The following is a 46824-nucleotide window of genomic DNA, read 5'->3' as shown; positions in this document are numbered from 1 at the left end:
CTTCTCTGGCATCGAAAGCGGCATCCTCGTGGCCCTTCGCCGGTCGATCCGGCGTGGGCCGGTTCGAGTACCTTTTCTTCTGAGGCATCGAATCGGTTTCGAGTACATTCTTTCTGAGGCAACGCGCAGCCTTGCGACACCCCACGTCGTTCCGTATAATCAGCCGACGTGTCGCCCCCCGTTCGGGCGGTGCGCGATACTCCTCGGTAGCTCAATCGGTAGAGCATCCGGCTGTTAACCGGAGGGTTGTAGGTTCGAGTCCTACCCGAGGAGCCATAAGACCACTCCGGATCGCCTCCCTCGGGAGGCGATCCGCGTTTCGTACCATGCGATGCTGGGTATCCCTGGTAATGTGGGCTCCACGCCTCTCTGCCGGAAAGGGGAACCCCGTGCGAGTGCTCGTCGCCGATGATGACGAAGCGGGCCTCTACTTCGTCGTGTCTGTCCTCGAGTCGCAGGGCCATACCGTCGTGTCCGCTTCCGACGGAGTGACCGCGCTCGAGCACGCCCGCGCCGATCCCCCCGACCTCCTCATCACCGACATCCTCATGCCCCGCATGGACGGCTATCAGCTCTGCCGCGAATGGAAGTCCGACCCCGTCCTCCGGAACATACCGGTCGTCTTCTACACCGCCACGTACACCGAACCCGCGGACGAGAGGTTCGCAGGCAGCATCGGAGCCGACCTCTTCCTACGGAAGCCCCAGGAGCCACAGGCGCTGCTCGACCAGATCTCCCGGCTGATGGAGCTCCACATCGCCGGTGAGGCCGAGACCCGCCGGCCCGAGACCCGACGCGAGGACGAGGTTCTCAAGGAATACAGCCAGCGGCTCGTGGCGAAGCTGGAGACGAAGGTCCTCGACCTCAAGAGAAGCAACCGCGACCTCAGGCGCGCCATGGAGGTCCTCAGCGACGAGATCGAAGTGAAGAACACGCTGATCGACCAGCTCAACGCGTCGGTTGCTGTGAGGGCCGACCTGCTCACCAACCTAGATGCGGTCGTACTCGCCGCACCTGTCGCCGTCGTCGTCCTCGACGACGGCGGCAACGTCACCTTCTGGAACCCCGCTGCGGAGAGGGTGTTGGGTTTCGCGGGAGACGTCGCCGTCGGCGGACCCGATCCCTCGGTTCCCTCGGAGGGCGAGAACGACCGCGCCGCCCTCTTGGAAAGGCTGCGCTCCGGTGAGAGGGTCGCCGCCGCGGACGTGGTACTCGAACGCGGTGACGGCTCCACCGGTCGTTTCTGTCTCTCCGGAGCCCGTTTCGCCGGCGCCACCGGCGGAACGGGCGGCTTCGTGCTCTTCCTTCAAGACCGCGAGGACCCGGCATCGGCCTGCGCGGACCGCTGAACTGCGAATGGGGGACGGATGCCGCTAGTGCTGCTCGTCGACGACGACCTGGGGATACTCGACGTCTACCAGCTCTACCTGGAATCCAACGGATACGAGGTCGTCTGCGCGACCGACGGGGTGTCCGCCCTCGAGGTCATCGGCCGACAACTTCCCGACGTCATGCTCGCCGACGTGCGCATGCCCCTGATGGACGGATTCACGCTCGTCGACGAGATCCGCAAACGCGGTCACGATATCCCCGTCGTCCTGCATACCGCGTTCGACACCCCGGAAGCCCGTGCGCAGGCACGAGCCTTGCGCGTCGACGACATCGTCTTCAAGCCGTCGCCGCCCGGGGTCGTCATGACCAAGCTGCAGATGGCACTCGACGATCACAAAGGGCCGATGCACTCGTCGTGACCGGGGTCTACTCCAGGTAGTCCTTCAGGCGGCCCGATCGCGATGGGTGGCGCAGCTTGCACAGCGTCTTCGACTCGATCTGCCTGATGCGTTCCCGGGTCACCCCGAACTCGCGGCCGACCTCTTCGAGCGTCCGAGGATGGCCGTCGATCAGCCCGAACCTCAGCTCGATGACCTTGCGCTCGCGATCCGAGAGGCTGTCGAGGACCTTCGAGAGCTGCTCCTGCAGCATGGAGAAGGATGCCGCGTCGGGCGGGACGATCGCGTCGCCGTCCTCGATGAAGTCGCCGAGCTGGCTGTCCTCCTCCTCGCCGATCGGCGTCTCCAGCGAGACGGGCTCCTGCGAGATCTTGAGGATCTCGCGCACGCGCTCGGCGGTCATCTCCATCTTCTCGCCGATCTCGTCCGGGGTCGGCTCCCGACCGAGCTCCTGCAGGAGCTGGCGCTGCACGCGGATCAACTTGTTGATGGTCTCGACCATGTGCACGGGGATGCGGATCGTGCGCGCCTGGTCCGCGATCGCGCGGGTGATGGCCTGACGGATCCACCAGGTGGCGTAGGTGGAGAACTTGAAGCCCTTCGCGTAGTCGAACTTCTCGACCGCGCGGATGAGGCCGAGATTGCCTTCTTGGATGAGATCGAGGAAGAGCATCCCGCGACCGACGTAGCGCTTGGCGATCGAGACGACGAGCCTCAGGTTCGCCTCGACCAGGAGCTTCTTCGCGTGCAAGCCCGTGTTCTCGATCCTGGTGAGCCGGCGCTCCTCGGCGCGCTCGATCTTCCCGCTCTTGGCGCGAAGCTCGTCGAGTTTCGCCGCGGCCTCGAGCCCCGCCTCGATCTTCATCGCGAGGTCGACCTCTTGGCGCGCGGTGAGCAGCGGCACCTTGCCGATCTCCTTCAGGTACATGCGGACCGGATCGCCCGTCAGAGGCGCCAGGGTGTGAGCATCCGCACGCTTCTTCTTCGCCTTCTTCGCCTTCGCGGTCGGCTTCGGGATCACCAGCGCGAGGTCGGGAACCTCTTCTTCGACCGCTTCGAGGACGGGCTCGACGTCGGGCAGCAGGAGTTCGGGATCGTCCGTGCCCACGGTGGCGTCCGGTGTCTCGACCACGCCGATGCCGGTCCGCTCGAACAGCGCATAGACGTTCTCGACCTGCTCGGTGGAGAGGTCCATGTCGCCGAGCGCGCCCTGGATCTCGTCTTCCGTGAGAGTGCCGCTCTTCTTCCCGATCTTCAGGAGTGTCTTGACCTCAGCCAGCTCGAGTTCGGGTGCTGACTTCTCGGCCGAGGCCTTCGCGCGCTTGGGGGACTGTGGACTCACGTGTAGGTCACGCCTCTCCGTCGGTTCCGGTGCCCGTATCGCGACGTCGCGTCTTCGCTTCCCGCGTCAACGCCGCCACCTGCCTGAACGTGTCGTCTATCTCCTTCGCATCCTTCGCGGGGTCGAGAGATCGGATGCGGCCCTTCAGAACGGATATGCGCCGCTCGAGGTCGAATCCCTTTATTCGGTCCGCCACGTCGCGGAAAGCGGATTCTATCGCCTCGTCCTCACGCTCGTCCACCAACCATGCGCTGAGGATGCCCGCAGCCTCCGGAACGCTCCGGCAGACGGCATCCGCGAAAGGAGCCCCCACGGCCGTGCCCGCGCCGAGAACGGCCTCGAACAAGCGCGCATGCAGCGGATCGATGAACAGCGCCACCGATAGCGAATCTCGTGCCTGAGCGCGCAACGACTGATGCACGGCCAGCAGGCGCAGGACCTCGCGCTCGGCACGGCCCTCGGGACCCGAGGGCGGGATGATGACGGGTCCCGACGACTCGTCCGCCGCCGAGTGCGCGACCGCCGCGCGTGGCGACCGCACGCCGTGAAGCGCACGCTGTACCGTCGCATAGTCGACCAGCAGCCGACCCGCGATGTAGTTCACGTAGTCGTGCGCGAGGACGGAGTCGCCGAGAGGGACGAGCGCGGCGACTGCGTCCGCCAGCGCGCGCGAGCGCCCCTCGGGCGACGACAGATCGTGCGCATCGAGGCGCCGGTCGAGGACGAACCGCACGAGTGGCAGCGCGTCCGTGACGACCCGCTCCACCCCCTCCACGCCCTCCGCGGCGACGAGGTCGGCGGGATCGCGGCCTTCCGGGATCACCGCGACGAGCAGGTCCACCCGCGCGGCGCCCGCCTCGGGAGTCGCCTGCCAGTCGAGGAACTCGGATGCGCGGTCCGCGGCGCGCAATCCCGCCTCGTCCCCGTCGAACAGGTAGACCACACGCTTCGCGAAACGGGAGAGGAGGCGGACGTGACGCTCCCCGAGCGCCGTCCCCAGTGTCGCCACGGCGTTGCATACCCCCGCCTCGTGCAGGGCGATCACGTCCGTGTACCCCTCGACCACGATGGCCGTGCCCGTGCGTACGATGTGGTTCTTGGCCTCGTGGATGCCGTAGAGGTTCGCCGCCTTGTGGAACACCGGCGTGTCCGCGCTGTTCAGATACTTCGGCACCCCGTCGCCCAGCACGCGTCCGCCGAAACCGACGACGCGGCCGGAGAGATCGACGATCGGGAACATGATCCTGTCGAAGAACCGGTCCTTGAGCCGCCCGCCCTCGTCGGCGAGGGCGAGGTTCGCCTCCACGAGTTCCTCGCGCGTGAATCCCTTCGCGAGCAGAGCATCGGCCAGCGAGTCGCGTCCGCGCGGAGCGAAGCCGAGACGGTGCCCTTTGGCGACATCGAGACCGAAACCGCGGCCCTTCAGGTAGGCGCGGGCCGACGTGGCGGCCGCGTCCTTCGAAGAGACCAGAAGCCGGTGGTAGTGGTCCGCGGCCGCGTCGAGCGCGGCCAGCAGCCGCTCCTTGTGCCCGGCGGGAAGCCCGCCGCCGCCTTCCTCGCGTATCTCGATGCGGGCGCGATCGGCCAGACGCCGCACGGCGTCGGGGAAGTCGAGACCCTCCCCCTCCATGACGAACCCGATGGCGTCCCCGCCGCGGCCGCACCCGAAGCAGTGCCACAACTGCGTGGCGGGGTCGACCTTGAACGACGGCGTCTTCTCCTGGTGGAAGGGGCAGTTGCCCCAGAGCAGGCGTCCGCGCTTCTTCAGGACCACGGACTCCGCGATCAGTGCCGGAAGGTCGGTCGCGTCGCGCACCTTGACGACATCGTCGTCCGGGATCCGCCCCACTCGACCTCCCCTCGTGCATGCCAGACGGACGCTCCCGGACGCCGCTTATGATCGCGGCGCCCGGGAGCATGTTACCCGTTCGGACCGACACCCTGACGGGTACCGGCTCAGGAATGTGCGACTCTACATCCGGGTGAACAGCGGAGCGAACACCACGGCGATGACCGACATGACCTTGATGAGGATGTTCATCGACGGGCCCGCGGTGTCCTTGAAGGGATCGCCCACGGTATCGCCCACGACGGCCGCCTTGTGCGCCTCGGAGCCCTTTCCTCCGTGCGCGCCACCCTCGATGTACTTCTTGGCGTTGTCCCACGCGCCGCCGGAGTTCGCCATGAAGATGGCGAGCAGGAATCCGACGACGAGCGAGCCGGCGAGGAAGCCGCCGAGCGCGCTCTTGCTCCATAGGCCGATCAGGATCGGGAGCGCTACCGACAGGGACGCCGGCAGGATCATCTCTCGCAGGGCGGCACTGGTGGCGATGTCGACGCACTTGCCGTACTCGCCTTCGACGCCCTCGGCGCCCTCGCGCAGCCCTGTGATCTCACGGAACTGGCGACGGACCTCCTCGATCATTGCCTGAGCGGCGCGGCCGACGGCGTTGATCGCCAGCGACGAGAACAGGAACGGGAACATGCCGCCGACGAACAGGCCGATGATGACTTTGCTCTGCAGGATGTCGATATCCGCGAGACCGACCTTCGTGGCGTAGAGCTGGAAGTACGCGAGTGCGGTGACCGCGGCCGAGGCGATGGCGAAGCCCTTCGCGATGGCGGCGGTGGTGTTGCCGACCGAGTCGAGCGAGTCCGTGATGGCGCGGACCTCGGGGCCCTGGTGGCTCATCTCGGAGATGCCGCCGGCGTTGTCGGCGATGGGCCCGTACGCGTCCACGGCGACGACGATGCCGGTGGTGGCCAGCATGCCGATGGCGGAGAGGCCGACGGCGAAGATGCCGCCGCCGGCGGGCATGGCCCACTCGCCGGCCCAGTAGCTCACACCCATGGCGATGACGAGGAAGACGATCGACACCGCGGTCGACTGCATGCCCGTCGCGATCCCGGCCAGGATCGTCGTGGCCGGGCCGGTGTTGGCGGCATCGGCGATCTTCTTGACCGCCCCATAGGCGTCGGAGGTGTAGATCTCGGACGCCTGGCCGATGGCCATGCCGGCGGCGAGGCCGACGAAGATGGCCACGAAGAAGCCGAGCGGAGCCACGACGGCCTTGTCTGCGAACGTGGTGCCGGCCGGGACGAGCCACATCACTAGGAAGTAGCACGCGATGAGTGTGAGGATCGCGGCGGCGTACGTACCCACGGACAGCGAGCGGCCGGGGTGTCCGCCCTCCTTGCCGCGGACGAACGCGGTGGCCACGGCGGAGCAGATCATGCCGACGGCGGCGATGAGCACCGGCAGCAGCGCTCCGCGGAAGCCGAGCAGCAAGGAACCGAGCGCGAGCGGCGCGACGATGGCGCCGACGTAGGACTCGTAGAGGTCCGCGCCCATGCCGGCGACGTCACCGACGTTGTCACCGACGTTGTCCGCGATGACGGCCGGGTTGCGGGGATCGTCCTCGGGGATACCCGCCTCGACCTTGCCGACCAGATCGGCGCCCACGTCGGCGGCCTTCGTATAGATGCCGCCGCCGACACGCGCGAACAGCGCGATGGTGGAGGCGCCCAGGCCGAAGCCCGGGATGATGTCCGAGAAGACGATCTCGGCCGGGATGGAGAGACCGAATATGCTCCACGCCGCACCCTTGACGATCTCGAGGTCCTTGACCAGGCCCGTCGCGAACAGGAGCACGAGGAAGCACAGCGACACGCCGAGCAGTCCGAGGCCGGCCACGGTCAGGCCCATGACGGCGCCCCCGCGGAACGCGACCTCGAGCGCCTTGGGCATGCTCTTGGTGGCTGCATGGGTGGTGCGGGAGTTCGCCCGCGTCGCGATGGTCAGACCGATGAAGCCCGCGGTACCGGAGAAGATCGCACCGACCAGGTACGCGATCGACATGACGATGCCGCCGCTCGCGCGCAGGAAGACGGCCATCGCGACAGCGACCACAACAAGCACGATGGCTATCGCACGGTACTCACGGGTGAGGAATGCGATCGCGCCCTCCTGGATGTGCTTCGAGATCTTCTGCATGAGCGCCGACCCCGGATCCTGCTTGAGGACCCAGAACGCGTAGTAGGCCGCGGTCCCCAAGCCTGCCAGCGCGCACAACATGGCGATCCAGACGTAGATCAACTGACCCCTCCTTCTTCCCGAAGCCCCCGTCAGGCCGGCTTCCGGCTCGGACGAACGTGCAAGCGCGCCGTCGGGCACGCACATCTTGGCAAAAGATAGCGGAACGGCCAACGCACGGCAATCGAGACCGGGCCGGCTAGACCATCCAGCTCTTCGGCAGGAAGAACCGCTCGTGGCATCGTATGGCGAAGCGGTCGGTCATGCCCGCGATGTAGTCCGTGACTCGGAGCGGCAGTTCGTCGTCGGAGGCCGCCCGGTGCTCCTCGGGCAGGTCCTCGGGGTGCGCCATGTAGTGGTCGAAGAGAGACGCGACCAGACCGAACGCCTTCGGCTCCTCGACCTTCGCCTCGGAGCCCAGGTAGACATGGTCGAAGAGGAACGCCCGCAGCTCCATCATCGCGTCCCAGACGCGCGGCGTCATCCGGATGTCCTCGAGATCGGCGCTGGCGTCGACCATGTCGCGCACCATCGTCGTGATCCGCGCGCCGTGCGTGTGGCCGAGGACATCCGTGGGCGCCTCCGGGAGGTCCGCCTCGGCCAGGACACCCGCGCGCATCGCGTCGTCGATGTCGTGGTTCACGTACGCGATCCGGTCCGCCGTGGCGACGACGCGACCTTCGAGGGTCGACGCGCGTTCCTTGCCGGTGTGGCGCGCGATGCCGTCGCGCACCTCCCATGTCAGGTTCAGGCCTTTGCCGCCGTACTCGAGCCGTTCGACGATACGTAGCGACTGCTCGTTGTGACGGTAGGGGTGGACGGTCCCCGGATACTTGGCGGCGACCGCCGCGAGCTTCTCCGACAGCGCGTCCTCGCCGATATGCCCGAAAGGCGTGTGCCCGAGGTCGTGGCCGAGCGCGATGGCCTCCGCGAGGTCCTCGTTCAGTCGCAACGCGCGGGCGATCGACCGCGCGATCTGCGCGACCTCCAGGGTATGCGTGAGGCGCGTCCGGTAATGGTCGCCCTCGGGAGCGAGGAAGACCTGCGTCTTGTGGGAGAGGCGCCGGAAGGCCTTGCAGTGCAGGATGCGGTCGCGGTCGCGCTGGAACTCGGTGCGCAGAGGATCGGGCTCGAGCGGCGTGTCGCGACCCCGGCTCGCATCGGAGAACGCGGCCTGCGGCGCAAGACGCTCGTGTTCCTGCGCCTCCGCGGCCTCGCGTGTCAGGATGAGAGCGCTCACCAGAGGTTCCGCAGGACCGCCGCGGCGATAGCCACGCCGACGAGGCCGAAGGCGGTCGCGATCCCCCATCTGACCCGGAACCCCCACGCACGAGCGATGATCGCCCCCGCATACGCACCGAGCGCCGCGCCCAGGACGACTCCGAGGTCCGTCGAGCGCAGGGCCTCGGGCGACGTGACGCTCCCGCCGAGTACCTGGATCACCAAGCCGCTCGCGACGCACGCGAGCGTCGTCCCACCGAACCACGACTGCCACAGGGAGCGTTCGGTCTTCGAATGACCCTGGATGAGAGGCGAGCGCGCGGGCTGATACAGCCGCGTCTTGCCTGCCATGTGCGCGCCCTCCCCCCTCGCCGCCCTGCGACCTGTGCCTAACGGTTATCCGAGACCTGAGTCTTCTGTGCGAGCGCCGCCTGCGCGGCAGCCAGACGCGCGAGCGGAACCCGGTATGGCGAACACGACACGTACGTGAGCCCGATGCCGTGGAACAGCTTCACGCTGTCCGGGTCGCCTCCGTGCTCGCCGCACACACCCAGCTTGATCTTGGGGTTGACGGAGCGGCCCTTCTCGCACGCCATCGCCACCATCTGCGCGACTCCCGAGTCGATGGTCTCGAACGGGTTGCGCGCGAGCACCTTCCGCTCGAGATAGCGCGGAAGGAACTTCGACTCGATGTCGTCGCGGGAGAACCCGAAGACGGTCTGAGTGAGATCGTTGGTGCCGAACGAGAAGAAATCGGCGACCTTGCCTATCTCGTCGGCGGTCACCGCGGCGCGCGGGAGCTCGATCATCGTCCCGATGGGGATCGTGAAGACACAACTCTCCGCCGCCTGGACCTCCGCGACGATCACCTCCGACTCGGCGCGCAGCATCTCGAGCTCGGTGACGACCGAGACCAGAGGGATCATGATCTCCGGCCTCGGGTCCTTGCCGGCCTTCTTGAGTGCGCACGCCGCCTCGGCGATCGCGCGGACCTGCATGCCGTAGATCTCCGGGTACACGATCCCGAGCCGGCATCCGCGCAGCCCGAGCATCGGATTCATCTCGTGCATCGAGTCGATGAGCGCCAACAGCTTGCGCTTCGGCGCGAGCGTCGCCGCGTCGGCACCCTGGCACTCGAGTCGCGTGATGGCGATCGCCAGGTCGCGCGGGTCGTCGAGGAACTCGTGCAGCGGAGGATCGAGCAGGCGCACGGTGACGGGAAGTCCGTCCATCGCCTCGAAGATGCCCATGTAGTCCTCGCGCTGGACGCTGAGCAGCTTCGCCAGCGGAGCCGCGCGTTCGGCCTCGTCCTCGGCGAGGATCATGTCCTGCACTATCCCCTTCCGGTCACCGAGGAACATGTGCTCCGTGCGGCACAGTCCGATGCCCTCGGCGCCGAACTTCCGGCCGAGGATGGCGTCGTCCGGCGTGTCCGCGTTCGCGCGCACTCCCATCGTGCGGGCTTCGTCGGCCCACGCCAGCACGGTGCCGAACTCCTCGGAGACCTTCGGTTCGATGAGCTCGACCGACCCCTCGACCACGATGCCCGTCGTGCCGTCGATCGAGATGACCTCGCCTTCGCGCAGCTCCTTCTCGCCGATGCGCAGGACCTTCGCCGCGGCGTCGATGCGCAGCGCCTCGGCGCCGCACACGCAGGGCTTGCCCATGCCGCGCGCGACGACCGCCGCATGGCTCGTCTTCCCGCCATGGCTGGTGAGGATGCCCTGCGCGGCGACCATCCCGTGAAGGTCGTCGGGGGTCGTCTCCCAGCGCACGAGGATGACCTTCTGTCCCTGCTCGGTCGCACGCACCGCGTCGGCGGCCGAGAAGACGATCCCGCCCACGGCGGCACCGGGGCTCGCGTTGAGGCCCTTCGCGATGACGTCGTAGGACGCGTCCGGATCGAACTGCGGGTGCAGCAGCTGGTCGAGCTGCTCGGGATCGACCCTCATCACCGCTTCTTCCTTGCTGATGAGGCCTTCCGCGACCATGTCCGCGGCGATACGGAGCGCGGAGCGCGCGGTGCGCTTCCCCACGCGTGTCTGCAGCATCCACAACTTGCCCAGCTCGATCGTGAACTCGATGTCGCACATGTCGCGGTAGTGGTTCTCGAGCAGACGGAAGACGTCCTCGAGTTGCCCGCCGGCCTCGGGCAGGACGTCCTTGAGCTCGGCGATCGGGCTCGTGTTACGGATACCGGCGACGACGTCCTCGCCCTGCGCGTTCGTGAGGAAGTCGCCGTAGAAGACGCGTTCGCCCGTCGCCGGGTCGCGAGTGAACGCCACTCCGGTCGCGGACGTGTCGCCCTTGTTCCCGAAGACCATCGACTGGACGTTCACCGCCGTGCCGAGGGCCTCGTCGATGCGATGCATCTTGCGATAGAGGATCGCGCGGTCGTTCATCCAACTGCGGAAGACGGCCTCGATCGCGAGCATGAGCTGCTGCCGGGTGTCCTGCGGGAAGCCGTCGGCGTCGCCGTGCTCCTCGACGATGCGCTTGAACGCGCCCACGAGCCCCTTCAGGTCGTCGGCGGAGAGATCGGTGTCGTTGCGCACGCCGCGGGACTGCTTCAGAGACGTGATCGCGTTCTCGAAGAGGTCTCCCGGGATCTCGAGCACCACCTTGCTGAACATCTGCACGAACCGGCGGTAGCTGTCCCACGCGAACCGCGCGTCGCCGGTCTGGGCGATGATGCCCTCGACGGAGGCGTCGTTGAGCCCGAGGTTCAGGATGGTGTCCATCATCCCCGGCATCGAGAACGCAGCACCGGAGCGGACCGACACAAGCAGCGGGTCCGACGCGTCCCCGAGCCGCTTGCCCATCTTCGCCTCGAGCGCGGCCAGTGACGACAGGATGTCGTCGGTCAGCCCGTCAGGGAAACGTCCACCCGCCGCGTTGTACTCGGCGCACGTCTGGCATGTGATCGTGAAGCCGGGGGGTACCGGTAGCCCCAGCCGCGTCATCTCGGCGAGGTTGGCTCCCTTTCCACCGAGGACGTACTTCATGGAGGCGTCGCCCTCTTCGAAGGCATAGACGCGCTTCAGGTCCGACACAGCCCCTCCCCTTCGTTCGCTAGACCGTCGCGCACCGTGCCGGTGCACGCATATCCTACATGAACGACGTCATCCCTCCACGCCCGACGCGAGGAAGTGCCGGAGGATGTCCTGAGCGGTCTCCTCGATGGCGCGCCCTTCGGTCGACACGACGATGCACCCCAGCCGTCGCATGACGGCGCGCGCATCCTCTATCTCCTGCTCGACGGCCTCGCGGTCGTAGTAGCTGCCCGCGTAGGCGCCGAGGTCCGCGATCCGCTGCCGGCGGATCCTGACGAGCAGTTCGCCCGAGGCGACGAGACCGAAGATGCGCCGCGGATCGATCTCGTACAACTGGCGCGGCGGGTCCACACCGGGGACCAGAGGGACGTTCGAGACCCTGTACCCCTTGAACGCGAGGTACATCGACAGCGGCGTCTTCGATGTGCGCGAGACGCCGACGAGCACGATCTCGGCCTGCTCCAGTTCCTCGCCGCCTCGGCCGTCGTCGTGCTTGACCGCGAACTCGAGCGCTTCCACGCGCTCGAAGTACCCGCGGTCCGTCTTCCGGATGACGCCCGCCTCCCACGCCGGCTCCTCTCCGCTCGCATCGCCCAGAGCGGCGATGCAGGGACCGAGGATGTCGACTGCGGTGATGTCCATCTCGCGCGATATCGCGGCCATCTCGTCACGCAGGCGCGGCGCGGCGAGCGTGTAGAAGATGATGCACGCGCGACCGCACGCCCCATGGACGACGCCCTGGAGCTGTCCGCGCGTGGTGATCTTCGGGAGACGCACGACGTGGAAGGTGTCCGAAGGGAACTGCGAGAGCGCTGCCTTCGCCACCTGGTCCGCGGTCTCTCCGAGCGAATCCGAGAGGATGTAGACCGTCAGGGCCGCGACCGGCATCCCGGGACTACCCCTCGAGCTGTGCGAGATCGGCGAAGCCGGCGAAGAGGTCGGCGACGCGATTGAGGAGTCGCAGGCGGTTGGCGCGCACCGCAGCGTCCTCGTCCATCACGAGCACGCCGTCGAAGAACGCGTCGACCGGGCCGCGAAGACCCGCGAGCAGCCCGACCGCGTCGTCGTAGCGCCTCGTAGCCACCAGGGTGTGGACCTGCGCCTCGGCGGAGGTCACCGCATCGAACAGTGCGGACTCCACCGGCCCCATGAGCCCGGGATCGGGAACGTCGCCCTCTCGACGGTCGGCGAGGTTCGTCGCGCGTTTGCAGGCGACCAGCAGGTCCCTGCCGACGTCGGTCGAGCGCAGCGCCTCGAGCGCCTTCGCCCGCGCGAGCACGTCCGCAGGGTCTTCCGGCCGCACCGCCATCACCGCGGCGACGACGTCGTGCGCGAGCCCGCGGTCGCGCAGCATCACCTCGAGGCGGCCTTTGACGAAGACGCGCACGGCCGTGTCGGTGCCGGGACCCGCGATACCCTCGTATCCTTCGAGAGCCGCTTCGACCGCGGTGTCGAGCGTGAGGCGCAACCCGCCGTCGAGGATCATCGCCAGCACGCCGATCGCGGCGCGGCGCAGCGCGTACGGGTCCGCCGAACCGGTCGGCGCCTGCCCGACCGCGAAGATGCCCGCGATCGTGTCGAGTTTGTCCGCGGCGGAGACGAGCATCCCGGCCACGCTGGAGGGAAGCACGTCTCCGGCGAACCGCGGCTGATAGTGCTCGGTGATGGCCCGTGCGACAGCCGGCCCCTCGTTCGAGGCGAGCGCGTAGTAGCTTCCCATCACGCCCTGCAGCAACGGGAACTCGATGACCACGTGGCTCACGAGATCCGCCTTCGCCAGGTGGGCCGCTCGGCCCGCCTCGGCCGCGGCGCCCGGATCCGCGCCGTGGGCATCCGCGAGCCGCGCGACGAGACGCTCGACCCTGGCCGTCTTCGCGGCCAGGGTCCCGAGCTTCTCGTGGAAGGTGATGACGCCGAGGCCGCCGACCCAGTCCTCCATGCTCGAGGAGAGGTCCTCGCGGTAGAAGAACGCAGCGTCGGCGAGGCGGGCACGGATGACGCGCTCGTGACCGGCGACGATCTGCTCCGTGCGCGCCGGGTCCCCGTTGTGGACGACGACGAAGCCGTTCGTGAGCGACCCGGCCGCGTCCTCCACAGGGAAGTAACGCTGGTGCTTCGTCATCGCGGTCTCGATGACCTCGCGCGGAAGTGATAGGAACGACTCGTCGAACCTGCCGAGAGCGGCGGTCGGCCACTCGACGAGGTTGACCACCTCGGCGAACGTCCGCTCCGGGACGACGGCCTTGACGCCGTGCGACTCCTCGACCGCGGCGATGCCCTCGCGGATCAGGCGAGCCCGCTCCGCCTGGTCGTACACGAAAGAGCCCCGTCGAGCGGCGGTGTCGTACTCGGAGGCGTCCGCGATGGCGATCGCATCGACGGGCCCGAGGAAGCGATGCCCGCGGGTGCTGCCGCCCGCGACGAGCCCTGCGAAGGAGACGGGCACGACGTCACCACCCAAGAGGGCGAGCATCCACCGCACCGGACGGATGAAGCGGTCGGAGCCGCTCCCCCAACGCTGGGACTTCGGCCAAGCCAGTCCCTGCGCGAGAGACGCGAGCGTCGCGGGCAGGACCTCCGCGGCGGGAGCGCCGGTGTTCTCGATGACGGCGAACATGTACTCGCCGCCGGACTCGTCCGTGTCGCGCACGAGAGACGCGACCTCCACGCCTTTCCCGCGCGCGAAACCCTCCAGCGCCTTCGTGGGCGCGCCGTCGGCGTCGAACGCCGCGCGAGCGGCCGGCCCCTTCACGCGACGGTTCTCGTCGGCCTGGACCTCGGCGAGTCCCTTCACGCGCAACACCAGACGGCGCGGGGAGCCGAACGTCTCGACTTCGCCGAAGCCGAGGCGCGCCTCGCGCAAAGCGCGCTCCGCGCTCGCTTTCAGTTGCGCGATCGCGTCGTAGAGCGCGGCGGAGGGGATCTCCTCGACGCCTATCTCGAAGAGCAGTTCACGGCTCACCCGGCATCACCGCCGGCGAGTCCCTCGGGCCCCGCGTACGCCTCGGCGCACCCCTTCGCGAGAGCACGGACGCGGGCGATGAACGTCACGCGCTCAGTGACCGCGATGGCGCCGCGCGCGTCGAGCAGGTTGAACGCATGCGAGCACTTGAGGCAGTAGTCGTAGGCGGGAAGCACCGCTCCAGCGGCGAGCGCCCGCTTCGACTCCCCCTCGTACGAGTCGAAGAGACCGCGCAGCATCGTGGTGTCGGCGATCTCGAAGTTGTACGCGGACTGCTCGCGCTCGTTGCGCAGGAAGACGTCGCCATAGGTGACGCCGTCGACCCAGGTGATGTCGTAGACGCTGTCCACGCCCTGGATGTACATGGCGAGACGCTCGAGACCGTACGTGATCTCGGCGGGCACGGGGCGACATTCGATGCCGCCCACCTGCTGGAAGTACGTGAACTGCGTGACTTCCATACCGTTGAGCCAGACCTCCCAGCCCAGGCCCCAGGCGCCCAACGTGGGCGACTCCCAGTCGTCTTCGACGAGGCGGACGTCGTGCTGCGCCGGCTCGATGCCCATCGCGCGCAGCGAGCCGAAGTAGAGGTCGAGGACGTCGTCGGGAGACGGCTTCAGGATGACCTGGAACTGGTAGTAGTGCTGGAGCCGGTTGGGATTCTCGCCGTAGCGGCCGTCGGAGGGGCGGCGTGACGGCTGGACGTACGCGGTACGCCACGCGTCGGGGCCGAGCGCGCGCAGCGTCGTCGCCGGATGGAAGGTCCCCGCACCCACCTCGATGTCGTACGGCTGCAGCAGGACGCACCCCTGCTCGGCCCAGTACTGAGAGAGGGCGAGGATCATCCCCTGGAAGGTGAGTGGTGGCATCGTCCGGATGCTAGCCCACCCCACCCCCTCGGTCAAACGCTTCGATAGGGTGTCGCTCGAGGTACTCCAGCGAGCGCAGACGCGCAGGCACGTGCCACACGGCGTAGGCGCGCAGAGCGCCGACGCACTCCCGCAGCGCCTGCTGTGGGAACTCCATCGCACCGATCTCCTGCATCCTCGCCTGCAGCAGCGTCGCGAGCGCGGCGCGCGCCGGCACCGACACCCGCGCGACGGCCTCGCCCTGCTGGGAGCACGCCTCGCAGAGCACCCCTCCGGCCTCGTTCGAGAACGCCTCCGAGTCGCCTGGATCGCCTCCGCACGCGGCGCAAGCGGACAGCAGCGGCCTGAAGCCGAGCATCGCGAGCGCCTTCGCGACGAAGGCGACGACGAGCGCGAGGAGAGTCGCGGCATCGGCGATCTCCATGGCGTCGAGGGTCGCCAGGGCGAGAGCGTAGAGGCGGTCCTGGACGTCGCCCTCGAGGGTGGCCTTGTCGAGCAGGTCCGCGACGACCGACGCGGCGGTCGCGCGGTCGAGGTCCGTGCGCAGCGCCTCGCGGCTCTCGACGACCTCGACCTCGCTCACGACGTCGAGGCTGCGCCCTGTATGGAGGAGGAGGTCGACGACCGCGAACGGCTGGAGCCTTCCCCCGGTGCGCGACCCGGGCTTGCGTGCGCCCTTCGCCACCGCTCGGACCTGGTGCCCGTCCTGGGCCAGCATCGTGACGATTGAGTCGGTCTCCCCGAGCTTCGTGTACTTGAGCACGAGCGCGCGCAACCTGTACGGAGCCACTGCCCCTAGTCCCCGGAGTCGAGCGCTTCGAGCAGCAAGAGACCGGCGGACGTCCCTATCCGGTCCGCGCCCGCTGAGAGCATGGAGAGCGCCGCCGGCAGGTCGCGGATCCCGCCCGCGGCCTTCACCCCGACGGCGGGTCCGACCGCCGCACGCATGGCGCGCACGTCCTCGACCGAGGCGCCGCGCGGACCGAACCCCGTCGACGTCTTCACGAAAGCCGCGCCCGCACGCGCGGCGAGCGCTGTAGCGGGTCCGACCGCTTCCGCGGGCAGGTGCCCGGTCTCGAGGATGACCTTCACGAGCCCGGACCCGCCGGACTCGGAACGCACCGCGGCGACGACCGCCGCGATGTCCTCCGTCACGTATCCTTCGTCGCCCTCGATGAGCGCGCCGATGTGGACGACCATGTCGACCTCCGCGCAACCTGCGGCGACGAGCCTGCGCGCCTCGTCCGCCTTCGCACCGGTCTGCGCGAAGCCGAGCGGGAACCCGCACACGGAGCAGACACGCGTCGTGCTCCCCTCCAGCGCGCGTGCGGCGTCGGGCACGAGGAACGGTGCGACGCACAGCGCGGCGAAGCCCTTCCCTGCGTTCGCGGCGAGCCACTCGCGCCCCTCGCGCGGACCGGCGGTCGGCGACAGCAGCGTCTGGTCTATCGCAGCGGCGAACGCATCCCGCTTGGGCAGCAGTGTCGCGCTCATCCTCGCCCTCCGTCCCCGTAGCCGAATCTCCTGACCTGCCCCTCGTCGCGGCGCCAGTCGCGCTTCACCTTGACCCTCAGGTCGAGATGGACGCGCGTCCCAAGGAGCCGCTCGAGGTCGCGCCGGGCCTCGGTACCGATGGTCTTGACCATCTCTCCGCCCTTCCCGACGAGGATACCCTTCTGCGACTCGCGTTCCACGAAGACCGTCGCCGAGACGAGCGAGAGGTCCGACCGCTCCTCGTGGGAGAGCTCCTCGAGCATGACCCCTACCGCGTGCGGCACCTCGTCGCGCGTGTTCAGGAGGACCTTCTCGCGGATGAACTCCGCGATCGCGGCCTCGAGGGGCTGGTCCGTGCGCATCCCCTCGGGGAAGTACCGCGGACCCTGGGGAAGGAGCGACGCGAGCAGGGTCACGAGGTCGTCGAGCCCCTCGTCGGCCACGGAGGAGACGACCGCCACGGAATCGAAGGACATGAGGGCGCGGGCGGCCTCGACCTGGCGCGACACCGCCGCGGGGTCGGTGAGATCGGACTTCGTCATGACGAGCACCTTGCGCGCCTTCGCCGACTCCACGCGCTTCGCCACCCACGCGTCCCCCCGGCCCACGCGCGCGGACGCGTCGACGAGCAGGCACGCGACGTCGACGTCGGCCAGAGCGGCGAGCCCAGCGCGGTTCAGACCGGCGCCGAGAGCGTCCACGGGCTTGTGCAGACCCGGCGTGTCGACGAGCACGATCTGGACGCCCGGCCGGTCGACCACGCCGCGCAGACGCGAACGCGTCGTCTGCGGCACGGGAGACGTGATGGCGATCTTCTCGCCCACGAGGGCGTTGACCAGCGTCGACTTACCGGCGTTCGGGCGCCCGACGAAGGCGACGAAGCCGCTGCGGAACGGCTCTGCCGTCCCCGTCACGCCTCGTCGTCCTGGTCGAGGTAGCCTCTGACGAAGGCGTCGGGCAGCATCTCCTCCAGAGAGGAGACCTCCACCGCATCCGTCTTGCCTCCCATGATGACGCGCATGGCGGGGTTGAACTCCGCGAGGAACTGGCGGCACGCTCCGCACGGCACGGTCGGCGCGTCGGAGTCCCCGACGACCGCGACCGCATCGATCTCGGTGCAGCCCGCGGCGATCGCGGCCGCCGCCGCCGCCCGCTCCGCGCACATCGTCGACCCGTACGCCGCGTTCTCGACGTTGACTCCCTGGTAGATCTCCCCGCCGGCGAAGACGGCCGCCCCCACCCGGAACCCGGAGTACGGCGCGTACGCCTTCTCCTGCACCTCGCGGGCGAACGCGAGCAGAGTCAGGTCTGTCGGCGAGATCCTATGCATCCTCGGCTCCTTCCGCGCCCGCCAGCCGAGAGGCCGGCTCGACGACGAGTTGTCGTATACGTGTACCTTGCAGGTCGTCGACGGTGATGCGCAACCCCTCGACCTCGACGCCGTCCCCGAGTGCGGGTATGCGTCCGGCCAGCTCGCTCACGAGACCGCCCACCGTGTCGGCATCACTCTCGATCGCCGTGCCGAAGCGCTCGTTCAGCTCGTCCACGGGCAGGCGAGCGTCCACCCTCAACCTGCCGTCCGCGAGCTCGACGACGAGCGGCTGATCGCGATCGTACTCGTCGAAGATGTCCCCGACGATCTCCTCGATCAGGTCCTCGATCGTCACGAGGCCCGCCGTTCCCCCGTACTCGTCGGCGACGATCGCGATGTGCGTCTTCGTCGAGCGCATATCGACGAGGAGTTCCTCGACCGACTTCGTCTCGGGGACGAACCGCGCCTCGCGCGCGACCGCCGCGACGCCCCTTCGAAGCTCTCCCCTCCCGACCTCGAGCAGAAGGTCCTTGGCGTAGAGCACGCCGCGGATGTCGTCGAGCGTGTCGTGGAAGACCGGCAGACGGGAGTAGCCGGTCTCCGAGATGAGCGCCAGCGCGTCTTCGACCGTGGCGTCGTCCTCGAGGCAGCGCATGTCGGTCCGCGGCACCATCACCTCGCGCACCCGCGTCTCGGCGAAGGCCGCGACCGCGTCGATGAGGTCGTCGTCCGCCTGGTCGCGCGCGGCGTCCTCGTCCGGAGCGCCGCCGGCGCGCACGATGTCCGACGTCGCCCACGGGTCGTCCACGGACTCCTCGCCGCGCACGAGCCGTGCCCCGCGAGTCCACGCGACCCCGAGCAGCCGCACGAGCGGATGCGCGGCGTCGGCGAGACGGAGCGCCCAGCCGGCGGCCGCGAGACCGACGTCCTCGGGGTTCTGCACCGCGATCGTCCGCGGCAGAGTCACCGCGAACGAGAAGACGACGAACGTGCCCAGCGCGAGACCGATGCCGAAGGTCGCCGGCGACGGCACCGCGGGGAAGATGTCGCTCACGAGGATGACGCACGTCAAGGAGGCGAAAGCGCTCGTCACCGCCGTGAACACGGCGGCCGCCGCGGTGGTGCGGCCGGGACGCTCGAGAAGGCGCTCGAGCGCGACGGCGCCCTCGCGTCCGCCCTCCGCCATGCGATGGGCCCTCGCCCGCGTGAGCAGCGCGCTCGCACCGTCCGCGGCGCAGAGCACCGACGTGGCGGCGCACAGGAACGCCGTCAGCGCCAAGGCCGCCAGGTCGATGAGAGCGGTCATGGCACCTCCCGGGACGTCGCGCTACCGGCGAAGCCGGACGCCGCGATCCTAGTGCCAGGATACCTGAAACACGATCGTCGCCAGCAGCAGGCCCAGCAACGCCCCGATGATCACCTGCGGGATGGTGTGTGTCTCGGACTCGACGCGGCTCTGAGCCACCAGGGCGGCGATGAAGAGCGCCAGCACGGTCGCGTCCGCGCGACCGGACGCGTACCCGACGGCCGCGGCCGCCGCCGTGGCGAGGGCGGTGTGGCCGGACGGCCATCCGCCTTGCAGCCACGTCCCTTCCCGGCCGAGCGCCTTACCGACGAGGACGGCGAGCGCGGTGAGCGCGAGCGCGATGACCGTCAGGTGCGAGGGCGCCTCCCGTACCCGGGAGAGGACCGTCGTGGTCACGCTCGTCAGGCGCTTGAAGAAGACCAGATAGCCGACGGCGACAGCGTCGAGCGACGCGATCAGCACCGCGCCTGCCGCCACGTCCTTCGCCGTCTTCGCCATGGGGTCGAAGGTGTCCGTCGCGACGTCGACGGCCGCCTCGATGGCCGTGTTCGCGAGTTCCGCGACGAAGACGCACGAGATCGCGAAGAGCACCATCGCGAGCTCGAGCCGTGTGATGCGGAAGAAGAGCGCCCCGCCGAGGACGACGGCCGCCGCGAGCGCGTGCAGCCGCATGTTGCGCTGCGTGCGCAGGGTGAAGACGATCCCCTCGATCGCGTAGTTGAAGCTCCAGAGCAGCGACCGGCTGCGCATGCGCTAGCCCGCCAGGTGGTACGCATCGAGCAGTGCGGCCTCGCGCGACTGCATGACCGCGGCGTCCTCGTCCGACTCGTGCTCGTACCCGAGCAGGTGGAGGATGCCGTGGACGAGCAGGAGGTCGAGCTCAGCCTCGACGGTGGTCCCTGCCTCGATGGCGTTCGCGGCGGCGACCTCGGGCGCGATGACGACGTCGCCGAGGGTGATGGGCTCGCCGCCCGACGCGGCGCAGGGGTCGTCGCAGCCGAACGACAGGACGTCCGTCGGGCCGTCGACTCCACGGTAGCGCTCGTTGAGATGGGCCATCTCCTCGGAGTCGACGAGTGCGACGGAGAGTTCCGCGAGGTCGGGCACCTCCTCGCGCTCCATGACGAAGAGCGCGAGCCTCTCGAACGCCTCGACGTCGAGGACCTCCGGATCCCGATGGGTGGTCACGCTGACCTGCATCTTCAGGACCTCCTAGTCGGGACCGGCTCGGGATACTCCAAGCGAGCGTGATGGACGCTCGCCAGCAGGTGCGAATAGACGGCGACGACGCGCTCGATGTCGGCGAGCGTGAGACCCGACTCGGCGAGCTGCCCGTCGGCGAGCCTGTCGTCGACGACCTTGCGGACCGCCTGTTCGATGCGCACCGGCGACGGGTTGCGCATGCTGCGCACCGCGGCCTCCGCGCTGTCCGCGAGCATGACGAGCGCCGCCTCGCGGCTGCTCGGAGGTTCTCCCGTGTAGCGGAAGTCCGCCTCCAGCATCGGCGCGCCACTCCCGCGACTCGCCTTGTCCCAGAAGTAGGAGACGAGCGACGTGCCGTGATGCTGTCTGATGATCGCCACGATCTCCTCGGGCAAGCGGTATTCGCGGGCGAGTTCGACGCCCTCACGGACGTGCGCGGTGATGATCAGAGCGGAGAGCGTCGGCGAGGTGCGGTCGTGGGGGTTCTCGCTGCCCGCCTGGTTCTCGACGAAGAACCCGGGGCGGCGGACCTTGCCGATGTCGTGGTAGTAGGCCCCCACCCGGGCGAGCAACGGGTTCGCTCCGATTGCGTCGGCCGCCGTCTCCGCGAGGTTGCCCGTCATCACCGAATGGCTGTAGGTGCCCGACGCCTCGACCATCAGCCGCTTCAGCAGCGGGTGCGAGGGATTCGCGAGCTCGAGGAGACGCACGTCGGTCGTCACTCCGAAGACCACCTCGAAGAACGGGAGCAGACCATAGGCGAGGACGGAGGAGAGCAGTCCTCCCACGAGACCCCACCCGCCCGCGGTGATCGAAGCCTGCGGCCCGACCCCCGACGCCGCCGTGACGAGCGCGCCGGCCGCGCCCATGCTCACGGCGACCGCGCCGCCCGCGACGAAGAGCCTCCTGCGTTCGGTCATCGACGCGACGGCGACCACGGCGACGACGCTCACGATCAGCGCGCCCACGAGCGTGGCTCCGGTGGAGAAGCCTAGGAGCGATCCGACGACCGTGGAGCATATACCGACCACGATGCCGACACGATGGTTGACGAGCAGCGTCGCGAGCATCGCTGTGAGCGGCACCGGGAGAAGGAACGGCGGCGTCTCGGGTGCTAGCCAGACGACGAACCGCGTCATGTACGCCATCCCGACGACGAGCGTGCCGAGGATGAGCAGGTCGCGATAGCGCCTCCACACCCTGTCCTCGAATCGGCGCAGGTACGCGCCCCCGGCCAGCACCATGCCCGCCATCAGCAGGGCCGCGGCGGCGAGCGCGCCCATGGATCCGGCCTCGACACGGCCGAGACTGCTGACCAGCTTCACCTGCTGGCTCGTGACGACCTCTCCGCGGACGACGATGTTCTCCCCCGCCTGCTTCGCGACGACGACCGGGGCGACCTTGGCCTCGGCGGCCCGGCGCGCCTCGGAGGTCGCGGCCTCGTCGACCTCGAGAGTCACCCGCAGCGCGCGGCCCGCCACGTCGGCGACGAGCGCCCGCTCCTCGAGCCGCAGCGGCATGAGGCTCGCGTACTCGGAGGCCTGCAGACGGGCGTCGTCGAGATCGGCGGCACGGATCCGCCGGGACATGAGCGTGCCGACCAGCTGCTCGGCGTCGCGGGAGACGGTGTCGAGACCCGCGTCGTCCAGCGAGAGTGCGGTGCGCAGCGACCGCTCCGAGACGGCGATCTTCAGACGCGTCCGCAACCAGGCCTCCTGGCGATCGACGTCGCCCGGGAAGGCCCTGCGCGACGCCATGACCGACGTGAAGAGATCGCGCACGTCCCTTGCCGCGACCGGGGGGGCCTCGGCGTCGTGGACGTAGACCGGCGACACCGAGGCTCGGGCCTCCGCACGCAGGATGCGGCTCGCCGAGGCGTCGACGTAGTGGATGTCGCGGGTCGCCCGGTAGGTCCGCGGCGCGGGCTTCCCCGCGACCAACCCCACGGGAGCGGTGCCCACGGCGATCGGGATGGCCGCGAGCACCACGACCGCGACCGTCAGGGCGAGACGCTGCCCCGCGAACGACGCGAGCGGGCCTTCGCTCGGCCAGAAACGCTTGAACCTGTCGAACGCGCTCGCCATGTCAGTCCCGCCCGCGAGCGGCCGCCGGTGCGGCAGCTCGTTCCTCCTCGAAGGCGTGGTAAGCGGTCACTATCCGCTGGACGAGCCGGTGGCGCACGACGTCGCGCGACGACAGTTCGACGAACGCGATATCGTCGACGCCGGCGAGGATCCCGCGGACCTGCTTCAAGCCGCTCGCGCCGCCCGGAAGGTCGACCTGCGTCACGTCACCGGTCACGACCACCTTGCTGCCGAATCCCAGTCGCGTGAGGAACATCTTCATCTGTTCGGGAGAGGTGTTCTGCGCCTCGTCGAGGACGACGAAACTGTCGTTGAGGGTGCGGCCGCGCATGAACGCGAGCGGAGCCACCTCGATCACGCCGCGCTCCGTCAGGCTCGTCGACTTCTCGACGTCCATCATGTCGAACAGCGCGTCGTAGAGGGGGCGCAGATAGGGGTCGACCTTGTCGAAGAGCGTGCCCGGCAGGTACCCGAGCTTCTCGCCGGCCTCGACCGCCGGCCGCGTGAGGATGAGGCGGCCGACCTCCTTGCGCTTGAGCGCCTCGACCGCCATCGCCATCGCCAGGTAGGTCTTGCCCGTGCCCGCCGGGCCGATCCCGAACGTCACGGTGTTGGAGCGGATCGCGTCGACGTAGCGCTTCTGCCCCGCCGTCTTCGGCCGGATCGTCTTGCCGCGATGCGTCAGCAGCACGTCGGAGAAGACGCCGCTGGGGCTGGCGTCGCCCCGTTTGAGCATGTCGATGGCCCGATCGATGGACTCCACAGTGAGCTTCTCGCCCTGGATGAGGAGCTGCATCAACTCGCTGAAGAGCGCGGAGACGGCCTGTGACTCCTGGGGGTCGCCGGAGATGGTTATCTCGTCGCCACGCACCGAGATCGTCGACTCGAACTGGTCCTCGATGAGCTTGAGAAGATGGTCCCCTTCGCCGAGCAGGTCGACCATGTTGAGTCCGGCGGGGGCGACCAGACGGATCCGGGCAGCTTCGGTCACGCGAGCACCACATCCTTCCTTCGCGCCATCGGCGATTCTACCACTCGCCGAGCGCGAACGTGCCCTGAGAGCCGCTCAACCGCACGCGCACGACGTCGCCCGGACGCGACTCCCGCGCGGGCATGCGGACCTTGAGATAGTCCTCGCTCGTGCCGAGTGCATACCCGTCTTCGACGCGCTCCACCAGCACGTCCGCGTCGCCGCCGATCCTGCCGGCGAGATACGCTGCGCGCAGGCGCTCGCCGACTTCGCGCAGGAGGGCCGCCCGGCGGTGGCGCTCGCCGGGGGCGACGGCGCCCGCCATCGACGCCGCGGCGGTGCCGGGGCGCTCGGAGTACGGGAAGACGTGCGTCTTCGCGAAGCCGACGCGCTCGCACAGCGCGACGGTCGCGTCGAGGTCGGCGAGCGTCTCGCCGGGGAGACCGGCGATCACGTCGGTCGTCACCGCGAGGCCGGGAAGCGCATCGCGCGCCGCGGCGATCGCGCGCTCGAACGTGGCCGCGTCGTACGGGCGGCCCATCGCCGAGAGCACCGCGTCCGACCCCGACTGGAGCGGGACGTGCAGATGCCGGCACACGCCCGGCACGCACGCGAGGGACTCGAGCAGCCGCTGGGTGAGGTGCGCGACCTCGATGCTGGAGAGGCGCACGCGACGCACCCCCGTCGCGGCGACAGCGGTCACGAGGGCCGCAAGGTCGGAGCCCGCGTCGTCGTAGCGTCCGAGGTTGACGCCGGTGAGCACGACCTCGGGAGTCCCGTCCGCGACGAGCCGCTCCACGCCCGCGACGACCTCGCCGAGGGGGACGGAACGCGGCACGCCGCGCGCCGTGGGGACGATGCAGTACGCGCATCGGCAGTCGCATCCGTCCTCGACCTTCACCATCGCACGGGTGCCCGCATGGACCGCGGCCCCCGGCGCGCTCGGCGCGGCCGGGTCCGCCTCTCGCCCCAGGGCCTCGAGCGCCCGAGTTGCGACGAGCGACCTGTCGGGCTCAGCCACCACACTCTCCCCCAGCGCCGACACCGCGGCGGGATCGACCGACACGAGACACCCCGTCACGACGACCGGAACGCCCGCGCGCGCGAACCGGCGCACGACCTTGCGCGCCTTGCGGTCGGCCTCGCCGGTGACGGTGCACGTGTTCACGACGACGACGTCGGCGTCCTCCGGCGACGTCTCGACGAGACCGCAGGCCCGCAGGGACGCCGCTGCCGCCGCGCCGTCGACCTGGTTCACCTTGCATCCCAGCGTCACGACGGCGAACGACGGCCCGGCCTCGCTCACCCCAGTCCGCCGAGCTCGTACAGCGTCAGCGCCAGAGCGGCTATCGCCGCGGTCTCCGTGCGAAGGATCGAGGGCCCGAGGCCGACGGTCACGGCCCCCGCCTCGACCAGCCACTCGACCTCCGCGGTAGAGAGCCCTCCCTCCGGGCCGACCACGACGACGACCGCGCTGTCCGGTCCGGCGCCGGCGGCGCGCAACCCGGCGCCCACCGAGACCGCGCCCTCGCCCGCTTCCTCCCAGCACACGATCGCGGCGTCCGCCGCACTCACGAGCGAGAGCAGCGCCTCGAAGGAGACCGGCGCCGATACGCCGGGGACGTCCACGCGGCTGGATTGCTTCGCCGCCTGCGCGGCGATGCGGTCCCAGCGGGCGGCGCGCTCCTCACCCTTCGCCGCGTCGAGGCGCACGATCGAACGCGCGGCGGCGAACGGCACCACGGCCGCCACGCCGAGCTCGGTGGCCTGCCGCACGACGTCGTCGAGCTTCGCGCCCTTCGGCAGCCCCTGCGCGAGCGTGACGCGCGGACGCGCCGTGCGCGACAGCGTCTCCTCGACGACCGCCCGCACCTCTTCGCGCACACCGGTGAGGCGAGCCACGTTCGCGGTGCCGTCGGGTGAGACCACGACGACACGCTCGCCGGGGACCATCCGCAGCACGTCTCGCAGGTGATGGACGTCGTCCGACGAGAGAGGCAGCACCGCGTCCTCCCCTGCAGGGGCGAGGAGGCCCGCCAGGAAGAAGCGCGGGTGCGACATCAGCCGCCCAGCCAGTCCCGGAGGCGCTGCAGGGGCGTGCGACGCGAGCGATCGCCGAACGTGCCGGCGAGCTCGCGCAGGAGCTCCTTCTGGTGCTTCGTCGGCTTGCGCGGGACCTCGACGTCGAGATGGACGTAGAGGTCGCCTCGGCTGCCGCCGAGCCGCGGCATCCCGGCGCCTCTCACGCGCACCGCATCGCCGTGCTGCGAGCCGCTCGGCACGTCCACGTCGACGTCGCCCTCCAGGCCCGGCACGCTGACGACCCCGCCGAGCGCCGCCTGGGCGATGTCTACCGTCGCGCGCCCGTGCAGGTCGTCTCCTTGGAGATGTAGGTATTCGTGCTGGACGAGCGACACGCCGACGATGAGGTCGCCGCCGGACGCGCCGCGCAATCCGGCCTCGCCCTTGCCGCCGAGACGCACCGTGGTGCCGTCGCGCGCTCCGGCTGGGACGTCGATCTTCACGGTCTCGACCAGCGGCATCCGCCCGCTCCCGTCGCACGCCGCGCAGGGCTTGTCGACGGCCCGTCCCGTCGCGGCGCAGCGAGCGCAGGCCGCCACGGTCTCCATCATCCCGAACAGCGTCTTCCGGCCGACCCTACGCCGGCCAGAGCCGCCGCAGTCCGGGCACGTCACGACGGACCCGCCCTCGGCGGCGCCCGAACCGGCGCACTTCTCACACGGCGCGAGACGCTGGACGCGAAGCTCCTTCGTCACGCCGGTCGCGGCCTCCTCCAGCGTCACCCCGATCCGCGCGGTCATGTCGCGGCCCTCCGGGCTCGCCGGGCGCGCACCGCCCATGCCGCCCATGAATGCCGAGAAGATGTCGTCGAGACCGAAGCCGAACACGTCGCCGACGTCGGCGGGGAACCCGGTACCCATGCGGGGGTCCGCTGTGCCGTAACGGTCGTACATCGACCGCTTCTCGGGGTCGGAGAGCACCTCGTACGCCTCGTTGATCTCCCTGAAGCGCTCGTCGGCCTCTCCGTGGTCGGAGACGTCCGGATGCGTCTCGTGCGCCTTGCGCCGGAACGCCTTCTTGATCTGACTGTCGTCGGCGTCCCGAGACACCCCGAGGACGTCGTAGTAGTCCTTCGTCCCGCTCGCCACGCGCGTCACGCCCCGTACATCGCGCTGGAGAGGCCGTCGGCCACGCAGCGCACGGCGGACATCGCGCGGGCGTACTCCATGCGGGTCGGGCCGATGAGACCGACCACGCCGCCGTCCGACCCGCCGTACGCGGCCGCCACGAAGCTCAGCCGGCCGAGCTCGGCGATGTCGTTCTCGTGGCCGATGCGCACCGTCACGTCCTCGGCCGAGGCGCTCTCGCCGAGCGCACGCAGGAAGGCGACGCCGTTCTCGAGCACCGCCACGAGCGGGCGGATCACCTCGGGATCGGCGAACTCGGGCTGTGCGAGCAGCGCGGAGACGCCCGCGTGATGGAGACGGTCGCGGTCGGCCTCGACGAGGCACTCCGCTACGTCGGTGAGCAGCCCCGCAGCGACCGCGTCGCCGTCCGTGCCCGCGAGCGGTTCCCGCAGGGCGCCGACCTCGGCTGCGACACGGCCGTCGAGATGCGCGTTCAGCGTGCGTTCCGACGCGGCGAGCGCCTCCTCCCCGATGGGGTCGGCGAACTCGACCGGCCGGTTGACCACCTGCCCGCCATCGGTGACCACGACGACGAGGACCCGGCGCGGGCCCATCGGCACCAGAGAGACGCGGCGGATCCTCGCGCGGCGCGGCATCGGCGCCACGGCGACCGCGGCGTAGCCGCTCAGCCTCGCCAGCACCTGGGCCGTCTCGCGCATGAGATCGTGGAACTCGACCTCGAGCTCCCCGAGGGTCCGGCGCACGCCCGCCGCTTCCTCCGGCGTGAGACATTCCGATGGTGCGAGGTCGTCGACGAAGACCCGGTAGCCCGAGTCGGTGGGCACGCGCCCCGACGAGACGTGCGGCTGGAAGACGAGGCCCGTCTCCTCGAGCGCGGCGAGGTCGTTGCGCACGGTCGCCGGAGAGCAGCGCAGGCGGGAGCGGTCGACGATGGAGCGCGACGCGACCGGCTGGGCGCTGTGCACGTACTCCTCGACGAGCGCGGACAAGACGATGCGGCGGCGGTCGTTCAGCATGTGAGGCTCCTGTGGTTAGCACTCGACCCGCGCGAGTGCCAACCGATGGTAGGGCGCGCGGTTCGCGGGTGTCAAACCGTCCAGACCGCGCCGAAGACCTCGTTGCCGAGGAGCCAGCCTTGCTGGGTGGTGCGCCAGCGAGGTCCGTCGGCGCCGGCGTGGACCTCCACGAGGCCGCGCTCGCGGAGCTCTTCAAGCGTCGCCTTCAGTCCCGCCGCGTCGACCTGCGAAGTGGAGACGCCCGCCGTCATGCGCAAGCGCAGCATCACGTCCTCGCGCGCGGCGTCGTCGGGGGCGAGGTACTCCCCTCCCGGTGACGGTCCTTCGAGGACGAAGCGCACGCGGCCTCCCGAGGCGTCCACGGGGATGCCGGCGACCACGTCGAGACCCGCGGCCCGGTACGTCTCCAGCGGGAGCATGCTCGCCGCCGAGGGACCGGCGCCGAGGTAGGCGCCACCCGTCCAGTACACGATGTTGTGGCACGACTGGTAGCGGGACGCGGCGTAGTTCGCGACCTCGTAGCGCGGCAGGCCGGACGCGGCGAGAGCGACCTCGGCCGCGAGCATCATGTCCGCCGCGACGTCGGGGTCGGGAGCCGGCGCCTCGCCCGACGCGATCGCGGCGGCGAGCGGCGTGCCCTCCTCCACGGTGAGCGGGTAGACCGAGATGTGACGCGCCCCGCTCGCTACGGCGCGCTCGAGCGTCTCGTCCCAGGACGCGAACGTCTGGCCCGGCACGCCGCAGATCAGGTCGAGCGAGAATCGGACGTCGGCGCTGTCGAGCACGCGAGCGGCTGCGGAGGCCCGCGCCGCGGAGTGCGGGCGGCCCAGCGTGCGCAGCACGGCGTCGTCGAAGCTCTGCACGCCGAGCGAGATGCGCGTGACCCCGGCATCCACGAGCGCCGCGACGAGCGCGGGGCCGCACGAGTCGGGGTTCGCCTCGACCGTCACCTCCGCATCGTCGCGAAGGCCGATCTGCTCGCGCAGTCCGCGCACGAGCACGACGAGCGACTCGCCGAGGACGGTGGGGGTGCCTCCGCCGACGTAGAGCGTCGGCACGTCGGTCAGCAGGCCCGCCCTACCCGCAGCCGCCAGCTCGTCGACGCGCCGAAGCGCGGACTCGACGAACGGGACGAACTCCTCCTGGGAGCCGGGGACCGAGTGGAAATCGCAGTACGCGCACTTGGCGCGGCAGAACGGGACGTGCACGTAGAGCGAGACCGGCAGCGCGGTGCCCGGCGCCCGCTCAGTCATCGACCTTCAGGATGGCCATGAACGCCTCCTGCGGGACCTCGACGTTGCCGACCTGCTTCATGCGCTTCTTCCCCTTCTTCTGCTTCTCCAGCAGCTTGCGCTTGCGCGTGATGTCGCCGCCGTAGCACTTCGCGATGACGTCCTTGCGCTTCGCTTTGACGGTCTCGCGGGCGATGATGCGGCTGCCGATGGCAGCCTGGATGGGCACCTCGAACATCTGCCGAGGGATGATCGCGCGCAGTTTCTCGGTGAGCACCTTGCCCCGCGCGTACGCTTTGTCCTTGTGGACGATGAACGACAGCGCGTCGACCGGCTTGTTCGCAAGCAGCACGTCGAGCTTGACCAGGTCGCTCGGGCGGTAGCCGAGGAACTCGTAGTCGAGGGAGGCGTAGCCCTTCGTACGGCTCTTGAGCTGGTCGAAGAAGTCCATGATCAGCTCGGAGAGCGGCATCTCGTAGTGCATGTCGACCGTCGTCGGCGAGAGGTACTGCATGTCGACGAACGTCGCGCGATGGCCGTCACAGAGCTCCATCACCGCGCCGACGTACTCCGGCGGCACGAGGACCGTCGCCTTGAGGTACGGCTCCTCGATGCGGTCGACGGCGCCCGCCTCCGGCATGTCCTGCGGGGAGTGGACCACGACCTCCTCGCCGTTCGTGCGGAAGACGTGGTACTCGACGCTCGGCGCCGTCGCGAGCAGGTCGAGCGTGAACTCGCGCTCGAGACGCTCCTTGACGATCTCCATGTGGAGAAGACCCAGGAAGCCGCAACGGAAGCCGAAACCGAGCGCGTGACTGGTCTCGGGCTCGTAGATGATCGCGGGGTCGTTGAGGCGCATCTTGTCGAGCGCGTCGCGCAGCTCGGGGTACTGGTCGCCGTCGATGGGATAGAGACCGGTGTAGACCATCGGCTTGACGTCGCGGTATCCCGGCAGCGCCTCGGCGGCGCCGTGCTTCGCGAGCGTCACCGTGTCGCCGACCTTCACGTCGGCGGGGTCCTTCATGCCGGTCACGAGGTAGCCGACCTCGCCGACACCGAGCTCGTCGACCGGCGTGTGGACCGGGCGCCTGACGCCGACCTCCTCGACATCGGTGACGGTCTTCGTCGCCATCAGGCGGACCTTCATGCCCTTGGCGATGCGGCCGTCGATGACGCGGATGAGAGCGACGACGCCGCGATACGGGTCGAAGAACGAATCGAAGATGAGCGCCTTCAGCGGCGCCGAGGGATCGCCGACGGGGTGGGGCACGCGCCGCACGACCGCTTCGAGCGCCGCGCGCACGCCCTCGCCGGTCTTGCCGCTCGCGAGCACGGCGTCGTCGGCGGGGACCGCGAGGACCTCCTCGATCTCGTGGCGCACGCGCTCGGGATCGGCGGCCGGCAGGTCGATCTTGTTGATGAGCGGCACGATCTCGAGGTGCGCGTTCATCGCCATCAGCGCGTTCGCGACGGTCTGCGCCTCGACGCCCTGCGCCGCGTCGACCACGAGGAGCACGCCTTCGCACGCCGCGAGCGAACGGGAGACCTCGTAGGTGAAGTCGACGTGGCCAGGCGTGTCGATGAGGTTGAGCGTGTACGTCACGCCGTCGTCCGCGGAGTAGAGGACCCGGACCGCCTGGGCCTTGATGGTGATCCCGCGCTCGCGTTCGATGTCCATCGAGTCCAGGACCTGCTCCATCATGTCCCGGTCCTCGATGGTGTGCGTGAGCTCGAGCACGCGGTCGGCGATGGTCGACTTGCCGTGGTCGATGTGCGCGATGATGGAGAAGTTCCGTATGAGGCGGGGGTCGGTCGTCACCGCGCCAGCATAGCAGCCGACGCGACCCCGCGCACGGCCCCGCGCGCGCTTTACCCTCTTCGCGGGCGTGTGGTAGGATTGCCGGGTTCGTCCGCCGCCCCACTGCGCGACGGGCACTGACCACACGAGAGGAACCGAGAACGTGGCCAACATCAAGAGCCAGAAGAAGCGGAACCTGACGAACGCGAAGGCCGCCGCACGCAACAAGGCAGTCCGCTCATACGTGAAGACCGTCGTCCGCCGCGTGAACGAGACCGTCGAAGCGGGCGACAAGGCCGCCGCGGTGGCCGCGGAGCGCGTCGCCGCCCGTGCGTTGGACAAGGCGGCGAGCAAGGGCGTCATCCACAAGAACCAGGCGGCCAACCGCAAGTCGGGCATCCGCAAGCTCGTCGAGAAGCTCGAGGGCTAGCCGGCCCTCCCGCACACCGACAGCACCCAGCGTTCCAGCGCGAGCCGGGCATCCACCCGGCTCGTCTTGCGTCCGGCCTCCATCTCGGTGGCGTCCCGCAGCGCTCGCGTGAGCTGTTCCACGCGGAACTTCTCGGCCTGGCGCGCGAGGTTGCGCATCTGCCAGTCCTGCATGCCGATCTCGCGCGCTATCGCCGACTGCGACATGCCGCGGTCGAGGAGCGCGCGAACGCTGGTGAGGCCGCGCACGTGACGCACGGCCATCGCCTCGATGCGCTCCGGGGCGTCGCCCGAAGCGATGAGGTCGCTCATGAGCCCCAACGCCTTCCCGCCGTCCCGCATCCCCATCGCGTCGAGGAACTCGAAGATCGAGGGCGGCGCGGTGGACGCGACGACAGCCGCCACGTCGGCGCGCGACAGCATCACCGCTTCACCGGCGAACGCGCAGACTTTGTCGACCTCCGTCATGAGGCGTTGCAGGTCGTGACCGACCGCATGGACAAGCGCGTCCGCGACGTCGAGGCCGACGGTCTTGCCACGTTCCTGGAACATCCGCACGACCTCGCCCGAGTACTGGTTCTTCTTCGGAGCCGCGTACTCGAAGACGCCGCCGATGGCATCCACGGCCTTGTAGAGTCTCGTGTTCTTGGCGATCTTCGCCGCGACGAGCACCAGGCACGTCGTCAGCGAAGGATCCTTCGCGTACGCGGTGAGCTCTTCCAGGTCGGCGGCGGACATCTTCTCGACGTCGTCCACGACCACGAGACGCCGGCCGGCCATGAACGGCAGGGTGTTCGCCGCCGAGACGACCATGTCGGCCGTCGCGGTCTCCCCGTCGAACGTGTCGGAATCGAAGTCGGCGTCCCCCGCTTTCGCGATGCGGTCACGCAGGCGGCGGACCGCGGCTTCGAGCATCACGGGTTCCGCGCCGTGGATGAGGTAGACCGCCTTGAGGTCGCTCAGGTCGCGCGTCGCCATGCGAAGCCTTCCGCAGCCGGTCTGGAGCAGGACCCATTCTCGCACACGCACTCTCGCGGCTGCCACGGCCACGGCCGACCTTCACGGCCCACGCCGTCGCCGAGACGCGCACCGTCACGTCGCCGTCGCGATCGGTCCGCAACACGCGCGCACCGTAGGACGCGAGCAGCCGCAACGCCGTCGGCGTCGGATGCCCGAACGGATTGGCGGCACCCACGCTGATGACGGCAACGCGCGGACGCAGCGCCTCGAGTACCGTGTCGTTCAGGCCCGCCGCACTGCCGTGGTGCGGCACCTTCAACATGTCTACCCGGGGAAGCAGGCCATCGCCCGCGAGTGCGCCCAGGACGTCGGCCTCGGCATCGCCGCACAGCAGCGCCGAGAACCGCCCGAAGCGAGCGAGCAGGACGACGCTCCCCGCGTTCGCCGACTCCGGCTCGTCACCGGCGCGCGGCCAGAGGGCCTCGAGCCGCCAGCGGCCCGCTTTCGCGACACTGCCGGCCGCCACCGGAAGGACCGGGACACCGCGCACGTCGAGTCCTGCCGTCTTCTCGCAATCCGCCGTCTCGACCGCGCTGCCGGCGATCCAACCGGACCGCACGATGCCGCGCAGCCCCGCCAAGCCCGCCGTGTGGTCGTCGTGCGCGTGCGTGAGGATGATCCCGTCGAGCCGGCGGATGCCTTCCCGCCCCAGGGCGCGGCGCAGGGCCGTCCCGTCGGGACCGGTGTCGACGAGGACGGCGTGCGCACCGTCGCGCACGAGCACGGCGTCTCCCTGACCGACGTCGAGGACGACGATCTCCGACCCGGCAGCGACCGAAGGGCCCAGCGCCACCGCGACCATGACCGTAGTCGAAGCAAGCGCCAGACAGCGCGCGACGGTGCGGCTTCCGGGGTGCGGCCAGAACGCCCAGACCGCGGCGATCCCCGCGATCCAGGCGGGTATCGCGAACGCCGGGAGGCCCGCGGTCGGTATCGCGGCGCCCGGGAGCCGCGCGATCCACGCCGCGATCCACGCCGACCCCGCAAGCAGCATCGCGGCGACACGCAGGAGCAGCTTGGACGGTGCTGCGAGCGGGGACGCGAGCGCACCGCACACGCCGAGCGTGAGCGCGGGCGGGATGAGCGGCAACACGACGACGTTCGCTACCGGGGCGACGATCGAGACCATCCCGAAGGTCGCGGCGGCGACCGGCAGCGTCGTCGCCTGCGCGGTCAGGGTCCACGCGAGCGGCATGACGATCCGCTCGGACGAGCGCTCGGGCAGCGCCGCGCCCGTCCACTCGGTCGCCAGGCCGCCGAAGAACAGAAGTCCTCCGACGGCGAGCACCGACAGACGCAATCCCACGTCGAAGACCGACCACGGCTCGCACGCGACGATCGCCGTCACTGCCAGCGGCAGCGCCGCGAGGCCGTCCGCGCGCCGTCCCGCCAGGGTCGCGCTCCCGGCAGCGACGACCATGCCCAGCGCGCGCAGCGCGGAGCGCTGGAACCCCGTCACCACCGCGAATGCAGCGCCCGCCGCCATCGTCCCGAGCACCTGCGACCAGCGCGGGGCCCTCGCGCGGCGCAGCAGCGCACCGATACCCAGCGCGACGAGCCCGAGGTGGTCTCCCGAGACCGCGAGGATGTGCGATAGCCCGAGCGCTCGGAAGTCGTCCTCGACCGGGGTGCCGGCGACTCGCCTCCGGTCGCCGAGGAGTATCCCGGTGAGAAGATCGCCGCCCGCGCCCGGGATGTCCGCGACCCGGCGCGCGACCGCCGCACGCCAGCGCAGCAGCGCGCCCACGGGACCCGGGCGCCACCCGAGCGTGCGGGCGCGCCACGCCCGGCCGGACGCGCACTCCCCGCGACGGGCGGACGGCCGTGACCACGGCTTCGCGGCGTCGGGCGTGCGCAGGACCGCCGAGAACGCCACGGCCTGCCCGAGGGAGGGCACGGGCGTCGCTTCGGGCCAGCCCACGCGCACGACGGCGCGTCGCGCGACGGGAGCGGAGAGCCGCACGAGGACGACCGGTCCGTACTTCCCGTCCGCCGGGTCCGCCACGACGACGCCGCGCCAGTCGATCGCCCCCGCGTCCGCGCAGGTCGCGCCGGATGCGCGCCACCAGCCGCCGTACGCCAGCGACAGCGTCCCGCCGAGTGCGGCGCCGATGAGGACGACGCACGCTGCCCGCGGCCAGCGCGCCGCACGTGGGCGTCGCACGGCGTACGCGCAGGCCAGAGCGGCCGCGCACGCGATCCCCACCATCGCCCACGCCCGCTCGACGCCGCCTCCCGCGGCGTACGCGCGCCAGCTCGCCGACTCCCCCGCCGTCGCGCCCGCCCACAGCGCGACGGCGAACCACACCGTCGCGGGCAGGGTCGGACGCCGCGACTCGTGTTGCGGCGACGCTGCGCTCATCCCGCGGTGACCAGGTCGCGCAGGGCGTCGAGCTTCTTCGGGCCGATGCCGGGGACGCGCAGCAGGTCGTCGACTCGCCTGAACGGCCCGTTCGAGCTGCGGTCCTGGACGATCCTCTGCGCCGTCGCCGGCCCGATGCCCGGCAGCGTGTCGAGCAGCGCCTCGTCGGCCGTGTTGATGTCGACGCGACCACCGGGGCTCGCCCTCGCCTCGGCGGCGCCGACCGCCTGTCCCGACCCCGCCGCAGGTACCCCGGCGGCGGCCGCGCGCTCGGCTTCCGCTTGCGTCGGGACCCTCACCTGCTCGCCGTCCTGCAGCACGCGCGCGAGATTGATCGCATCGGCGCGGCCGGAGCCCAGCACACCACCCGCGAGCTCGATCGCCTCCCCGACGCGACTCCCGGCGGGAAGCTCGTAGACGCCCGGACGGCGCACGGCGCCGACGACGTGCACGAACACGCGCGGCGCCTCGACGGCGGCCGTGGCCGACGCTGACTCCGCCGGAGCGGTAGCGGCCGCTTCCGGCGCAGCGAACGGCTCCGCCGCCTCGGTCGCACGCGGCCAGAACCGCCACGCCGCCCACAGCGCGATCGCCACGCACGCCGCGACGAGCCACACCAGCGCGGACGAGGGCACGCCGCCGAGACCGGCGCGCGCCGCCAGCTCGTCGAGCCGTTCCTTGGTACCCTCGCGCACGGACGCCCCCTCACCCGGCGGGCGGAGGGGGCGTCCGGATCGTCACTCGCTATCTGACCACGCGGGCCTTACCGGGCTTTCACCGGTATCTCACCCGGCGACGATGCTCACGAGCCTCCCGGGGACGACGAGCACTTTGCGCACCGTCATGCCCTCGAGGTTGCGCACGATGTTCGGCAGCGCGAGCGCGGCGGCCTCGACGGCCTCGCTCGAAGCGTCGGCCGCGACGACGAGCCGGTCGCGGACCTTGCCGTTGACCTGCACCGCGATCTCGATCTCATCCGCGGCGGCCGCGGCGGCGTCGAAGACCGGCCACGCGCGGCGGTGCACCGAGCCGGTCCCGCCGAGCACCTCGCGCCAAAGCTCCTCGGCGGCGTGCGGCGCGATCGGCGCGAGCAGCGCCGTCACGCCCTCGGCGACCTCGCGCAGCAGCGCCGCGTCGCGCTGAGGAGCGGGCGTGTCGCGACGGTAGTCGTTCGCGGCGTTCACGAGCTCCATGAGCGCGGAGATCGCCGTGTTGAATTGAAAGCGTTCGATGTCCTCGCTCATGCGCCGTATCGTCACGTGCAGCGCACGCCGCAGCGCCTTCGCGGCCGCGTCGCCGCCGGCACCCGCGCCGCCACTCTCCCCGGCGATCTCGCCGACGAGCCGCCACACGCGTCCCAAGAAGCGGTGCATGCCGTCGAGGCCCTCGTAACTCCACTCGAGATCCTTGTCGGGCGGCGCCATGAACAGGATGTAAGCGCGCAGCGTGTCGGCGCCGTAGCGCGCGATCATGTCCTCCGGCGCCACGACGTTGCCCCTGCTCTTCGACATCGTGTGGCCGTCGAGCTTGACCATCCCCTGCGTGAGCAGGTTCGTGAACGGCTCGTCGAAGTCGAGCAGCCCCATATCGCGCAGGACCTTCGTGAAGAAGCGCGAGTAGAGCAGGTGGAGGATCGCGTGCTCGATGCCGCCGATGTACTGGTCGACCGGCATCCAGTAGCCGACCTTCGCCTTGTCCCAGATGGCGGCGTCGTTGCGAGCGTCGCAATAGCGCAGGTAATACCAGGAGGAACACGTGAAAGTGTCCATCGTGTCGGTCTCGCGCCGGGCGGCGCCGCCGCAGCGCGGACAAGTCGTCTCGTAGAACTCGGGGTGGTCGGCGAGCGTCTCGCCTTTGGTGATGTCGACGTCCTTCGGCAGTCGCACCGGCAGGTCGGCCTCCGGCACCGGCACGAGCCCGCACGCCGGGCAGTGGATCGCCGGGATGGGATTGCCCCAGTAGCGCTGACGCGAGATGAGCCAGTCGCGAAGGCGGAAGTTGATCGCAGCCTTCCCCGCCCCGCGGCGCTGCAGCCACTCGGTGACCGAGCGCATCCCCTCGGAGCCCTTGCCGGCGGGAAGACCGGTGAAGTCGCCCGACTGCACCATCACGCCCGGGCCGTCGTAGGCGACCTCCCAGGTCACGTCGGCCATCGTGCGCTCGCGTGTGGCGCCGAGCTCGGCCGCCAGCGGATCGTCGTCCGCCACCACCACCGGCGGGATCGGCAAGCCGTACTTGCGCGCGAACTCGAAGTCGCGCTGGTCTCCGCAGGGCACGGCCATGACGGCGCCCGTGCCGTAGCCCATCAGCACGTAGTCGGCGACCCAGACCGGCACCTTCTCGCCGTTGACCGGGTTCACGACGTAGCGGCCGGTGAAGGCGCCCTGCTTCTCGCGCTCGCCCGCCTCGCGCTCGACGGCCGTCTCGCGGGCAGCCGCGACGCGCAGCGCGGTGACGTCGGCCTCCCAAGGCGTGCCGCTCACGAGGCGCCCTACGAGCGGATGCTCCGGCGCGAGCAGGAAGAACGTGCAGCCGAAGAGCGTGTCCGGCCGCGTCGTGAAGACGGTGATCGTCTCGTCCGTGGGCTGTCCGGCCTCGTCGCAGAGCGTGAAGTCGACGTGTGCGCCCTCGCTGCGGCCGATCCAGTTCGCCTGCATCGTCTTGACGCGCTCGGGCCAGCCCGGCATCGCGTCGAGGTCGTCGAGGAGCTGCTGCGCGTACTCGGTGATGCGGTAGTACCACTGCTCGAGCTCGCGCTGGACGACGGGCGTCTTGCAGCGCCAGCACACACCGTCGCCGATGACCTGCTCGTTCGCGAGCACGGTCTTGCACGACGGGCACCAGTTCACGGGAGAGGACTTGCGCTCGACTAGGCCGCGCTCCCAGAACTTGATGAAGATCCACTGGCCCCAGCGGTAGAAGTCCTCGTCGCAGGTGACGACGGTGCGGTCCCAGTCGTAGCTGAAGCCCATGCGCTTGAAGGAGGCGGCCTGCTTCTCGATGTTCGCGTACGTCCAGGTGGCGGGGTGTGTGGAAGACTTGATGGCGGCGTTCTCGGCGGGAAGGCCGAAGGCGTCCCAGCCGATGGGATGGAGGACGGAGCGACCGTTCATGACGGCGTGGCGCGCGACGACGTCGCCGATGGTGTAGTTGCGCACGTGGCCCATGTGGATGTCGCCGGAAGGATACGGGAACATCTCGAGGACGTACTTCTTGGGCTTGGAGGCGTCCTCGACCGCGGCGTCCTGACGGTCGGCCGCCCAGACGGCCTGCCACTTCTCCTCGAACGCGTGCGGGTCGAACGGACGGGTCACGGGGGCCTCACATGTGACGGGGACGGTTCCCCCGCATGATAGCCGAGCAGGCCGCGTCAGACGACCTTCGCGGCGAGGCCGACGCCCCAGTGGCGCGCCTTGTCGATCTCGCCGTCGCGCAGCGGGCCGTACTTGCCCTTCACGATGAAGCGCTCGATGTTGCCCGCGCTGCGGTACCCGGCGCGATCGAGTCCGTCGGCGATGGTCTTGGCCGCGCTGCCCGGCGACCACCAGATGCGCGTCTCGAAGGAGGCGCCCACGCCCTTGCCCGCGGGCATCGAGTCGAGCCAGGAACGCATAGAAGGGCTCGAGAGGTCGGGTGTCCTGTTCGCCGGGTTCGAGCGGATACTCTCGCGCATGGCGTCCGTCGGGAGGCTGAAGCCGAGCAGCGGCGCGCCCGCGACGATGAGGTCGGCGCCGGTGACCACGTCCGCGGTCGCCTCCGAGGTGGACAGCGCCCGCGCATCTCCGCCGATGCCTACCGCGATGGCACGCGCGACGGCGGCCGTGTTACCCCAAAGCGATTCGTATACGACGATGGCCTTCATGTATATCCACCCTTCGTGTCGGAAGCCGTTAAACAGGTTCTCCCACAGGGGGTGGAGACGTCAAGGACGGGAACCGGGACTGGCCAACCGCCGTTCTAGCTCCGCGAACTCTTCGATCACCTCTCGCGCCTCGAACGCCCGATTGCGGCGGCCGACCGTCACCTGCCGCAGTATCCCCGCCCCTTCGAGTCTTGCCACCGCATCGTTCACCTGCGGCTTACTGCGGCCGAGAACCGCCATCGCGCTCTTCACGCTCAAGACCGGCGTCCCTGCCAGCATTCGAAGCAGCAGATCCACCGAGGACCCGGAACGGATGCGACCGAGCCGCGCGCGCCACTCGACCTCGATCTCGCGGCAGCGATCCTCGAAGACAGCGGCATCGTCCACCGCGCGGGTACACGCAGCGGCGAAGAAGCCGACCCATGCGTTGAGACCTTCATGCGCGGCAGGACTGCCGGGCGCGCCGCCGTGCCGGAACCCGGTGAGCCCGCTGATGTAGCCTTTCGCCCTGGTCGCAATGATGAGCGATATCGGTGGCTGGACGTGCGTCGACAGGCCGCGACGTCGGAGGACCAGATGCACCAAGGCGCGCCCGATGCGGCCGTTCCCGTCCGCGAACGGGTGGATGGTCTCGAACTGCGCATGGGCGATGGCTGCCTGCACCACCGCGGGCAGCGAATCGGAACTGCAGAACTCGCAGAGGTCGTCGAGCAGCGCCGGCACTTGCGCCGGCGGCGGAGGTACATACGCCGCCGAGCACGGGTTGTACGCGCTGCCGCCGATCCAGTTCTGGGCGACACGGATGCGCCCGGCGTGTGCTTGGAGGTCCGTGTCCCGCAACAGACGTCGATGGACTTCGAGGAGCGTTTCCGTGGTGAGTAGATCCCCGCCCTCGGCTGCGGTGAGCGCAGCGCGCATCGCCTCGATATTGCCCAGCACTTCTTCCGCGCTGACGTCCGCGGGCGACTCGCCCATCTGCCGTGCGGCTTCGGCTCGCAGAAGTCGCCGGGCGGAGACCTCGAGCCCCTCGATCCGTGATGAAGCCACGCATTCCGCTCGTATCAGGATGCGTGCGAGCGTCTCGGTGTCGGTGAGCGCGGAGACGCGGGTATCGAGCCGGGCGATCGCGGCTTCGGCATCGGCTACGTCCGCGGCCACTTCGCCGTCCAGAGATATCGGGCGATCGACCAGGGTGTCCGGCATGTACGCGTCGTATTCGCACGAGCGCCGGTCGGCCCGCGGCACGCCGCTGACCGCCTCGGAGATCCATCGCTGCCGGATGAAGTTTCCCATACCACACAACCTCTTTAGTAAGGTTTATAATCTAAACCTAACCAAGACGTCAAGCTGAAGGTCACCCAGGGTCTACGCGCGACCGTGTTCCCGGGCGATCGTCTGGGCGAGGACGCGATCGAGTGTGACGACTCGCCCGGCGCCCATCGCGTCCCTCGCGGCGAGCAGCGCGTCGACGAGGTCGAGCCGCGGCTCGTCGGCCATGATGCGCAACGCCTCGGTCACCAGCGGCGGATCCCACGAATCGAACGCGGCGGAATCCAGCAGCGCGAGCAGCGCGCCGGATATCTCGCGCGGGGACATGCCGAAGCGGCTGTGCAACACCCAGGCGGTCTCGGCGAGCACGCCCTCGGTCACGACGAGGCGCTCCTCGCACTCCTCGAGGTCGCGCACGAGCCGCTCGACGGCCGCGGCGTGCGGATCGGCCGGACCGGCGAGCACGGCGATCACCACGTTCGCGTCAGCGAGCAAAGGTGCCGTCTCCCGAGCTCACGTAGAGGACGTCGCCGACGCTCGCTTCCTGCTCCGAAGCGAAGTGTTCCTCGATGGCCTCGCGGTTCGTGATGGACCGAGGCTCGCGGCCGCCCATGTAGCGCGCCCTCACCTCTTCAGCCACCTCCAGCGTGGGACGACGCTTGCGCACGGTCGCATAGGCGCCGGCCACCTCGAAGACGAGCATGTCGCCCTCCTCGACGCCGAGGGCGCGACGGACCTCGACCGGAACGGTCACCTGGCCCTTCGACGTCATCCGCGCACGCGCCTCCATCGCTCCTCCTCGTTCGGTGATTCCTTACTTGTGAGGTTACTCCTTACCTGCGACACGGGCAAGGAGCGCGAACACCGCTTCACGGTCGAGTAGCGCAACGTCCTCTCGTCGCTCGAGCAAAGGCGACACATCCCGCTGCACCGCCGGCCAGTCGGCGGCCTCGAGACGCTCCCCAACGACGGAAGCCCAGCGCTCTGCCCGCTCTCCGACATCACCGTGCCCCCACTGCTCGAGCGCCGAGCGAAGCAGTCCGGCGTTCGGCGGCGGCTGGCCGGCGTCGCTCAGATACCAGACCAGGTCGTAGACGTCTCGGCCCTTGACCCAGTCCCCGGTGAGCAAGGCCGCCACCTTTCCGGCCATGAGCGAAGCCCGGTCGTGGTGCTGTATCCGCAGCGGCCGATGACGCATGACCGAGGTGACCTCGAGTCCGGCGCCCTCGGGCGGTCGCGTGTCCGTCTCGACTCTGACCGTGAACGTCTCGTCCGGGTGGGGGCTCAAGCCCAGCTCGTACATGAGACCCGACCAGCGCACGTCGATCCTGTCGATAGTCGTCTCCAGTCGAGAGCGCACGGCCACGTCGTAGCCTTCGAGCCGGAACGTGCCGAGGAGCGCGTCGGCGTACCGTTCGGGCTCGTAGCCGCCCTGCGGTCTTTCGAGACTGAAGTCGAGGTCCTCGGAGAAGCGCGGCAGCCCGTACACGAACCGAAGAGCGGTGCCGCCGACGAACGCGAGCGGTACGAACGCGCCTTCGGCCTGAAGCACGCCAAGGACGCGGGCCTGCAGGTACTCTCGGAGCACGTTGCGCGGCTGGAGAGCGGCCGGGGCATCCCGCAACGCCGCGCGGAGCACGTCCTTCACGTCCGCCACCCCCCTTGTTCGCCTTCCTGCTCGCGCAGGCCGAGCACGGCGTCCACGAAGTCGCGCACGTGGCGCGACCCCGAGCGTTCGGCGCCGGAGCGGAGGCGTTCGACGTCGACGCGCTCCAGGTTCTGCAGCCTGAGCTCGGACACCCACCTCGGATCACCGCTGTCCCGCTCCAGATACGCGAGGTCGAGAAGAGCCTTCTCCGACATCGCCAACAATGCGTTGTCGCCGCCGACGGCCTCCACCGAGGCTCCCCACAGCCAAGCGGGCTTGACGTGACGGTACTGGAACCGGCCGAGCGGAGTGTCCCGCTCTTGAGGCCTTCCGGTGGTGACGCTCGTGACGGCCTGCACCACGTCCGGGATGAGCCCGTGGTATGCGAGCGCCGACTGGAGACTGACGTACGACGGCTGGACTAGCAGGTTCGCCACGGCGAACACGTCGGTTCGCCGGCGCGCGTAAGGCTCTGCGAGCGCGTAGAGGCCTCGCCGCAACTGCACCAGGCGGCCGGCCTTCGTCCACCGGGACAGCTGACTCGCGACGTCGACACGGTCCACTTCGCCCGCGAGCAACAGGGACGACTCGAACACACCGAGATCGCCGACGGCCTCTAAGAGTTCGTCGTATCGCATGCTAACAATATGACATAAGCGTCATATTGTTGCAACACTTGACAGAATCGCACATATGACTACTATTCTGGTCATGTCAGAGACTCGCTCGCTCGCAGACGTCAAGGCCCACCTCTCCGAGATCGTCGATCTCGTCGAGAGTCAGCACGAGCGCGTCGTCATCACGCGCCACGGCCGGCCTGCGGCGATCATACTGAGCACCGACGACCTCGCGGGCCTGGAGGAGACGCTCGACATCCTCTCCTCGCCCGGGGCACTGGAGGAGATCCGCGCCGCGGAGGCCGACATCGACAGCGGAGCTTGTCTCACGGCAGCCGAGTTGCGCGCCAAGTACCTGTCGAAAGGCTAGTACCGGTGCCGTCCTACGAGCTCAGGTTCGCGGCTTCGGCCGAGCGCATGCTGGCCCGTCTGCCGGAGTTCGCCGCCGCCGCGATCGTCGAATTCGTCACGGGGCCGCTTCTGGAGAGCCCGCATCAAGTGGGTAAGCCCTTGGGACTCGAACTGGACGGCTACTACTCCGCGAGACGCGGCGCATATCGCGTGATCTACCGCATCGAGGACGAAAACGTGGTCCGGGTAGTCAGGGTAGATCACAGGGCCGACGTCTACCGACCTCGGTAGGCCTCACCCGACGACGACCACACCGCTCACGGCGGCGTGCGCTCGAGCGTTCGCCGAGTACAGCGTGGCGCCGAGGCGCTCGGCGAGCGCGGGCGCGAGGGCGTCGTAGAACGAGCAGCCCAGCTCGCGGCACTGGGCGAAGGCGGCCGCGGCGAGAGCGTCGTCGAGTCCGAGGACGGTGAGGTCCGCGCCGCGCAGGCTCGCCCACGTCCGCTCGCCGAGGTCCGCTCCCCCACGCCGGACCGCCACGGCGACCACCTCGTGGAAGAAGTGCGAGGAGACGACGATCCTCACGCGGTCCTCGCGGTGGTCTTCGAGCAGCGCCAGCGCCGCGTCGCGGCCGGCCTCGGGCTTGATCCACTTCACCCCGACCGACGAGTCGAGCACCACGAGAGGGCACTCACCCATGCTCGGCGTCTTCCCCGCGCACGTCCGCCAGGTAGTCGACGCCGGAGCGATCGTCGGGTCCCCACGCGCGCGCGATGTCCTCGAACCCGTCGAGGGCAGAGTCGATGCGCCGCCGCCGCTCCTTCGCGTACGCCGCCGACTTGCGCTGCGTGACATACGCGGCGGTCGCCTCGCGGATCACCGCGCTGCGCGTGAGACCATCCATCGCCGCGATGCCATCCACCTCGGCGACGAGGTCTTCGGGCAGAGAGACGCTGAACTTGTCGACGGGCATGGGCTGAGACCTCCCGGAAGGTCGTACCGTGCGGTCGTACCGATGGTAGCACCTGGGTGAGGAGGCGACAAGCGCACCCAGCAAACGCGAAGGCCGCCTCTCGGCGGCCTCGCAGCCCCGGGTCGCGACCCGGGGAAAGTCGTATCCCTCTTGTACCCCTGCGTCAACGCACACGTCAGGTGCCGCGAGACACTCCCCTCCTGCTATCCTCATCCCAGTACTTCCCTCCCACCTCCTCCGGAGGTCCTATGCTCGTCTACCAGGCGACCAAGTCCGAGTTCATGGACCACGTCGATCGTGACGTGATCGTCGAACGCATCAGTGACGCCTTCCGGCAGCGCGTTCACCGGCCCGCCGCCAGCGAAGTCCGCTCGTGGCGCAACTCGATGCAGTACATGTACAAGGTCCTCAACACCGACCGCATCCCCGCCACCTGCGGTGTCGCCATCGAGTTCGGAGTCCCATACACCGGGAGCCGTATCGACTTCCTGCTCACCGGCCGGGAGTCTGCCGCCGATGAGTCAGCGGTCATCATCGAGCTCAAGCAGTGGGACAAACTCGAGGCTGTCTATGGTAAGGACGGCATCGTCCGGACCTTCGTAGGCGGGGGTCACCGCGAGGTCAGTCATCCTTCCTACCAGGCGTGGTCGTACGCGAGAATGATCGAGGACTACAACGAGGCCGTCCGCGACGCCCAGGTCGTCCTGCAGCCCTGCGCGTATCTCCACAACTACTGTCTCGCTGACACCGATGACCCTCTGCTCGACCCTCGCTACGCCGAATACCTCGAGAAGGCGCCCGCGTTCTGCAACGGCGACGTGCCTCGCCTGCGCGATTTCATCTGCGGCCGCATCAAACTCGGTGACGACGGCGAAGTCCTCTACCGCATCGAGTCGGGCAAGCTCAGGCCGTCCAAGTCCCTGCAGGACGCGCTGACCGGCATGCTGGCCGGCAACGACGAGTTCGTCATGATCGACGACCAGAAAGTCGTCTTCGAGACAGCGCTCGAACTCGCCCGCCAGTCATACAAGACCGGGCGAAAGAACGTGCTCATCGTGCGGGGCGGCCCCGGCACCGGGAAGTCCGTCGTTGCCGTGAACCTGCTCGTGCGCCTGACCGCCGAGGATATGGTCTGCCAGTACGTGTCCAAGAACAGCGCGCCGCGCAACGTCTATTCCAAGCTGCTGCAGGCGCGACACAAGAAGGCGTTCATCCAGAACCTGTTCAAGAGTTCGGGGATGTACCTCGAGGCGCCCCGCAGCGGCTTCGACGCGCTAGTGGTGGACGAGGCGCACCGTCTCAACGAGAAGTCCGGGCTGTTCCAGAACCTCGGTGACAACCAGATCGCCGAGATCATCGACGCATCCAAGTTCAGCGTCTTCTTCATCGACGAGAACCAGCGCGTCACGATCAAGGACATCGGCACGGTCGACGACATCAGACAGCTTGCCAAGAAGGCCAGCGCCGACGTCTACGAGACATCCCTCAACTCTCAGTTCCGCTGCAACGGCTCCGACTCCTACCTCGAGTGGCTCGACGACGCTATCGGTATCCAGCCCGCCGAGAACGGGCGCACTCCGAATCTCGACTACGACTTCCGCGTGTTCGACGACCCGAACGAGATGTTCGCGGCCATCGCGCTCGCGAACGTGAGCAACAACAAGTCGCGCGTGGTCGCCGGCTACTGCTGGGAGTGGCCGACGCCCAGCAAGGGCGACCCCGACTACCACGACGTCGCTATCCCCGAATTGGGTTTCGCTAAGAGTTGGAACCTCGATACCACCACTACCTGGGCGATCGATCCGGATTCGGTCCACCAGATCGGCTGCATCCACACCGCGCAGGGCCTCGAGTTCGACTACGTCGGCGTCATCATCGGCGACGACATGCGTTTCGAAGACGGTCGCGTCGTAACCGACTACAAGCGCCGTGCGAAGTCGGACCAGTCGCTCAGGGGTATCAAGAAGATCGCGGATGCCGACCCCGCCCAAGCGCAGCGCCTTGCCGACGAGATGATCCGCAACACCTACCGCGTGCTCATGACGCGCGGGCTCAAGGGCTGCTTCGTGTTCTGCACCGATCCGGCACTCGCCGAGTACTTCAAGACGCGGCTGCCTCGCGCCTACGCACCCGCACGGCAGAACCCGCTGATGGCTGCCGAAGGCCAGCCGGAGGAGTGACTGCGACACGCGTATGCCGTGGTGGGACTTACCCCCGGTAGACGGCCTGCCCATGCCAATCGAGCAGCTCACGGCTCGGATACGACGCCGGATCGCTTGGCAGGTGCAGCCTGTCGCCTTGATGCTCGTAGTAGGCGCGACCGTTGTTGTACTCCTCGCGCAGGGCATCGCTGATCCGGAAGGCGTAATCCGGCGTGACGGTGACGTAGCCCAGGTCGAACAACTTATGCACGTCACTGCGCAGTAGAAGGCCGTTATCGACCGAATGAGCGCCGCCTTCCGCATACGGCTTGATGTGCGCGGCCTCGAGCACGGATAACGAGTGCTCGCCCGTGACTGCACACGCGCGGCCGTACGCGTCGAGCACCTCGACTCGGAATATGCCCTGCCCCAGGCGCGGCGAGATCTCAACAGGCTTGCCGTACCTTGGTGCGTCCTCTGCCACGAGCGCCGACGCGCCTCCCAGACCCTCGGCGCGCGCCATGCACTCGGTGAAGATGCGCAGACCCTCGCCCTCGGTCAGGGAGTATGTCTTGCCTGTGACGATGTTGGGCGCCCAGTCGTCGGCATCCGGAACCCACAACTCCCGCGGAAAGAAGACCGGCGCTGCGATCATCACGCAGCCGACATCGTAGTCGCCAGCGCGGTTGGACGGCTGGGACTTGAAGCGATTTCGGTACTTCTCGATGCGGCGCCTCATCTCGGCGAAATCGCTCGCACCGTTCTTGACCTGGAACGCCTCCCATGCGAGCCAGGCAGGCAAGACGCTGGAGTTGGCGAAGTATCCGAAGCCCGCGATCGCGTTGTACGGTGCCTTGAGACGGAAGAAGAACGGCGACCCTACGGGGACAGCGCCGAAGCTCCCGCCCGAAGGTTTCCAGAAGTTGACCTCGTCGATCCCCGGCTGCGAGCCGAGGAACGAATACCAGTCGTAGTCGGTGTTGGCGACGAATCCCCTCATGAGGCGATGGTATGCCTTGCTGGGACAAGCGCCAACACGTCCAACCGCAACACAGAACGACCCGCGCTCTCGCACGGGTCGTCTCAAAGTCTCTGGTGGAGCCAAGGGGGATCGAACCCCTGACCTCATGGCTGCCAGCCATGCGCTCTCCCAGCTGAGCTATGGCCCCACGTCTGGGCGCGCCGAAGCGCAAAAAGGAGTATACCAACCGCTTCGGGCCGGTCAAGCCGCCGCGTTGCCTCAGAAAGAATGTACTCGAAACCGATTCGATGCCTCAGAAGAAAAGGTACTCGAACCGGCCCACGCCGGATCGACCGGCGAAGGGCCACGAGGATGCCGCTTTCGATGCCAGAGAAG

At 69.2% G+C, this 46824-nt stretch carries 44 protein-coding genes and 2 tRNA genes; 8 read left to right on the top strand and 38 right to left on the bottom strand.

Annotated features, from left to right (window positions below; all coding sequences use genetic code 11):
• The first annotated feature begins 200 nt into the window (after positions 1–200).
• From WC971_09995 to WC971_09985, 3 genes are all read left to right on the top strand, one after another.
• Positions 201–276: transfer RNA gene (locus WC971_09995), tRNA-Asn, on the top strand.
• A 113-nt stretch (positions 277–389) separates the two neighbouring features.
• The gene (locus WC971_09990) at positions 390–1349 is read left to right on the top strand and encodes a response regulator (GenBank protein ID MFA5845144.1); all 960 of its coding nucleotides are present in this window, start codon (positions 390–392) and stop codon (positions 1347–1349) included.
• Positions 1350–1367: 18 nt separating this feature from the next.
• A complete protein-coding gene (locus WC971_09985) occupies positions 1368–1751 on the top strand; it encodes a response regulator (GenBank protein ID MFA5845143.1) in 384 nt (127 codons plus the stop codon).
• Positions 1752–1758: 7 nt separating this feature from the next.
• Here WC971_09985 and rpoD read toward each other — a convergent pair whose 3' ends face one another.
• The 24 genes from rpoD to lepA form a co-directional block, all read right to left on the bottom strand.
• Positions 1759–3009, bottom strand: a complete 1251-nt coding sequence (rpoD, locus tag WC971_09980) for an RNA polymerase sigma factor RpoD (protein ID MFA5845142.1) — start codon at positions 3007–3009, stop codon at positions 1759–1761.
• A gap of 70 nt (positions 3010–3079) precedes the next feature.
• The gene (dnaG, locus tag WC971_09975; GenBank protein MFA5845141.1) at positions 3080–4921 is read right to left on the bottom strand and encodes a DNA primase; all 1842 of its coding nucleotides are present in this window, start codon (positions 4919–4921) and stop codon (positions 3080–3082) included.
• Positions 4922–5044: 123 nt separating this feature from the next.
• Positions 5045–7168 carry a sodium-translocating pyrophosphatase gene (locus WC971_09970; GenBank protein MFA5845140.1) on the bottom strand — a complete coding sequence of 708 codons (2124 nt, stop codon included), beginning with the start codon at positions 7166–7168 and terminating at the stop codon, positions 5045–5047.
• Positions 7169–7304: 136 nt separating this feature from the next.
• A complete protein-coding gene (locus tag WC971_09965) occupies positions 7305–8345 on the bottom strand; it encodes a deoxyguanosinetriphosphate triphosphohydrolase (GenBank protein MFA5845139.1) in 1041 nt (346 codons plus the stop codon).
• Positions 8342–8677 (bottom strand): hypothetical protein, encoded by a 336-nt coding sequence (locus WC971_09960; GenBank protein MFA5845138.1) that lies wholly within the window; start codon positions 8675–8677, stop codon positions 8342–8344. The genes WC971_09965 and WC971_09960 overlap by 4 nt, the downstream gene beginning before the upstream one ends.
• Before the next feature lie 38 nt (positions 8678–8715).
• Positions 8716–11379 carry a pyruvate, phosphate dikinase gene (ppdK, locus tag WC971_09955; protein ID MFA5845137.1) on the bottom strand — a complete coding sequence of 888 codons (2664 nt, stop codon included), beginning with the start codon at positions 11377–11379 and terminating at the stop codon, positions 8716–8718.
• A gap of 69 nt (positions 11380–11448) precedes the next feature.
• Entirely contained in the window at positions 11449–12267 is an 819-nt protein-coding gene (locus WC971_09950) for a pyruvate, water dikinase regulatory protein (protein MFA5845136.1), read from the bottom strand.
• Between the two features lie 7 nt (positions 12268–12274).
• Positions 12275–14341 (bottom strand): glycine--tRNA ligase subunit beta, encoded by a 2067-nt coding sequence (gene glyS / locus WC971_09945; protein ID MFA5845135.1) that lies wholly within the window; start codon positions 14339–14341, stop codon positions 12275–12277.
• Complete coding sequence (locus WC971_09940; GenBank protein MFA5845134.1) at positions 14338–15210, bottom strand: glycine--tRNA ligase subunit alpha; 873 nt, start codon at positions 15208–15210, stop codon at positions 14338–14340. The genes glyS and WC971_09940 overlap by 4 nt, the downstream gene beginning before the upstream one ends.
• Positions 15211–15220: 10 nt before the next feature.
• Positions 15221–16000 (bottom strand): DNA repair protein RecO, encoded by a 780-nt coding sequence (gene recO / locus WC971_09935; GenBank protein ID MFA5845133.1) that lies wholly within the window; start codon positions 15998–16000, stop codon positions 15221–15223.
• Between the two features lie 5 nt (positions 16001–16005).
• Complete coding sequence (gene deoC / locus WC971_09930) at positions 16006–16704, bottom strand: deoxyribose-phosphate aldolase (GenBank protein ID MFA5845132.1); 699 nt, start codon at positions 16702–16704, stop codon at positions 16006–16008.
• A complete protein-coding gene (era, locus tag WC971_09925; GenBank protein MFA5845131.1) occupies positions 16701–17618 on the bottom strand; it encodes a GTPase Era in 918 nt (305 codons plus the stop codon). Before era ends, deoC begins: the two co-directional genes overlap by 4 nt.
• Positions 17615–18034, bottom strand: coding sequence for a cytidine deaminase (gene cdd / locus WC971_09920; protein ID MFA5845130.1), 420 nt, complete (start codon positions 18032–18034; stop codon positions 17615–17617). The genes era and cdd overlap by 4 nt, the downstream gene beginning before the upstream one ends.
• Positions 18027–19322, bottom strand: a complete 1296-nt coding sequence (locus WC971_09915) for a hemolysin family protein (protein ID MFA5845129.1) — start codon at positions 19320–19322, stop codon at positions 18027–18029. Before WC971_09915 ends, cdd begins: the two co-directional genes overlap by 8 nt.
• 48 nt (positions 19323–19370) lie before the next feature.
• Positions 19371–20072 (bottom strand): diacylglycerol kinase, encoded by a 702-nt coding sequence (locus tag WC971_09910; protein MFA5845128.1) that lies wholly within the window; start codon positions 20070–20072, stop codon positions 19371–19373.
• A 3-nt stretch (positions 20073–20075) separates the two neighbouring features.
• Entirely contained in the window at positions 20076–20522 is a 447-nt protein-coding gene (gene ybeY / locus WC971_09905) for an rRNA maturation RNase YbeY (GenBank protein ID MFA5845127.1), read from the bottom strand.
• A gap of 2 nt (positions 20523–20524) precedes the next feature.
• Complete coding sequence (locus WC971_09900; protein MFA5845126.1) at positions 20525–22609, bottom strand: HDIG domain-containing metalloprotein; 2085 nt, start codon at positions 22607–22609, stop codon at positions 20525–20527.
• Position 22610: 1 nt separating this feature from the next.
• Entirely contained in the window at positions 22611–23600 is a 990-nt protein-coding gene (locus WC971_09895; GenBank protein MFA5845125.1) for a PhoH family protein, read from the bottom strand.
• Between the two features lie 37 nt (positions 23601–23637).
• On the bottom strand, positions 23638–24885 hold the full coding sequence (locus tag WC971_09890; GenBank protein ID MFA5845124.1) for a MiaB/RimO family radical SAM methylthiotransferase: 1248 nt from the start codon (positions 24883–24885) through the stop codon (positions 23638–23640).
• Positions 24882–25583: a 16S rRNA (uracil(1498)-N(3))-methyltransferase gene (locus WC971_09885; protein ID MFA5845123.1), complete on the bottom strand. Its 702-nt coding sequence runs from the start codon at positions 25581–25583 to the stop codon at positions 24882–24884. Before WC971_09885 ends, WC971_09890 begins: the two co-directional genes overlap by 4 nt.
• A 56-nt stretch (positions 25584–25639) precedes the next feature.
• Positions 25640–26758, bottom strand: a complete 1119-nt coding sequence (dnaJ, locus tag WC971_09880) for a molecular chaperone DnaJ (GenBank protein ID MFA5845122.1) — start codon at positions 26756–26758, stop codon at positions 25640–25642.
• Entirely contained in the window at positions 26755–27765 is a 1011-nt protein-coding gene (gene hrcA, locus WC971_09875; protein MFA5845121.1) for a heat-inducible transcriptional repressor HrcA, read from the bottom strand. Before hrcA ends, dnaJ begins: the two co-directional genes overlap by 4 nt.
• Positions 27766–27836: 71 nt before the next feature.
• Positions 27837–29018, bottom strand: coding sequence for a radical SAM family heme chaperone HemW (hemW, locus tag WC971_09870; protein ID MFA5845120.1), 1182 nt, complete (start codon positions 29016–29018; stop codon positions 27837–27839).
• Positions 29011–30816, bottom strand: a complete 1806-nt coding sequence (lepA, locus tag WC971_09865; protein ID MFA5845119.1) for a translation elongation factor 4 — start codon at positions 30814–30816, stop codon at positions 29011–29013. Before lepA ends, hemW begins: the two co-directional genes overlap by 8 nt.
• A gap of 142 nt (positions 30817–30958) precedes the next feature.
• Between lepA and rpsT the strand changes: the two genes are divergently transcribed.
• Positions 30959–31225: a 30S ribosomal protein S20 gene (gene rpsT, locus WC971_09860; GenBank protein ID MFA5845118.1), complete on the top strand. Its 267-nt coding sequence runs from the start codon at positions 30959–30961 to the stop codon at positions 31223–31225.
• Here rpsT and holA read toward each other — a convergent pair.
• The 10 genes from holA to WC971_09810 form a co-directional block, all read right to left on the bottom strand.
• Entirely contained in the window at positions 31222–32202 is a 981-nt protein-coding gene (gene holA, locus WC971_09855) for a DNA polymerase III subunit delta (GenBank protein MFA5845117.1), read from the bottom strand. The two genes, rpsT and holA, sit on opposite strands and share 4 nt — an antisense overlap.
• A complete protein-coding gene (locus WC971_09850; GenBank protein ID MFA5845116.1) occupies positions 32108–34606 on the bottom strand; it encodes a DNA internalization-related competence protein ComEC/Rec2 in 2499 nt (832 codons plus the stop codon). Before WC971_09850 ends, holA begins: the two co-directional genes overlap by 95 nt.
• Positions 34603–35301, bottom strand: a complete 699-nt coding sequence (locus tag WC971_09845; GenBank protein MFA5845115.1) for a ComEA family DNA-binding protein — start codon at positions 35299–35301, stop codon at positions 34603–34605. The genes WC971_09850 and WC971_09845 overlap by 4 nt, the downstream gene beginning before the upstream one ends.
• A gap of 90 nt (positions 35302–35391) precedes the next feature.
• Positions 35392–37920 (bottom strand): leucine--tRNA ligase, encoded by a 2529-nt coding sequence (leuS, locus tag WC971_09840; GenBank protein ID MFA5845114.1) that lies wholly within the window; start codon positions 37918–37920, stop codon positions 35392–35394.
• 56 nt (positions 37921–37976) lie between these two features.
• A complete protein-coding gene (locus WC971_09835; protein MFA5845113.1) occupies positions 37977–38468 on the bottom strand; it encodes a hypothetical protein in 492 nt (163 codons plus the stop codon).
• Between the two features lie 60 nt (positions 38469–38528).
• Positions 38529–39761 (bottom strand): Fic family protein, encoded by a 1233-nt coding sequence (locus WC971_09830; GenBank protein ID MFA5845112.1) that lies wholly within the window; start codon positions 39759–39761, stop codon positions 38529–38531.
• A gap of 72 nt (positions 39762–39833) precedes the next feature.
• On the bottom strand, positions 39834–40232 hold the full coding sequence (locus WC971_09825; protein ID MFA5845111.1) for a PIN domain-containing protein: 399 nt from the start codon (positions 40230–40232) through the stop codon (positions 39834–39836).
• The gene (locus WC971_09820) at positions 40222–40527 is read right to left on the bottom strand and encodes an AbrB/MazE/SpoVT family DNA-binding domain-containing protein (GenBank protein MFA5845110.1); all 306 of its coding nucleotides are present in this window, start codon (positions 40525–40527) and stop codon (positions 40222–40224) included. Before WC971_09820 ends, WC971_09825 begins: the two co-directional genes overlap by 11 nt.
• A gap of 36 nt (positions 40528–40563) precedes the next feature.
• Positions 40564–41385 carry a nucleotidyl transferase AbiEii/AbiGii toxin family protein gene (locus tag WC971_09815; GenBank protein MFA5845109.1) on the bottom strand — a complete coding sequence of 274 codons (822 nt, stop codon included), beginning with the start codon at positions 41383–41385 and terminating at the stop codon, positions 40564–40566.
• On the bottom strand, positions 41382–42023 hold the full coding sequence (locus WC971_09810; GenBank protein ID MFA5845108.1) for a hypothetical protein: 642 nt from the start codon (positions 42021–42023) through the stop codon (positions 41382–41384). Before WC971_09810 ends, WC971_09815 begins: the two co-directional genes overlap by 4 nt.
• A 73-nt stretch (positions 42024–42096) precedes the next feature.
• Between WC971_09810 and WC971_09805 the strand changes: the two genes are divergently transcribed.
• Positions 42097–42372: a type II toxin-antitoxin system Phd/YefM family antitoxin gene (locus tag WC971_09805; GenBank protein MFA5845107.1), complete on the top strand. Its 276-nt coding sequence runs from the start codon at positions 42097–42099 to the stop codon at positions 42370–42372.
• A 5-nt stretch (positions 42373–42377) separates the two neighbouring features.
• Positions 42378–42644 carry a type II toxin-antitoxin system RelE/ParE family toxin gene (locus tag WC971_09800; protein MFA5845106.1) on the top strand — a complete coding sequence of 89 codons (267 nt, stop codon included), beginning with the start codon at positions 42378–42380 and terminating at the stop codon, positions 42642–42644.
• A 3-nt stretch (positions 42645–42647) separates the two neighbouring features.
• Here the strand turns inward: WC971_09800 and WC971_09795 are convergent, their stop codons facing one another.
• Complete coding sequence (locus tag WC971_09795) at positions 42648–43052, bottom strand: type II toxin-antitoxin system VapC family toxin (protein ID MFA5845105.1); 405 nt, start codon at positions 43050–43052, stop codon at positions 42648–42650.
• Complete coding sequence (locus WC971_09790; protein ID MFA5845104.1) at positions 43045–43326, bottom strand: ribbon-helix-helix protein, CopG family; 282 nt, start codon at positions 43324–43326, stop codon at positions 43045–43047. The genes WC971_09795 and WC971_09790 overlap by 8 nt, the downstream gene beginning before the upstream one ends.
• Before the next feature lie 248 nt (positions 43327–43574).
• Between WC971_09790 and WC971_09785 the strand changes: the two genes are divergently transcribed.
• Entirely contained in the window at positions 43575–45506 is a 1932-nt protein-coding gene (locus WC971_09785; protein MFA5845103.1) for a DUF2075 domain-containing protein, read from the top strand.
• A gap of 28 nt (positions 45507–45534) precedes the next feature.
• Here the strand turns inward: WC971_09785 and WC971_09780 are convergent, their stop codons facing one another.
• On the bottom strand, positions 45535–46467 hold the full coding sequence (locus WC971_09780; GenBank protein ID MFA5845102.1) for an HNH endonuclease: 933 nt from the start codon (positions 46465–46467) through the stop codon (positions 45535–45537).
• A 93-nt stretch (positions 46468–46560) separates the two neighbouring features.
• Positions 46561–46636 (bottom strand) — tRNA-Ala (locus tag WC971_09775).
• Between WC971_09775 and WC971_09770 the strand changes: the two genes are divergently transcribed.
• A partial coding sequence (locus tag WC971_09770) for a hypothetical protein (GenBank protein ID MFA5845101.1) occupies positions 46629–46824 on the top strand: 196 nt, incomplete at its 3' end. The two genes, WC971_09775 and WC971_09770, sit on opposite strands and share 8 nt — an antisense overlap.

This window comes from Coriobacteriia bacterium (genome assembly GCA_041658765.1).
Lineage (GTDB): Bacteria > Actinomycetota > Coriobacteriia > Anaerosomatales > JBAZZO01 > JBAZZO01.
Note: the sequence above shows the minus strand (reverse complement) of the source record. Positions and strands in the feature narration are given on the sequence as shown.

Bases quoted from the DNA above. Each gene is read 5' to 3' on its own strand.
- WC971_09985 (MFA5845143.1), top strand. From the start codon at position 1,368: ATGCCGCTAGTGCTGCTCGTCGACGACGACCTGGGGATACTCGACGTC.
- WC971_09960 (MFA5845138.1), bottom strand. From the start codon at position 8,677: ATGGCAGGCAAGACGCGGCTGTATCAGCCCGCGCGCTCGCCTCTCATC.
- WC971_09950 (MFA5845136.1), bottom strand. From the start codon at position 12,267: ATGCCGGTCGCGGCCCTGACGGTCTACATCCTCTCGGATTCGCTCGGA.
- WC971_09940 (MFA5845134.1), bottom strand. From the start codon at position 15,210: ATGCCACCACTCACCTTCCAGGGGATGATCCTCGCCCTCTCTCAGTAC.
- deoC (MFA5845132.1), bottom strand. From the start codon at position 16,704: ATGAGCGCGACACTGCTGCCCAAGCGGGATGCGTTCGCCGCTGCGATA.
- cdd (MFA5845130.1), bottom strand. From the start codon at position 18,034: ATGCATAGGATCTCGCCGACAGACCTGACTCTGCTCGCGTTCGCCCGC.
- WC971_09915 (MFA5845129.1), bottom strand. From the start codon at position 19,322: ATGACCGCTCTCATCGACCTGGCGGCCTTGGCGCTGACGGCGTTCCTG.
- WC971_09910 (MFA5845128.1), bottom strand. From the start codon at position 20,072: ATGCGCAGCCGGTCGCTGCTCTGGAGCTTCAACTACGCGATCGAGGGG.
- ybeY (MFA5845127.1), bottom strand. From the start codon at position 20,522: ATGCAGGTCAGCGTGACCACCCATCGGGATCCGGAGGTCCTCGACGTC.
- WC971_09900 (MFA5845126.1), bottom strand. From the start codon at position 22,609: ATGGCGAGCGCGTTCGACAGGTTCAAGCGTTTCTGGCCGAGCGAAGGC.
- hrcA (MFA5845121.1), bottom strand. From the start codon at position 27,765: ATGCTGAACGACCGCCGCCGCATCGTCTTGTCCGCGCTCGTCGAGGAG.
- hemW (MFA5845120.1), bottom strand. From the start codon at position 29,018: ATGACTGAGCGGGCGCCGGGCACCGCGCTGCCGGTCTCGCTCTACGTG.
- holA (MFA5845117.1), bottom strand. From the start codon at position 32,202: ATGGCGACGCGCGACCTGAGCGACCTCAAGGCGGTCTACCTCATCCAC.
- WC971_09850 (MFA5845116.1), bottom strand. From the start codon at position 34,606: ATGAGCGCAGCGTCGCCGCAACACGAGTCGCGGCGTCCGACCCTGCCC.
- WC971_09835 (MFA5845113.1), bottom strand. From the start codon at position 38,468: ATGAAGGCCATCGTCGTATACGAATCGCTTTGGGGTAACACGGCCGCC.
- WC971_09830 (MFA5845112.1), bottom strand. From the start codon at position 39,761: ATGGGAAACTTCATCCGGCAGCGATGGATCTCCGAGGCGGTCAGCGGC.
- WC971_09820 (MFA5845110.1), bottom strand. From the start codon at position 40,527: ATGGAGGCGCGTGCGCGGATGACGTCGAAGGGCCAGGTGACCGTTCCG.
- WC971_09810 (MFA5845108.1), bottom strand. From the start codon at position 42,023: ATGCGATACGACGAACTCTTAGAGGCCGTCGGCGATCTCGGTGTGTTC.
- WC971_09805 (MFA5845107.1), top strand. From the start codon at position 42,097: ATGTCAGAGACTCGCTCGCTCGCAGACGTCAAGGCCCACCTCTCCGAG.
- WC971_09795 (MFA5845105.1), bottom strand. From the start codon at position 43,052: ATGGGTGAGTGCCCTCTCGTGGTGCTCGACTCGTCGGTCGGGGTGAAG.
- WC971_09790 (MFA5845104.1), bottom strand. From the start codon at position 43,326: ATGCCCGTCGACAAGTTCAGCGTCTCTCTGCCCGAAGACCTCGTCGCC.
- WC971_09785 (MFA5845103.1), top strand. From the start codon at position 43,575: ATGCTCGTCTACCAGGCGACCAAGTCCGAGTTCATGGACCACGTCGAT.
- WC971_09780 (MFA5845102.1), bottom strand. From the start codon at position 46,467: ATGAGGGGATTCGTCGCCAACACCGACTACGACTGGTATTCGTTCCTC.